Here is a 57,671-nt window from a genome sequence, read left to right as displayed (position 1 = left end):
TTACTGCCTTTGAACAAGTTAATGGTATTAATGCAAATACGCACATGATTTTTGCTGGCCATACCTATACTTTACCTGGTGGTGCACAGCAACACACAACAGCTACACAACCAGCTGCACAAACCACACAGACGGCGCCACAGGCACAACAAACAACAACTAATACGCAACAAGCTTCTCAAGCTGCAACGGCGCAGCAAGCAGCGCAACAGACACAAACGACACAGGCAGCCTCAACGCAGCAAAGTACGCAGCAGCCACAAGCCGCAGCATCACAACAACAAACACAAGCGGCAACAACTAACAGCAATAATGCATCAAGCTCAGACGAAGCAGCAAAAGCTTGGATTGCTAACAAGGAATCTGGCGGCAGCTACTCTGCTAACAACGGCCAATATGTTGGTAAATATCAATTGAGTGCTTCTTATTTAAATGGTGATTACTCAGCATCTAACCAAGAAAAAGCGGCTAACAACTATGTGACATCACGTTATGGTTCATGGTCAGCTGCTAAGACTTTCTGGCAGACAAACGGCTGGTACTAAGTCGCTGAATTAATCTAACTAAATGTTGAAATAGATAATGATTTAAACGGACAAGTCGGCGGACTTGTTCGTTTTTTTATTCTAAAAATTCTAACAGTCATTGACCACATCATTAGCATTTAAATTGATGTTACTGCTTGCCTCCTTTCTAGGCAAGCTTTATGCAACGTGGCGCACATCAAGTTTAAACAGCTGTTTTCTGAAAATGCGCAAAAATGCATTTACCAACTTTTTCTGGCATAATGAGACCTAAATCAGAAAAAGAGGTGGCCTAATGCCGCGAATTAGCCGTTCCCAAATCCAGCAGCTCCTTTTAATCATCGTTGCGCTGGAAATTGTAGCTGTTAGTATTAATTTATTTTATGCACCACATAAAATCGCCGCTGGTGGCGTGACTGGGGTTGCCATTTTGTTTAAAGCGGCGTTTAACTGGCCAGTTTCAGTGGTTGTTTTAGTGATTAATAGTTTATTATTGATTTTAGCCTATCTTTTTTTGGAACGGGCGACTGTGGCACGAATTGCTTTTGGTAGTTTTGTGTTGCCGATTTGTTTGGCGGTGACACCACAGGTAATGGTGGTGCGCAGCCAATTATTAGCAGTGATTGTTGGTGGCATGATTTTTGCATTAGGAGTATCAATTTTATATCGGTTGGATGCTTCCAGTGGTGGCACGACGGTACCACCAATGATTTTAAAAAAATGGTTTCAAATTAAACCAGCCGTGAGTTTATTAGTTATTGATGGTCTAATTTGTTTAGGCAATTTATGGACAGCAAACTTGGAAGTTTTTATTTTAGCATTATTTTCCTTAGTGATTACTTCGCTTTTGATGTCTTACATTGAAACAGGTCTGGATCGTAAACGCGTGATTTACGTTTTGAGTGCTCATGAGGCAGCAGTTAAAGCTGCTTTAATAACTGATATGGCGCGTGGCTTGACGGCAATTCAGGTTGCTGGAGGCTATAGTGGTACACAACGGGAAATGTTAATGTTAGTAGTAGAAAATCAACGTTATCCGCAAGTCGTGAAACAAATCCATGCCATTGATCCGCAAGCATTTGTGCTTGTTCATGACGTTGCAGAAGTCCACGGTGGTATTTTATAGTGATTTGTAACACGCATCATGACGCAATGTTAGGAGTAATTTAATGAAAATTGTGATTGCAACAGATTCATTTAAAGGTAGCGGCAGTTCACAAGCTATTGGAACAGCGATTAAACAGGGCATTTTACAAGTAGCACCAACTACCCAAGTCGTCGTGATGCCAGTTGCTGACGGCGGTGAAGGAACTTTGGCCAGTTTGGTGACAGCGCATCATGGTCACTATCAAACCAGTCAAGTTACCGGGGCATTAGGGGCACCAGTGACGGCGAAGTTTGGTGTGTATGATCGAACAGCAGTGATCGAGGTGGCTGCAGCGGTAGGGCTACCCAGTGTACACGGTCATGAAGATCCGTTGCGGGCCAGTTCTTATGGTGTCGGCGAATTAATTCGTTGTGCTTTAGATACTGGGGCGCACCGTATTTTGATTGGTTTAGGCGGTAGTGCGACCAACGATGGTGGCTTAGGCATGGCGCAAGCTTTAGGCGCACATTTTTATACTAAAACTAAAGAAGAAGTCGCACCAGGATTAAATGGTTTAGATCAGGTAGTGCAACTAGACTTAACGCAATTGGATCCCCGTTTACGCCAAACGGAATTAGTTGGATTAACTGATGTACAAAATCCATTGACTGGTACACAAGGTGCAACCTATGTTTACGGACAGCAAAAGGGCTTAACCCAAGCGCAATTACCTAGTAGTGATATCACCATGCAGCGCTATGCACAGTTAGTGCAGGTACGTACCGGCATCAACGCGGCTTCTTCACTTGGCACCGGGGCTGCTGGGGGATTAGGTTTTGGCCTAGTCACGTTGTTAAAAGCAAAATTAGTTGCCGGCGCACCTTATATATTGCAACAAATCGGTTTAGCGAAACAAGTTGCAGCTGCTGATTTAGTTGTCACAGGTGAGGGTCGTCTGGATAAACAATCACTAAACGGTAAACTGCCAGCAGAAGTGGCTAAAATAGCAAAAAAGGCTGGTAAGGCAGTTGTTGCAGTAGTTGGCAGCCGTAGCTTGGCTTTAACCTCAACGCCTAACATTGATTTAGTGTTACCACTAGTTAATGAACCGTTAAGTTTAGCCGCTGCCACAGAAAAAACATTTACTTTAGCGCGCTTAGCAGGAATTAACATCATGCAGGCTTGGCGGTTAGGCCAATCATAAGTGCATTGAGCTGGATAATATAAAACACGCTTGACCAGACAGTTTCCTGTTTGATCAAGCTCACTTTTGTGTTGATTTACCGATTATGCTGAATTTGCCACCAATCGATGATTTCGCCAATACTCATTAAAATTAAAACGACACCGAAGACTTGAAAACCTAATAAAACGCTGCGGAATGGGTTAAATAATAACAAAAGACCAGCAATGATAATTAAAATGCTGTAAATGAAGCCACTCCAAGGGACAACGTTAACAAATTGACGGTGATTGTGGGTTTGGATGAATTTGAAGACGCCATAAACTAAAAGCAGCATGCCTAAGAAAAGCGGTAAAATACTAACAATGCCCCGAGCAAAAAGTAATACAAATAATGCTGCGACAATTTTGAAAAAACCGCTAGTTAAATCAGATGTATAAAATGGACTCTGCCGCCGAAGACGAAAGGCAGTGATTAAGTTTAAGCCACCGGAAATCAACAAATAAAATGAAATTAAATAAACACTAAATTGAAAAATAGCTCGCGGAAACAAGAAAATGCTGATTCCGAACACTAAATAAATCAAAGCGCGTAACCATGCGTAGCGTTGTAATGTTTGCATTGCGATCACCTTTTCCATGAAAGAAGTTGTAAGGCTATTCTACCATGAAGGGAAAGTTTAAATCGAGTTTTCTACATGGTTAAACTGCGAACAGTCGCCATATTCAATTTGGATGGTGATGTGTTGGATATTATAGTTGGTGCGTAACTGCCGGTCTAAATTGTTTAAAAAGCCATCGTTACCCTTAGCGGTATTCCGAACTAAGTGGACGCTGAGCGCATTATCAGTGGTTCCAATTGCCCAGACATGTAAGTCGTGAATTTCGGAGACCGATGGTTGGGATGTGATGCAACGCGTCACGCCATCAATGTCCACATCATTTGGGACCCCATTTAAGGATAAATTAATCGCATCACGCAATAATTCCCAAGTCCCAATTAAAATAATGATGGCGATTAAAATACTGACAACCGGGTCTAACCAAGTCCAGCTAGTAAAGAGCATGACCACACCAGCTAGGACAACACCGATAGAAACACCGGTATCAGCTGCCATGTGTAGGAACGCGCCTTTAACATTCAGGTCATCCTTTTGGCCTTTAACAAATAAAACAGTCGTAAAACCGTTGATGACCACACCGATAGCTGCAACGATGATCACCGTCCAGCCGTGTGGCGTCGTAGGTTGAAAGAGCCGTTGAACAGCTTCGGTGATGATTCCACCAATGGCGATTAACAGGAAAACCGCATTGAATAAAGCAGCTAAAATAGACGCACTTTTATAGCCATACGTGCGTTTAGCAGTTGGGGCCTTTTGACTGAGCCAAACGGCTAACCACGCAACGGCAAGTCCTAAAACATCACTGAAATTATGGCTGGCGTCGGCAATTAGCGCCATTGAATCAGTGGCAAAACCAAAGGATAATTCTGCGATAATGTAAATCATATTCAGGCTGATCCCAATAATAAATGGCGCTTGTTTTTCTTTATTTGTCAAACGCTCACCCCTCTCTTGATTTAGATTATATGAATGATTGCTCATATGTTTAATATAACAGAAAATAAAGCGCTTGCCAAGTGATTAAAAAGGCATTTTTAGCCTTGATCGCCAAAGCCGTTGTGCGCGTAAGTGTGTCTGCATAAATTAATTTTTCATAAAAAAACACTAAGTGATAACTAGTACCACTTAGTGTTTTTGCGGTTAAAATTTAAGGAATCAACGTGAATAACCAAGCGCCTAAGCCACCGCCGACCATTGGAGCGACAACGGGTACCCAGCTGTAAGCCCAATCTGAACTGCCTTTATTAGCAATTGGGAAAATTGCGTGGGTCATTCGCGGACCAAGATCCCGGGCAGGGTTAATCGCATATCCGGTGGGGCCACCTAAAGATAACCCAATCGCAAGAATCAAGACACCGACGACTAATGGGTTTAAGCCAGCGGTGAAATCTCCCCGAGTAAAGGTGAGCAGACTGAAAAGCAGCACCATCGTACCGATTAATTCACTAATAAAGTTTGCGGCGTAACTACGGATTGCCGGAACTGTGGCAAAAGTACTCAAGATGGCCTCTTGATCGTCAGTTACCCGCCAGTGTGGGCCATAATGTAACCAAACTAACGCCGCACCAACAAAACCACCGGCGATTTGAACAATGGAATATGGCAGAACGTATGCCCAAGGAAATTTACCGGCGACTGCCATGCCTAATGAAACTGCTGGATTTAAATGTCCTGGACTAAGGAAAGCAGAGGCATAAACGCCTAAAGTAACGGCAATTCCCCAACCAATGGTGATGGCTACCCAGCCAGCACCTTGGGCTTTAGATTTGTTTAAATTAACACCAGCGACGACACCGTCACCAAGTAGAACAAGAAGTGCTGTGCCGACAAATTCGCCTAATAATTGTAATGATAGCGGATCTTTCATTCTGGTCACCTCGTTTTAGTTATGCTTTAATGCGGTTAAATCAGATTCAGCAATCACTTGATCTAATTGTTGTGCTTGCCGTTGTTTTTCAGTTTCATCCCAATTTAATGCCGCTGCCATGGCGGTTAAAACAGGGGCTTTAAGGGCGTCTAAGCTTTCACGCTGGAATAATAAATGATTGGTTCGACGTAAAAAGTAGTCTACCGGGGACAACACCATTTCTTCTGTTAAGGCATAATGCAAGCTCAATGTTTCGGCCAAACTTAATCCCGGCAATGGCACTAAGTTTTGATTGAAGATGATTTTGGCATTTGTCCCGTATAAATTAGCTAGTTTTTCGGCTTCTTTTTGGGGTAAGCCTTTGGCAACACCAATTTGTGCTAGCGCCGCGATTTCTTCTGGTACTTGTGCAGGGTCTAAATCACCACCGGATACTGTTAATTGTTTAGAATTGATGGGTGCAAATTGCAAATTAAATTGTTTTGCCAGTAAATCACGAATTAATGCGACAGCACCGGCAGCCATTTTACGATAATCGGTAATTTTACCACCAGCTAAGGTGAGCAAACCATCAGATGTGACGGATAAATCACTGCCACGAGAAACAGATGATGGGTTGGTACTAGTTTCGTTTAGTGCTTTTTCTAAATGGTTAACCACTTGCTCAACATCATTGCGGCTAGCCTGCTGATTTTCATAGCGTTGAACCACATCAATTAGTGACTTGAAACTCTGGTCAGATAGTTTGCTAGGTTGGCCACCATTATAGTCTGAACTACCATTTGCAGCGATTAGCGGCCGCAAACTAGCCCAACTTGCTTCAATATCATTTAGGGTGAGCTGTGCTTGTGGGTAATGGTGGTTAATAATTTTTAATAGGTAATCCACGTCCGCCTGTTCGACAGTTGGATGGCTGAAGTCACCTTGGTAGTCAGTGTCCGTGGTACCAAAGTAAGTTTTATCACCCCGAGGAACCACGAAAGTCATCCGACCGTCGTGCATACCTGTATCAAAATAAGTCGGTTGTGGTACTGGCAGTCGGTCTGATGGCACCACCAAATGAACACCTTTAGTTGGCCGCATCTGTGGTTTGGCCGTATTTTTTGGATCCAGTTGCCGAACAAGATCTGACCAAGGGCCACTGGTATTCAAAATTAGTTTAGCGTGAATGTCGAACTCTGCGCTGCTTAATCTATCTTTAACATGAACGCCATTTAACCGGCCATTTTCACCGTGCAGCAGTTGTAACGCTTGAATCCGGCTTGCCATAATACCACCGTTTTCGTGTGCGCGTTTGATGTTTTCGATGACCAACCGGGCATCATTGTTGACAAAATCTAGGTAGACGCCACCGCCGACTAAATTTTCTGGATTTAAAAGTGGCTCGCGTTTGCGCACTTCCTCTTTAGATAACAGATAATTAACGTAGCGCGGATCTGTGACATTTGCTAGTTTGTCATATAAATCCATGGCAACTTTAACAGAAAAGCGGGTAAAAGTAGCACCTGGTTCATCGTAAATTGGCAATAACATGGGTGCTGGCCGGGGAATGTGTGGTGCAATTTGTTGGACTACTGCACGCTCTTTAACCGTATCGGACACCACTTCAACATCAAATGTTTTTAAATAACGAATGCCACCGTGAACTAATTTAGTAGAACGCGAAGAAGTACCGCCAGCAAAGTCTTGCATCTCAATTAAGCCGGTTTTAATCCCCATTTTACTAGTTTGAATGGCAACACCGGCACCGGTAATGCCGCCGCCAATAATTAAAAGGTCTAATGGTTCTGTCTTTAAGCGTGCGATGTTTTGCGCGCGGGTTGTTGCTGAAAAGGTCATGGTCATTCCTCCTCATGCGCTGTGAGCGCAGCGACGTTACTTTGCTGGACGATGTTTAAACGTTTGGGTTGCAGCAACGGCTTCTTGCCAACCACTGTATAAGTCTTGGCGTTCGGTGTCTTTCATAGCCGGTTTAAATGTTTTTCCTGGGGTGTATTCTGCCTTTAAAGCAGCAAGATCTTTCCAATACCCAACGGCTAAGCCGGCTAGAAAAGCAGCACCTAAAGCAGTTGTTTCTAAATTATGTGCCCGTTGAATCGGTGTGTTTAAGATGTCCGCTTGAAATTGCATCAAATAATCGTTTTTAGCGGCACCACCATCGACTTTTAATAATGGAATATCAATGCCGGAATCAATTTTCATGGTGTCGATGACATCGCGAGTTTGATAAGCAACGGCTTGTAAGGTGGCTTTGACGAAATCTTCGCGAGTGGTGCCCCGGGTGATGCCGAAAACAGAACCACGAGCATCGGAATCCCAGTATGGTGCGCCTAAACCGGTAAAGGCTGGAACCACGTAGATTTCATTGCTATTTTTAGAAGCTAAAGCCAGTTTTTCTGATTCTGGAGCAGTGCCAATTAACCGCATGCCATCGCGTAACCATTGAATCGCCGAACCAGCAACAAAAATACTCCCTTCAAGGGCGTAGTACACTTTGCCGTTGATTCCATAGCCAATGGTGGTTAATAAATCATGATCGGATAATTGTGGCTTTTCCCCGGTGTTCATCACGATAAAGGCCCCGGTACCATACGTGTTTTTAACCATCCCAGGCTCAAAGGCTAACTGGCCGAATAACGCCGCTTGTTGATCCCCGGCCATTCCGGCAATCGGGACTTGACTGCCATAAAAATGGTAGTCCTTAGTTTTGCCATAAACTTCAGAGTTGGGCCGTGCCTCTGGCAGCATAATTTCCGGGATGTTGAGTATTTTCAAAATTTCTTTGTCCCAAGTCAACTCATGGATATTGAACAACATCGTTCGGCTGGCATTGGAGTAGTCTGTAACGTGAACGTCGCCGCCGGTAAGTTTCCAAACAATCCAAGTATCGATAGTGCCAAAAAGCAACTCGCCTTTTTCGGCTCGTTCTTGTGCACCTGGCACGTGGTCAAGGATCCAACGAATTTTAGTGGCAGAAAAATAAGCATCGATTAACAAACCAGTTTTGTCATGAATTAAATCGCCGTATCCCTTTTCCTGTAAGTCAGTGGCAATTTGGCTGGTTTGCCGCGATTGCCAGACAATGGCGTTATAAATGGGGAGTCCGGTTTTTTTATCCCACACAATGGTGGTTTCTCGCTGGTTGGTGATGCCGATCCCAGCAATCTGGTCAGGTTTAATGCTAGATTCAATGAAAGCATTGGCAATGGTGGATAAAACGGCGTTCCAGATTTCGTTGGCATTGTGTTCTACCCAGCCCGGTTTAGGAAAATATTGCGGAAATTCACGTTGGGAATCCGCTACTTTGTTGCCTTGATGGTCAAAGATAATGGTACGGGTACTGGTTGTGCCTTCATCAATGGCTAAAATGTATTTTTCTTTAGTCACAGAAAATCATCCTCCTTAAATAGAAATCGCTTACATAACAGCTATGCATAGGATAACCGATTTTAGGGTGATTGTGAACTGATTTTTTGATAAAAATTTTGTCCTGAAAAGAATGTGTGCTGTTACACGATTTGAAACTAGCTTACCACAATGACACGTGTTATTTTAGCTTCGTTTTGTGAAAAATAAATTTTGTATATTAAATGTCGTTGATCCTGTTTTGTTGCCATAAAACCGGAAAGCATTATGTGCTACAATTAATTTGATAAGTCTTAAGAAGCAGGAGGGTAATTATGGCAATTTTAGTCGCAGGTGGTGCTGGCTACATCGGTTCCCACATGGTTGATCGTTTAATTGAAAAAGGGCAAGACGTTGTGGTGGTAGATAATTTATCGACAGGACATTTAGCTGCCATTAACAAAAAAGCCCGTTTTTATCAAGGTGATACGCGGGACAAAGCATTTTTGACCAATGTGTTTGAACAAGAAAAAATTACGGGTGTGATTCATTTAGATGCGTTTTCCTTGGTAGGAGAGTCAATGACGGACCCGCTGAAGTATTTTGACAACAATATTTATGGCATGATTGTCTTGTTAGAAGTTATGAAAGAACAAGGCGTTAAGTACATGGTCTTTTCATCTACCGCTGCAACTTATGGTCAGCCGCAAAGTGAGTTGATTACGGAAAATGATCCGCAAGTACCGATTAACCCATATGGTGAAAGTAAGCTCAGTATGGAGAAAATGATTCACTGGGCTGATAAAGCTTATGGCATTAAGTTTGTTGCACTGCGGTACTTCAACGCTGCAGGGGCAAAAGCTGATGGCAGTATTGGTGAAGATCACCGGCCAGAAACACATTTAATTCCGATTATTTTACAAGTTGCTGCCGGGCAACGGGCACAGTTGCAGATTTTTGGCGATGATTATAACACCCCTGACGGCACCAATGTTCGTGATTATGTCCACGTACTAGATTTAGCGGATGCCCACATTTTAGCGCTGAAATACTTAAAAGCTGGTCATCCTAGCCGGGCCTTTAACTTAGGCTCATCTACCGGCTTTTCCAATAAACAAATGTTGGAAGCAGCACGCAAAGTTACAGGCAAACCAATTCCGGCTAAAATTGCTCCGCGGCGTGGCGGAGATCCCGATTCATTAGTCGCAGATAGCCACCAAGCCAGAGAAAAATTAGGTTGGCAACCCCAATATGATAACGTAGAAGACATTATTAAAACTGCCTGGGCGTGGAAACAAAAGCACCCACAAGGCTATAACGATTAAAAAAGAGTGACGGAAGAAGCTGTCTTCTCAGTCACGTTTAATGGTAACGTTCAGCATTAAAAGGTAGGGGCTGGGCGACAATAGCTACCTGCAACAGAATGCTTTATTATAAAAAAAGGCGCAGCGAACCATGCAATATAGTCCGCTGCGCCTTTTTAGTTTAAATTGAGTTACTTTTTACTTGCTGTTGCCAAGGTTTTTTCAAGCCACTGACCCAAAAATGGATAAGTTTTACAAAGTTCATAAATTTGTGTGTTTTCGTCTGGATACTGCAGTGTCAGCGTTTCGGCAACAGAATCAACATCGAGCCCCAAGGCTTGTTTGTTCGGTAATTCTAATTGATAATGTCCGCTATCCTTGCCTGCTCGCATTAAAATATTGTGGCTAGAAGCCAGAACAAATAAATCATCGAGACAAGGCAGGGCATCGATGGCGACAGCTTCAACCGTTAACGTTAACGTCTGGTTGGTTAACTCTGGTAAGTGTTTGGCTTGCCAGCTAAATGTGCCTTGGCTAGATAAATTGGTTTTACCCAGATCTGTCACGTCGTTATCGGATTCATCGGTAACTTGATAGTGGCGTACGGCATAGTGGTTGATTTCCAAGTTAATTTTTACCGGGGTAGCCACATTATTGCTGACCTTTAACGTGGAAGTCATGGTTTTGGTTTCAGGAAATTGAATGTTGAAATGCAAACCATTAACTGGTTGCAAGATCGTTTCTTGTGGTGATAAAAATCGTAGATCAGCTTCATAAAGCAAATTAATCATTTTCAGCAAAGCAGGAAACATCTGATCGGTTAATAAGTAATGTGGCTTTTCAGCGTTAAGATCTGCTAATTGCGGTAAATGATGGGCCGTCAGGTGGGCGTTTGTCTGCATAGCTTGGTCAATGGTAAATAATAGGTGATTAGCCCCTTGATCGTCCGCGTAGTTAACGTGAATTGCTGTGCCATGTTCTTGTTGCGTCACTTGTAGCCATAAATGCGCTAATAATTCAGAATCGCCAATGGTCTCAGCTTCATTGAAACTTTCCCACAATTTGTCCATGAATAGGCGTGTGTAGCTTGCACCAAATTCAGCTAATGCGGCGTCATTATGCGCCCAGTGGGGATCATCGGTCAGTAATTGCCGCTTTTGACGGTACAGTTGAATTAATGCTTTCCTTGTTTTAGCAATTGCGGCTGGTGCTTTGATGATGTCACGCAATTTTGGCTGTTTAAAATTAAGCATTATCATCATCACTCCCTTTTTGTGCTGCTAATTGTGGGCCCGCTTCAAGGCTTGCCATGTAGCTATCTGCAATGTGTTGCAATGAATTTTCAAATTGTGTTACTGAGCTGTATTGGCTCATGATGGCTTGGTATTCATAGTTTGTCACAGCAGCTTTAACCTGTAATTGCCGTTTTTCTTCATCGTAACGTGCTTGAGCCGCGGCACGTTCAGTTTTTAATTGTGCTTGTAAGTTAGCGATGGTACCATTTTCTGGTGTTTGCGGTTTTTCCGCTGTCTGGCTATCTGGTTGGTCGATTAAATTTTTCATCAAACCTTTAAAACCACCACTGCTATTCCGGTCACGACTGCTACGCGTCGGGGCCTCTGGTTGTTCTGCTTCTTGGTGCTGTGCTTTTTCCAACTGGCTTTGCAGGTGGTCTGCATCAGCAAAAATATCATCGTGCAAACTGGCTAGCCGTTTCTTTAAATAATTTTCGGGATCGGCCGCGTAATTTTCTAAATCAGGTAAAATTTGCCGTTCTTCATCAGCGTACTGCATGATTTGCCGCGTCCAAACGTCAAGTACCCCGAATTGCCGCCGGTGGTACCAATCACCAAACATCACGACGCCATCAGAACTAATTTCGAAAAATGGAATGTAAGTTTGTAACCACTGAATGAGCCCCTTTTGTAAATAGGCACGTAACTCAGCTTGTGCTTGTTTGTCATAGGCTAAAATGTAGCCTGGAACTTCAGATAAGTCGAGCCGTAATGCATCAGCGGTTGCATCAATTCCCCGATAAAGATCAAGGTCTGAATGATCACGCCACGCTGCTGCAAAATTGGTAAAGAACCGTTTTTGATAATCTAAGGATTTTTCAATACTCACGGTAAAATTCCCCCCAGCGATTTGTTTTTGCTCTTGTTACCATTCTACAGCTTTTACTATTCACTTGAAAAGCTTTATCCCTAAAAGTACCATATGAAGTTCACAAACGCGAGTCACAAAAAAAGCAGCCTTAATCGCTGCTGAAATAAGGTGATCAGCGCAATTAAAGCTACTTTTTAAATGTTATTATTCAGCACGCTGTGCTTTTTGTGCCGCAACGTTGATGATGTTCCAAGGCCGGTCAAAACCAGGTTGGAAGAAGAAGTCTGCATAAGCAAGGTCGTCAATGGTCATTTTACCTTGAATAGCTAAGGAAATGGCATTGATGTTAGCTGTGACGTCTTCAGTTGACATGATTTGTGCACCTAAAACCCGACCAGTTTTCGGGTCGTAAGTCAATTTAAACATGACTTTAGCGTTGTGCGCTTTTTCAGGAACAAATGGTGGCCGGTAAGTGTCCGTGACGAAAACAGATTTTGTGCTGACGTCAAAATTGTGGGCAGTGCCTTGTTTGATCCCTGTAGAAGCGAATTTGTAGTCGAAGACAGATAGCGCAGAAGAACCAGAAACGGCTGGTACTGGATACTTCGCTTCAACTAAGTTCTTAGCAGCAAAGCGACCTTGGCGCCGTGCGTTCGTTGCTAAGGCGATCCGGGATGTGCCACCTGTTGGCGCAAAGCGAACTAAGGTTGCGTCACCAACTGCGAAAATGTCTGGCTGACTAGTCCGCATGTATTCATCTGTTTTGATGAGGCCTTTGTCGTCTAAGTCAATGACGTCTTTTAACCAAGCGGTATTTGGTTTGATACCAGCAGCTTCAACCACAAGGTCAGCTGGATAAGCAGCCTGGTCCGTAACAACTTCTGTTACTTTGCCATCTTTACCATTAAAGCGTTGAACAGACTGGCCTGCTGCAGGATAAATATTATGGGCAGCCATTTCTTTAGTCAAGACATCAGTAAATTCAGTATCTAGATATAAGCTTAGTAAGCGTGGTAGTAAATCAATGATGGTCACATGTTTACCAGCCTTAGCAAAGACTTCTGCAGCTTCGATGCCAATATAGCCAGAGCCGATTACCACAACGTTTTTTACGTTAGGGTCAACTGTTTTAGCCTTTAATTTAATGGCCCAGTCACGACCACGCATCGCGTAGATGTTAGCCAGTTCTTTACCAGGCATTGGTAACATGGCTGGTACGGCACCTGGACTGAGAATTAATTTATCATATTTTTCGTCCCGTTCGCTGTCATTATTGTGATTTTGAACGTGAACGGTATGTGCTTTAGGATCGATTGCCGTGATTTCTTCACGTGTATAAACGGCAACACCTTTTGCCCGCATTTTTTCGGGAGTTGCGTAGCTCACTGAGTTAACATCTTTGACAACGCCTTCAAGGTACAGCTGCATACCGCAAGAAAGGAACGATAAGAAGTCACCTTTTTCGTACCATTGAATTTCAGTGTCTGGATTGTCCGCCAAAATTTCACGGACTGCTTCATAACCACCGTGTGATGAACCAACTACGATAACTTTCATGAATTAACCTCCTACTAAAATATGTTACTAGTTGAACGTATTCAACCAACACCCTCATTATAGGACAGTCTGCCTTAAATTAAAACTAATAATGACTATGATTGATTATAAATTTTACACAATTTAATTGCGATTTGAAAGTGGTTTCAAATTTAGCGCTGAATTTGTCGTTGACAGTGGTGCTGACAAATGATAGGCTACAACTAATTTAATAACGAATTATCCAAAATACTGATTAGTTAATTTATCTGGGTGTCAGGAAGTCGGTGGTTGCTGCGAACCGATCAGGGTGAGTTGATGAAATACGATTTTGATTCTTTTCTGGTTTAAAGCACCATTAGCAGCTTTTTTAAGTGGAGTTTGAACTCAATTTGGGTGGTACCACGGCTTTTAGTCGTCCCTGTTGCATTTTTTGCAGCAGGGACGTTTTGTTTTGTGATGATGGATGGGAGGCAGGTTGATGCTACAACATTGTGGAGGAAAGGCCCGTTATTGTGTGTTTAATCAATGGTAGTTCGGATTAAACAAACGGGAGGCATTATGATATGCAAAATAAAATTCGACCGCTTTCTTTTTGGGAGGCAGTGATTGTATTAATTTTAGTACTGGGTATTATGGGTGTTGGTGTGATTGGTTTAGGTATTTCACCACAAGTTCCTGTCATGCTAGCTTTAGGCTTTGTCATTGTCTGGGCGCGTTGGCGGCACGTCGATTGGGCAACTGTGAATGTTGGCGTGGTCGAAGGCATTGAAAAAGGAATCATTCCGATTTTTATCTTTATTTTAATTGGGGCGATGATTAGTACTTGGATCGCAGCCGGCACCATTCCGACTTTAATGGTGATTGGGTTTAAATTAATCAGTGTCAAGTGGTTTTTGCCGTCTGTATTTATTGCTTGTGCACTAGTGGGAATGGCAGTTGGCAGTACGTTTACTGTGGTATCGACAGTTGGTCTCGCTTGTTTTGGCATGGGGCTAACCATGGGTCTCAATCCAGCTTTAGTCGCTGGTACCATTATTTCTGGCAGTGTTTTTGGCGATAAATTATCCCCCTTATCGGAAACCAATAATTTAACTTCTGCAGTGATGGGCCTTAATTTATTCACCCATATGCGTAATCTGTTTTGGTCGATTTTCCCGGCAGGCGCTATTAGTTTGATTTTAGTAACTATTTTAGGCCACACTACTGCCACCGTGAGCTGGACACGAATTCAGCAAACAGTCACGGTTTTGCAGCAATCATTTAAGCTTTCTTTTTTGGCACTAGTGCCGATTATTTTGATTTTTGCTTGTGTCATTTTGAAGATGCCAGCCATTCCAACCATGTTGTTAAATATTTTTGTGTCGGCAGTTTTGCTGTTAATTGAGCACCCCAATTTGGCTCTGAAACATTTAGCACACATTATTACGGATGGTTATGTGGCGCACACTAGCAGTGCTAGTGTCAACCAACTTTTGTCCCGCGGTGGCATCATCAGCATGATGCCAACTGTTGCGTTGATTGTACTTACATTATCGTTAGGTGGTTTATTAGTTAAGTTTGGTTTGATTGAGGCAGTGATGACACCGATCGCAGAAAAATTAACCAGTGACGGCAAGCTGGTTTTCGCTGCTCTGGCGGCTAGTATCGGTGTTAATCTTTTTGTTGGTGAACAGTTTCTTTCTATTATATTACCTGGGCGCGCGTTTAAAACAGCTTTTCAACAAGGTGGCTTAACTAATGGTGCTTTAGGGCGGGTACTAGAAGATGGCGGTACGGTAGTCAATTACTTGGTCCCTTGGAGTGTCGGTGGTGTCTTTTTAGCCAACACACTAGGGGTGGCGACGATTGATTACTTGCCATTTACTTTCTTTAGTTTATTATGTCCGGTGATGTCGTTAATTAGTGGTTTTGCAGGAATTGGACTACAACACTTGAAACCTCAGCTTAAGTCGCTATAATAGATACAAGTGTGTAAAAGCGAGGCGATTCAATGGATTGGACAAACGCTGGACGCACTGGGAAGATTCAAGCGGAGAAACAGTTGTATCACGGGCCCATTTTCAAACTGGTGCAGCGGCAAATTAAAACGCCAGACCAGCTAACAGTGTCCCGTGATGTTGTTTTACATCAACCAGCCGCGGCAATTTTAGCTTTAACAGCAGATCACCAAGTGGTTTTAAACACGGAATTTCGTGCAGGGGTGAATCATGAAAGCCTATCATTGCCGGCTGGTTTGTTAAATCCAGGTGAAGATCCCATCACTGCGGCCAAGCGTGAATTGCACGAAGAAACAGGTTATATTGCTCATGATTTACACAAATTAACAACCATCACTTCTTCAGAAGGATTTACAGACGAACGGGTCACATTGGTTTTGGCAAAAATCGACCCACAAGAAAAAATTGCCACGAATTTTGACCGTGATGAGTTTGTTAACAGTCAACTGATTCCATTAACACAATTAGTTGATTTGATTAAAGCAGGGACCGTACAATCAGCGCAAACTGTGGCTGCGGTCAGTTACTATACCGCTTTTTATCAACCGTGATAAATAGCGGCTTTTAAGCACCTAAACATTTACTGGGAAGTGTGATAAGCTAATAATATGATAAAACTATCAGAGCGTGAAAAGATGTCTCTTGGGGAGCCCTATAATCAGTTTGACCCTGAGCTGATCCAACGGCGTAAAATGATGCGCAAGCAGCTGCAGGAGATTAATCAAATTGATGATAATGAAGAGCGTAACCAACGTTTTATGGCGTTACTCGGAGATGCGGGAGATGACTTTTTCGTTGAGAGTGATTTTAAATTTGATTACGGATTTAACATTCACATCGGCGATCATTTCTATGGTAACTACGATTTAACGCTTTTAGACACTTGTCCGATTACGATTGGGGATCATTGCTATTTTGGGCCAGATGTTGGCCTTTATACACCAGTCCATCCGCTTGATGCTGAACAACGGAATGCAGATGTTGAAATGGGCGCACCCATCACAATCGGTAATAGTTGCTGGTTTGGTGGTCGGGTGACCGTTTTACCAGGTGTGACGCTAGGTGATGAAGTGGTTGTTGGTGCTGGCTCTGTAGTGACAAAATCATTTCCAGATAAGGTCGTGATTGCCGGTAATCCAGCAAGAGTTATTAAAGAACTTTAAAATTGTTGTCCGTTAGCGAAGATATTTAAAAGTTAAAGGTCACGAATTCCTTGTACGATTGAGCCATCCTTTGATTTTGGCTCAATGTAATTCAATTCCAAAAAACAGAAAGAAGGCAATACTGCGACTGAAAGTCACCTAGGACGAGAGTCGATCCTCTCGCGTGGCACTATGTGTACCGGTGATTAAGGATGAATCCGGGAATTAACGACTGGGGACTGGGCGTGCGTACTTGAAGGCGTTAAGCCAACTCAAGCACACTTAATCAATGATGAGTATGTGCGTAGAAGTTTAAGTAGCAAGACCCATTCCAGGACGAAACAGTAATTTTCCTCTAGGGCATGTCGGTTGTGGGCATGTTTTCAGGGCGCAGGTTTATAATTTTAAAAGCAAAAAAAATTGATCGAACCGTTTTTATACCAACTGTCATTTTATTCATGTTGATGTCCTTGGTACTTTTGTTAGGCGGCCACTCACTACAACATTGGTTAGCCGCTTTAATGGATGGTATTACGGCCAACATGGGCTGGTTATTCTTCGGCGTGTATCTCTTGAACTTCGCTTTTTTTGTTTATTTGGCGTGCAGCCACTTTGGGCGGATTCGCCTAGGTAAAGCGACTGATAAACCAAGATTTAATAATTTTCAGTGGGGTAGTATGGTGTTTGCAACGGCAATTGATGCCAGCATTTTAATGTTGAGCATGGTTGACCCATTGCGTGCGGTTGCGCATCCAGCGTTTAACCTGAAGCCATTTTCTAATGCTGCCTATTTAAATGCGACGATGATTGGCCAGTTTGATTGGGGTCCGATGGCGTGGATGATGTTTTCTGCCGGGACCATTGCCATTGCTTATGCAATTTACAATAAGCACCGGAAAGTTCAACGCTTAAGTGAGGCGATCACCTTATTGGATGGTCAGCAGCGCTATAAAAAGATATTGCGGACCTTTGTTGATTTTCTAGTTGTTGTCGGCATTATGGGTGGTATTGGTTCTTCGGTTGGCCTAGAAATACCAATTCTATCCACTGTTATTCACAGTTTTACAGGAATTCCAGATAATTTTGGCTTAAAATTAGCACTTTTTGCAATTCTCTTTGTTTTATTTGCAGTGACGGTGTTTGCTGGTTTAGAAGGTGGCATTGACCGTTTAAGTGCCGCACACATCTGGACTGCTATCGGCTTTTTGATTTTTGTTTTCATTGTTGGTCACACTGGCTTTTTAAGCCGTTTAGAATTAGGCAACTTGGGTAACCTAGTTACCCGTTACTTACCGTTGAGTACTGGTACGGTAGGTAAAGGTGCGATGACGACAAATGCTAACACCATTTTTTATTGGGGTTGGTGGTTGTCTTACATGCCATTCACCGGGTTGTTTATCGCTAAAATTTCTAAAGGCCGGACAATCCGGCAAGTGATCGTTGGCATGCTTATCTTTGGTGCATTAGGTTGCATGAGCTTCTATGCTGTTTTAGGTGGTTATTCACTATTCTTGCAACATAGCGGTGCGGTTAACTTGGTTCACATTTTAAATACCCAAGGACAGGCAGCAGTGATTGCTAAAGTAATTAGCACACTACCATTTAAAGTAGTCGTTTTGATTTTTTATAGTTTATCTTGTTTCATTTTCTTGGCCACAACGATTTCTTCTTCAGCATTCATTGTTTCTTCATTAACCAGCTTGAAATTAAAAGTTGGTGAGGAACCTAGCCGGTTTAACCGGATGATCTGGGTTGGTGTGTTCATCATCTTCTCAATGGGGATTGTCGTTGTTGGTGGTTTCAAGACTGTCCAGACGATTTGTACGTTAGCAGGGTTGCCGCTTATCTTTGTCTGTGTCTTGTTAATAGGTTCCATTGTCCAAATGGTTCGGCAAGATCAAACAGTTTATGCAACTCGGCGGACACGTGCCAGTCTCGAGCGCGATGCGGAAGTACAGGTCAAACAGTTACGGCGGACGAAACAAAAGCGGCAAACAGGTCGTGGACGCTTAGCGCCGCCAATTCGGTATTAAAATTAGGTAGTTTAAGTTATAAATAAAAAAGAAGCTGCAACAAAAGAGTTACTTTTGTTGCAGCTTCTTTTTATTTAGGTAGCTATTAGGCTGCTTGGCTAACGTTTAACCAAGTGATGTGCTGGTTAGCATTCTTTTTAATGATGGTAAAGGTAAACGGAGCAACTTGAATTTTTGCGCCAATTTCGAGTGTTGGTTCTTGTTCTAATAGGAATCCGGCCAAGGTAACGGCATTGCGTTCCTTAAAAGCAGGTATTTGAGTTTTAAATGCAATTTCAAAATCATTGAGTGTCATTTTTGCGTTGACTTGATAGCTGCCATCGGTTTGTTTTTGCACGTAATCTTGTTCGCGTTCATTTTCATCTTGGATGTTGCCTAATAATTCTTCATTAATGTCCTCATCGGTGACAATACCTGAAGTGCCACCGTATTCGTCAACCACTAAGGCAAACGGCGATTTTGTCCGCACCATTTGGCGGTAGATGTTATTGATCGGCATGTTCTCAGCTACCCGGGCAATTGGGCGAATTAAAGGCTGCAAAGCCGTGTCAGCTGCAATTGCGTTTTGCTTGGCTAAATCATGAGCAAAAACGTAACCAGAGATACGATCACGATCTTGACCTTTCATGACGGGGAAACGGGTTAAGCCAGTTTTAAGGTACTGTTGGTAAGCTGTTGCCACATCGACCTGATCGCTAATAAAATTGACAGAAGTGCGATCCACCATCACATCCCGAGCTACCCGGTCATTAAATGCAAAACTGCGAGCAACAAAAGTGGCATCAGCCGGTTCGAGGGTACCGCCTTGAACGGCCTGTCGGGTTAAGCCCAAAATTTCAGCTTGCGTTAAAATATCTTCGCTTTCAGTAGCGACGGTATAGCCTAATGCTTTTAGGACCAGTGCAGCAGACCAGTTCATCAGCCAAATTAGCGGAAAAGCGATTTTTTGAAAGCCGTGAACTGGCCGGGTAATCAGCAAAGCGATTTTATTTGGCTGATCAATGGCCATTGATTTAGGGACCAATTCGGTTAAAACCACTTCTAAATAAGTCAAAATAATGATGCTGACGGTCGCTAATAACCAATTTTCTGGTAAATGAATGCCAATTAATGCAAACAAACGAACCAACGTTTCTGATAGCGTGCTTTCCCCAATAGCCCCCATTAAAATCCCAGTAAAGGTGATGGCGACCTGTGTTGTGGACAGCGTATCATTTAATTTATCCAGTAATTGTAACGTAATTTTTGCGGTTTGGTTACCTTTTTTGTGCAGTTCTTTTAAATAGGTGGGTCTGACCTTGAGAACAGAAAATTCAGCAGCAACAAAAATTGCGGCAACCAAGCCGACAAGGATGATACCAATCCAGTTCAATAATAAAGCCATACGCTTTCCTCCAATGTATTCAGCGTCCTAAAACTAGTGTAATGGTTTTGAGCTAAAACAGCTAGAATTATCGCACTAAAGACCTAGATAAAACTCATTAATAAGCGTGTTCTAAATTCTTTAAGTTTTAGTTAAGCTAAAATAGTAACGTACTTAAGTAAGAACACGACATTCAAAACATATTTGTTCGGTATGATTAAAAATGATAAACACGTGGATGATTAACAGGAGGTTGAAACCATGCGCCTATTAAAACGGTTTGATTTTTGGCTGGCTATCGTATTTATTGGGTTATTTCTAATGAGCTTACCCAGCACAGTGGAAGATCTCCACTGGCCAAGCCTAATGCTAACAGCATCAGGTGCACTGATAGCAAGCATAAGCGCAACAAGGGGAATATAAAAAGAGTGCAACAGAAAGTGGGAGCTTCTGAGTACTAAGCATAAATTAATCGAACACGCTGATAGATTTGAGAAGCAATCAGTTAAATTAAACCAATTAGAAAAAACAATCGACAAGGATTATCATCAGACTAACTAATTCTTGAGACAAAGATTTTAGAATTTAGATGCTCAAACTTGGGAGTTTTTGTTCTTATATGATATGAAATCCTTTTTTAAAAATCTATGGGAATAAAAGTATATGAAATTGAACATGATACTAGTGCCACAGTAAAGAATTTAATTAATACTCATGAACAAAAGAATTTAGATTCACCTCATAACAAAGAAGGACGAGCATATCAATGGAATAATTTTGTCTGAAATTTCAGAAGAGCACTCTTGTTTTAAAATTAACATTTACCAATGAAAATTGCAGTTTTCTTGTGGGGTAAAGCGAAAAATACTGAGCAAGAAAAAAGATATAATCGTAGACTACTAGTTATCTATGAGCGAGAAATTAGCAAATACTTGAAGAATTCAAAAAATAAAAAAGTACACAGTAAAGTTGGTATAAAAATAGCGTTGCAATGGACTGCAACGCTATTTGCATTCTGACAGTACTGTCAGAATGAACAGCATAATTTAATTAATCAATTTCGATTTGATGGTTTTTAGCTTCAGCGGATTTTGGCAAGTTAATTGTCAAAACACCTTTGTCGTAATGTGCCGTGATATTGCTTTGATCAACATTTGGTAACCGATATTGCCGTGAGAATTGACCATAGCGACGTTCACGGTGAATCAATTGATCGTTCTTATCACGTTCATCGGTATTTTGTTCGCTTTTAGCACTGACGCTTAAGATGCTATCTTGATAATTCAATTGCAAGTTTTTCTTGTCGATACCCGGAAGATCAATGGTAACCGTGTAAGCTTTGTCTGTTTCACTAATATCAGTTTTCATGGTGTCATTAAATTCTGGAAATTGAAAAGCATCATCAAAGAAGCCATGCGCCAGCCGATTGAAAAAGCGATCCGCGCCGAAATCTGCTAAGCCGTTCCGCCGATTCATTAAATCATTTGCCATAACAAAAGCCCCATTTCTGATAGTTTATTTGCAAGGGCTCATTTCCCTTACACTTTCTATTATAGTCAGAATTGATAAAACTGCTAGTAATTAGCACTCAAAACTTTCGAGTGCTAATTTGCATTTAGACAGAAGTTCCGTAATAATAGAAGTATTAATTGTCAATCGCGTTATAATATAAACTAGGGGAGTTTATATTATTCATTTAGCCAGAAATGTTTGTTGGTGATTAAGCTTTATGGAACCAAATTGATTCATACCGTTTTGAAAGTAACGGTATTTTAGTGATTGAAAATTTAAAAGAAGGTGATGATCAGAGTGGCATTTTTAACAATGGCGCACTTGAATAAGATCTACGGGAACTTTAAAGCAGTAGACGATTTTAATCTAGATGTTGAAAAAGGCGAATTCATCTGTTTCATCGGCACGTCTGGTTCAGGAAAGACAACAACCATGCGGATGATTAACCGCATGTTGAAACAGACTTCCGGCACCATCAAAATTAATGGTGAGGATATTGCGCAAATGGACCCGGTTAAGTTGCGCCGTAAAATTGGTTATGTGATTCAAAATATTGGGTTATTACCCCACATGACCATTCGCGAAAATATTACTTTAGTGCCCAAATTATTGAAATGGTCAGAGGAAAAACGTAACGAACGTGCAAAAAAGATGATTCAATTGGTTGAACTGCCAGAAGATTATTTAGACCGTTACCCAGCGGAGCTTTCTGGTGGTGAGCAACAACGAATCGGTGTTGTTCGCGCATTGGCAGCTGATCAAGACATTATCTTGATGGACGAGCCCTTTGGTGCGCTAGACCCGATTACGCGCGACTCCCTTCAGGATTTAGTGAAAGACTTACAAGAGCGATTAGGCAAAACTTTCATTTTTGTGACGCATGATATGGACGAAGCGCTGACGTTAGCGACCCGGATTGTCATTATGTCACACGGAAAACAAGTTCAAGTGGATACGCCGGACAACATTTTACGCCATCCTAAAAATGAATTTGTTGAGAATTTAATTGGTGAAGAACGGCTGATTCAGGCACGGCCAAGCATTACAACGGTTGGCCAAGTGGCTACCAAGGCGGTTTCTGCCCACGAAACGCAGACCATCAAAGAAGCCTTAGATGAAATGCACACTAAGCGGGTTGATACGCTGCTAGTGACCGATGATCAAGGCCGGTTATGCGGTTTTATCGGGATTGAAGAAATCAACCGTTATTATGGTACTGGCAAAAAAATCGGTGAAATTATGAATCGAAATATTTTCTACGTCAAGGAAGATTCAGTGATTCGTGATACTGTGGAACGGATTCTAAAGCGTGGATTTAAAAACGTACCGGTGATTGACGATGACCATCATCTAGTGGGCATTGTGACCCGCGCCACTTTAGTGGACATGGTTTACGACGCGCTTTGGGGCGAAACCGATAAAAATGAGACCCCAACTTCTGCTAATTCGGAGGCAGGTGATCCAGCGTGATCACTTTTTTGCAAAACTACGGGCCACAACTGCTAGTTAAAACTTGGCAGCACACTTATATTTCAGCCATTGCCCTCTTTTTAGGGGTAATTGTGGCTATACCTTTAGGGGTTGTCTTGACCCGGTTTAAAAAAGTCGCTGGTTTCACCATTGGATTAGCCAGTGTGTTACAAACCGTTCCCGCCATGGCGTTATTGGCTATCATGATTCCAATTTTTGGAATTGGTGCTTTGCCAGCAATCGTTGCCCTGTTCATTTATTCCTTATTGCCAATTTTACGTAACACCTATTTAGGGTTGGAAAATGTTGATCCAACGTTACTAGACGCTGCTAAAGGCATGGGAATGAATGATCTGCAATCTATTTTACAAGTGGAACTCCGACTAGCAGCACCCGTGATTATGGCTGGAGTGCGGTTGTCTGCGACTTACGTGATCGCTTGGACGGCATTAGCTTCCTATATCGGTGCTGGTGGTCTAGGTGATTTCATCTTTAACGGATTAAATCTTTATCGTTCAGATTTGATCTTAGGCGGCTCAATTCCGGTAATCATTTTAGCATTAGTGGTGGACTTTCTTTTAGGTCGTTTAGAGATGTTACTAACGCCAAAAATGAAACAGGAGGGGAGTCATTAATGCGGCAACACAAACCTTTTAAACTGATTTTATTTTTTCTTGCGTTAGTGGTAGTACTTTCAGGCTGTAGTTTTCCTGGCTTGAGTAACAGCAGTAAGGATACGGTTCGTATTGCCTCTCAAAACACGACAGAACAACAAGTTATGGCAGCGATGATTCAACAGATGATTGAACACTATTCAGATTTGAATACCACGATTATTAATAACTTAGGCTCAAGTACGGTAACTTTTGAGGCCCAACAACGCAATGAAGCTGATTTAACGGCAATTCGTTACAACGGGACCGATTTTCAGACGGTTTTAAATAAATCAGGGGATACTGATCCTAAAATCGTTGATGAAAAAGTTCGCCGCGTTTTTAAAGACAAGTACGATATAGTTTATTTTCCAAGTTATGGCTTCGCAGACACCTATCAATTTATGGTGTCACAGGAATACGCTAAGGAGCACAATTTAAAAACGGTAAGCGATTTGAAAAAAATTGCACCAGAGATGCGAGTAGGGATCGACCAAAGTTGGATGCACCGTAAAGGTGATGGCTATACAGACTTTAAAAAGCGCTATGGTTTTGGCTTCGGCCACGTTTATCCCATGCAGATTGGTTTAGTTTATAATGCTTTAGCCAGTGGTAAAATGGATGCTGTTTTAGGCTATTCCACTGATGGTCGAATCGGAAGCTATAATTTGAAGCTACTGGAGGATAATTTGCATTATTTTCCACCTTATGACGCCAGCGTTGTGGTCAATAAATCAGCTTTAAAACAGCACCCGCAGTTAAAGGGAATTTTGCGGCGCTTAGGTGGTAAAATTCCAGTGGAAACCATGCAGAAATTAAATTATAAAGTCGATAATAACTTACAGGAACCAGCTACGGTGGCGCATAACTTTTTAGAACAGCACAATTATTTCGAAGGGCGTGATGATTAATGCAAAACATGAATCTTTTACAACAATTGGCTTATTATTTTGCTCACAACGGAATGTATGTGCTAGAACAGTTTAACCGTCACTTTCTCATTTCGATTTACGGCGTTTTATTGGCAGCAATTGTGGGGATTCCCATCGGTATTTTAATTTCTCGTTACCGTAAGCTCAGTGATTGGGTGATCGGCGCAGCTAATGTGATTCAAACGGTACCATCATTAGCCATGCTATCAATTATCATGTTAGGCTTAGGTTTAGGAGTGAATACGGTAATTGTAACGGTCTTTTTCTATGCTTTATTACCGATTATCAAAAACACTTATACGGGTATGGTTAACGTTAACCGTGATGTATTAGATGCCGGTAAAGGCATGGGGATGACGCGACTGCAAATTTTGCGATTTATTGAGATTCCTTTGTCGTTATCTGTAATTATGGCGGGTTTGCGCAATGCGTTAGTTTTGGCCATTGGGATTACTGCGATCGGCTCGTTTGTTGGTTCTGGTGGCTTAGGCGATATCATCATTAGAGGGACTAACGCAACTAACGGTGGTGCCATTATTTTAGCCGGTGCATTACCAACTGCGTTGATGGCCATTATTTCCGATGCAGTCTTAGGCTTTTTGGAAAAGCATTTTGATCCTGCTGCGCGGGAAACGGCTTAGTATAATCTGAGTGATAGTGTTTTAAAAGCTGGGTGATGATGAATCACTCGGCTTTTATTATGTTAAAGGGAGGAATCTATATGGATGCACATGATCAAACTTGTTGGCAAAGTAATGGGACTAAGGAGTACCACGCTTATTTTGGCACGCCCACCCATAATGATCACATTCTATTTGAATTGCTAACTGTGGGTGTTTTTCAAGTTGGTTTGAGCTGGCAGGCGGCCGCCAGCAAATTGCCCGTATACCGGCGTGTTTTTGCAGGGATGGATATTGCAAAAGTCGCGGCGTTTGATCAAGCTGATATTGAACGGATCGCGGCAGAACCAGCGATGATCCGTAACCCACAAAAAATCCGCGCCACGGTGACCAATGCGCGGGCTATTTTAGCCGTTCAACATGAATTTGGCAGTTTTGCGGCGTATTTATGGCAATTCGTTAATCAAGTACCATTATTAATTAAGTATCAAGCACCAGAGGATGTCGATCATCAAGCGCCTTTAACCACCAAAGTCGCAAAAGACATGAAGCGGCGGGGATTTAAATACGTTGGGCCCATTGTCACGCACATGTTTATGCGTGCGGCGGGCATTGTGCAGGTGATGGATTAGATGAGTAATATAAATGTTTAAGACAAGTTTAGCGTATCTTTAAAAATAGAAGCAATAGTGAGCGCACCTATACATTACATGTATAATCATCAGTGAGCTGGAGAAAAAATGATTAAAGATTTTGCCGATAAGGAAACTGAGAAAGTCTATCAACAAAAGTTTTCCAAGAAACTGCCTGTAAACATTCAGCGAATTGCACTGCGTAAACTAATGATGATTGATAATGCAAATGATATAATGGATTTGACAGTACCACCAGCTAATCACCTAGAATACCTAGCGGGCAAGCGTAAAGGTCAGCAGAGTATCAGGATCAATAAGCAATATCGAATTTGCTTTGTTTTAAAAGACCGTAATGAATTCTATGATGTTGAAATTGTTGACTATCATTAAAGGTAGGAGAAAGTTAAATGACAAAAATAACAACTCCCAAAATGAGCGAAATTCTACGTGAAGAATTCATGGCCCCCTTAAAAATATCAGCCTATTTTTTAGCTAAACGGATCGGTGTCCCGACTTCTAGAATTCAAGATATTTTACATGATCGGCGGCAAGTAACGATTGATACTTCGATACGTTTAGGCCGTTTTTTTGGCGTTTCTGAACGTTATTTTTTAAATTTACAAAACGATATTGACATTCGTAACGCTAAGCAACGTAAAGGAAAAGAATATCAACGGATTCAAAAATATGACTCTGCTTAAAGTTTGAGTTAGCACAACTGAGACAAAAATGAAGCACAATTCAAGTTAGTGAATTGTATTTTGTTTTATCACTATAAAAAGTACCACCTATATAAATAAAGCAGACACAAAAACCGCAACTGAACGTTAATGTTCAGTTGCGGTTACTTGTTTCCACAAGCTTATGCTGAAATAGTTTTAATGAAATTCCAAAGCAGTTTAACACCGTATAAAACCACAACAGCACCACAGATTCGGTTAAACCAAGTCATCCGGTTTTGCGTTAATTTGTGCTTAAAGCGGCTTAACGCGCCTGTTAAGCCAAGGTACCAAACAAAGGCGGCTGTCACAATGCCAGTAATGAATAGTAGCGCTGCTTCTGGTGATAATGAAACCCGAAAAGCGGCTAACATGACGGAGCCATCGATCAAAGCTTGCGGATTTAACCAAGTGACCATCAGCGCCATGCTAAAAACTTTTACCCAAGAAAAGTTTTGCTCGGTGGCAGAAGGAGGCTGAGCTTCGGTGCGCATAATATTAATCCCAATTAAGGCGACTAAAATACCACCGACTAATAAAATGCCGACTTTAAGCAGCTGATACTGCATTAATAATTGGCCAACACCGTAAAAGCACACAATAGATAAGAAAACATCAAAGACCGCTACAACCGTTGCAGTGAGATACGCAGTGTGCCGTGGTTGATTAAGTGCCGTATTGATGATGAACAAATTTGCGATGCCTAAAGGGGCGATGAAAGCCAACCCTAACAATAACCCTTCAAAATAAGTTGCCATTTGATCCCTCCTAATTTAATGAACGCACTGTTTCTACAATAACAAGTTTGGTGAGCTTTTGCTTGGGCAAAGGTTAAGAATTCGCTGGGCAACACATTAAAATTTGCTGGGCAATTTAACATGAGAAAGTCAATTTAAAATGCGGCACCAGTGAATTGCTGCAGAAAAATGCAATAAAATAAGCCAGCCATCCGTTGTTGAATGCCGTGACTAAATAAAACGAACGATTTGATTTTGCCTGTCCAATCATCATAGCTTAGCATATTAGTTAACTTGGAGCAATATGGTTGATTCATCCAGCGTATTTGTTGCCAAGACATTATTTAGTTATAATGAAAGATAATTAATGTACAGTAAGGATGGCCAACATGGCGGCAAAAAAATATTACGCAATTGCAAAAGGAAAACAAACTGGTGTCTTTCAGGCACCTTGGGCTCAGGTGAAACAACTAGTTGAAGGTTATCCTGGCGCCCGGTATAAAGGCTTTGCCACCGAGCAAGCGGCTTTAACTTGGCTACAAGCACCACAAAAAACCGTTAAAAAACCAGCCCAAAAACAGCCTGTTTCACAGCAAGCCGAGCAGTCAGCTTCGGTGATTTATGTTTACACAGATGGTGGCTCGCGTAACACGGGCAATATTGCTGGCGGCCATGTTAAAACCGGGGACAAAGCTGCTTGGGCGTATTTATTAACTTATCAAGGAAAACAATTAAGTGATTCTGCTGGCGAATTTGGGGCAACTAACAATAAAATGGAAATTATGGCTTTAGTTAAAGCTTTACAGCGGGTTAAAGTAGTTTGGGGTACCCAGACCCCGTTGGTAGTGGTGGCGGATTCGCGCTATGTTTTAAACGCCATTACGAAAAATTGGCTAGCAGGTTGGCAGCGGCGCGGTTGGCAGCGCAGTGGCGGTCAGCCATTAGCCAATAAAGCACTGTGGCAGCAGTTAGCGCAACTATTGCCGCAGTTTAAGCAGATCGATTATCAATGGACTAAAGGCCATGCGACAAATGCGGGAAATGTTTTTGTCGATCAGGCCCTTAATCGCACGATGGATCAGTTAACAGCTGCGCCAAATAAATCGTGAGGTGAGTCAATGCAACGTTTAGGGACGATTTTGTTGTACGGTTTAGCCGTTATTTTTTCCGGTGTGATGATGTTGCGCTATAGTAGTTGGTTTTGGGTAGTTTTAAGTATTTTGCTCATTTTGTTAAGCATAGGTTTAGGTCGTTATTTTAGTCAACGTCGACGTTAAGTTGAGGTAGCTGTTAGTTTATGCTAGGGTGTAGTAGATGTTGCAGAAGATGGGGTGAAATTGCATGCGCCGAAGCAGGCCAAAAAGGCACCATTGGGTTCGGAATGGTTTATTGATTTTACTAGCGGTTGTTTTGATCACTGGTGGTGGTTTTGCATACCATTTTTTCAAGTTAGCGCGCACTAGTTTTAATCAAATGTACGCGCCTAAGGGCCAGCACTCAACGGCAATTAAAAAGGGGCGTCCCTTTTCAGTCTTAATTTTAGGAGTGGATACTGGTGCGGATGGACGGATTGACAAAGGTAATTCTGACACCTTAATGGTTGCTACTGTTAATCCTAAAACAGAAAAAACGGTGCTATACAGCATCCCCCGTGACACTTTAGTTGAGCTGCGCGGTGACGGTAAGCGAGACATGCAAAAGCTGAATGCGGCGTATAATTTAGGCGGCGTTAAAATGGCTCGGCGGACGGTTAGCAAATTATTGGGCATCCCGATTGATTATTACTTAACGATGAATATGGGTGGATTAGAAAAATTAGTGGATGCGGTTGGTGGCATCACGGTTCACAGTCCAATGGATGTGGAATTTAATGGCATTAAAATCAGCAAAGGGACGCACCATTTAAATGGTAAGCAAGCGCTGAGCTATTCGCGGATGCGCTACCAGGATCCTAAAGGTGATTATGGTCGGCAAATGCGTCAGCAAGAAGTTATTCGCGCAGTAGTCAATAAAATGACTGCGCAAAAGAAATTGTCCCATTATCAAGCTTTATTAACTGCATTAGAGCCTAATGTGCGCACCAATGTGGACTTTAATAGTGCCTTACGCGGCTTGGTAAAATACCGGGCTAATTTAACCCACATTACGTCGCGGCATTTGCAAGGTAAAGACGCTTGGATCAACGGCAGTTCTTATCAAATTGCGACAACTGCTGAATTAACTAAAGTTAACCGCGCGTTGCGGCAAGAATTGGCACTGCCAGCGAAAAGATTAGATAATGAGGAAACTCGGCTAAATGCATTGAATCCAACCTTTGATGGTAAAAAAAGCCAGCTTTATAATACTTTTGGCTTAGATACCGTCTATTATACAAATAATACTTATTAAAAAACGAGTCAACCGTTAATCGGCTGATTCGTTTTTTAAAGTGAATTTAAAATCTAGTTTAAAGTTGATTTAAAAAATCAATTGCTTGTTGGTAATTTGGTTCATTAGCTAATTCTTCCAATAATTCGCGGTATAAGATTTTACCATTGCCATCAACGATGAAAATGGAACGCGCGTCTAAACCTTTAGCATCGATGAGCAAGCCCATGGCGTTACCAAAGGTATGGTCAGCATCAGACAGCATTTCCATCTTTTTGACCCCTTCAGCAGCACACCAATTGCTTTGTTGCTCAGTGGTGTTGGTGGAAACAGTGACAAAGCGGATGTTAGGGATTTTATCTGCATCTTTGTTAAAATGCTTGGTTTGAATACTGCAAACGCTGGTATTGATGTCTGGTACAACACTAATTAAAGTAGTTTGTCCCTTTAAATCAGCAGTAGTTAAAGTTTTACCGGCTTTATTCAATAATTTGAAATCAGGTAATTGTTCACCGACTTTTGGTGCTTCACCAACAGTAGAAAGCGGTGTTCCGTGCATTGTAACGTCCATTTAACTCACCTCATATTATTTGATAACTTCATCATAACACGAATATAGGTTGTGTACAGTTCATTTTGAGAAAACGCTTTTTTAAAGTTTGGCATAAAAGCGTCATTGTACTATAAAAAAGGCGTTTATCTCATCTTAATTATAAAAAATAAAAACAGGCCAGTTACAGTTATAGTGACTCTCAAAAGTCTAGCTTTTGGAAGTCGTACACAGTAGCACGGCCTGTTTTTTAAATTATTTTACATATTGTAATTGATAGCCGCCATGACCGTCGGAAACTACATTAAAGTTATGGTAGCCTTGGTTTAGCCAAGTGGAAGCATGCGCCCGGCCCCAAGAAACGGCCTCGCTGACGGATGAAAAGGTTTGGCCATCGCCAGCAGAATCTGTCTTGCCATCACTTTCAGAATCAGTGCTTTCTTTATCAGCCTCATCAGTGTCAGCATCAGAATTGCTGTCTGTTGTATCTGAGCTAGTATCACTACTGCTGCTAGTGTCGCTGGTACTACTGTGACTACTACTTGCAGCTTGCTGCGTGTCTTGATGATGATTTGTGGTTTGTGTCGTCTGCGGTTCAGTGGTTTGATTATCTTTTGCAATACTTGAAAATTCCGCATAAATGCCAAAGGCAACGATTAAAATGACAATGAAGATTAATCCCCATCGATGGCGAATGATAAAAGGCTGCTGTGTCTGTGACGCCTTACTAATAGGCTGTTTTGCTGTTGTCCGTTTAGGGGCACGTTGTGCACGCTGTTTAGCGTGACGTGCCACGCGGCTATTTTTTTGGTCGTGCTGGGTCATTAAACAAGCTCCCTTACAAAACATTTACTAAATTATAACACGGTTTGGGCCAGAAGTACTGCGCCAAACCGTAATGGTAGTTGGTGTAAATTATTTTGAGCAGCATCATTGGTGTTAGTCAATGATGCTTTCCCTGTTAGTGAGCGTAGCTACTTGATTAAGTTTGGTAAAAACATAAGTTGTCCGTTTTTCCCAATTATGCAATGTCACTTCTGGTGCAAACATCATTTGCAGGATTAAAACCATTTGCTGTGCAAAAATGTAGGCTGTTAATTGATCGGCTAAGCGTTGTTGAATGAGTGTGTTTTGTAGACCGTCAATGTAATGGGCCCACATTTGAAAATAGCGATCTTTTAGCTCGGGCATGCGGTTGACTTGTTTTATTAATTGTTGCATATCACGCGTCGCTTGTTTCGTCGCAGTCAGTAATGGCAAATGTGCGATGAATTGGTGAAAGGTTGGCCACACATTGGCAATTGATGTTTGTTGTTGGATTAAGTGTTGCAAGGCGACTAGCAAATCAGTTTCATGGCAAAAGATAATGTCCGCTTTACTATTAAAGTAGGTAAATAGTGTTTTAGGGGTAATGTGTGCTTGCTGGGCAATCGCGGTTACCGTCACATTTTTAAAACCATGCTGGGCAAATAAGACTAAAGCAGCGGTCACAATTTCTTGCCGCTTCCGGGCTTTTTTACGTTCGCGTAATCCCATGATGCCATCTCCTAAAAATAATTAATCGGTTTCGTCATTTTTATGCTGTGTGCGGTACCAACTTGAATTGTGGCGGTACCAATTGAATAAACGACTAACAATAATTTTGATGACCGCGTAGCCAGGAATGCCTAAAATGACTCCCAATAAACCAAATAATTTACCAGCTGTCAGTAACACCAACGCGATGGTGACGGGGTGCATTGCCATGTTGCTACCCATCACTAACGGTGAAATTACTTGGGTCTCAAGTAACCATTCAATGAAGAAAACAATAATCACAGCGATCAACATTTTTGGTGATGTTAAAGCACCGATAATTAGCGCTGGTACCATTGCAACGGCTGAACCTAAATAAGGAATCAAATTCAGTGGTCCGGCCAGCAGACCTAAAGCTAAAGCAAATTTTAAGCCGATTACGCTGTAACCAATCATAAAAATGATCGACACAAAAAGGGCGACTGTTAGCTGGCCTTGAATGTACTGGCCCACTTTGGTACTGATTTCGCTAAATAATTCCAATAAGGTTTTTTGGTAACGTTCTGGAAATAATTTAACAACAGCGTGGGGGAATTGCGCACCATCTTTTAACATGAAAAATAATAGGAAAGGCGCTGTGGCAATGGTGACCACCACATTACCCACTACGTTGATCAAATTATTAATTTGCGAAAAGGTTCCATTGACTAAACTGCCACTTTTACCAGTGAAAAAGTTGGCCAAATCATGACCAATTTCATTCATATCGATGAAACCAGGCCAGTGTTGCTGATCGGCAAATTCACGGCTGATCTTAGTGATTTCTTGCCAGTATTGGGGTGCCGCAGCAATAAAGCTATTGACTTGGCTTTGTACTGCAGGAATAAATTGGCGCATCCCTAAGGCTAATAGTAAGACAATTAAAATAAATAATCCGGCAATGGTTAACGTACGCCGAAAATGCCAGTGCCGTTCCAATAGATTGACTAACGGGACTAATAGATAGTATAAAATCCCGGCAATAATAACGGGTGGTGCCACAATCGCTAAAAATTGTGCAACAGGATCTAATAGCCAAGTTAATTTTGAAGCTAACCAGATTACTAATAATCCTAGTAGAATGTTTAGAAGATAAATGGTTCCTTTATTATTTAAAAATAACCGGGTAAACCAATTTGCCGGTTTATTAGGCATAAACAGCACATCCTTAAAATTAATTATCGCGTGACGCTAAATTACCATATAATCCTAATCATAGCATGATTAATGCACATTCTCAGTTAAAAGGTCAAGCTAATTCTTACAAAAAGGTAAAGGCTGATTTAATTTTGTGCAAGCTATTGCAAAAAGGCGAAATAATTGCTATAATTTACTTACAAATAATAAGTTAGCAACGAGTTGTTTGTGGTAAAAATTTTGACAAAGGGGCGTTTTTAATGACCGTACAACTTTATACGTCGTCAAGTAATGCATCCAGCCGTAAGGCCCGGGCATGGTTCCGTGAACATGATATTCCGTTTACTGAACGGAATATCATGGCACAACCACTGAGCCAGGATGAAGTTAAGCGCCTGCTGCGGCTAACCGAGAATGGGACTGAAGATATCGTATCAACACGAGCTAAAATTTTTGGTAAGTTGAAGATTGATTTAGATACTATCTCGACCGGTAAATTAATTGATTTAATTGCACAGCATCCAGATTTATTGAAACGGCCAATTATGTTTGATGATAAACGTCTGCAAATTGGTTATAACGAAGAAGAAATCCGGCGCTTCCTTCCAAGAAAAACACGCCAATTAGAAATGGAAAAAGTGCGTGCACGTTTAGCAATTTAAATGCTAAGTTTGCGTATTTGTTGATCAGTATTAAAAAACTGCTAATCGAATAATTTGAAGAATAATCTAAATTTAATAATTTAATCAATTATCGCTTAAAAAAGCGGGTGAGTGAATGTTTTCTTTGTGAAATATTCACTCTTTTTTTATTTTTTACAATTTTTTTGCTAAAAAAGGAAAAATAAAACGCTAAAAAATGAAAAAGAACCTTAAAATGAAAGCGCTTATAGTGATTTTTTTGAAAAATAGTCTCAAAAACATTTAATTTTTATGCCAAATAAAAAGTCAAATATCATATATTGGTTTTTTAAATTTTGACTTTTTGACTAAAATAAGTCTGATTTTAGCACCCAAAAGTTTGTGAAATTAGCCTATAAACCTTGATATAACAGAATTCCAAGTTTACAAACTCATGCGGCTATGCTACTCTAATATTGTCAAAGAAATGCTTAATGAAGTTTAAAACTTACTTTTTAACGTTCATCAAAACAAAAAAATGATTAATTTTTTTGATAACGTTCATTCGTTTTAAGTAATTCTTGTGAATTGATTGCTAATGCCGTTGACTTTGGTTAGCAAATTAGCAGAAGGCTAGTGAGGGGTTCGTGTTGAGAAAGTTTTTAAAAAACAGCTTATTAGGAATAGCACTTTTAGGATTAAGCGCATTGATCAGCGCTTTCTTAGGAGCACCCGCGCAAGCAGGGGTGACTAAGGAATCAGCGGACTTTGAAGTGCAGCGAATTCCTAGCTCAGGTCAAGTAAATACTAGCGCAAATTACTTTGATCTCAGATTTAAACCTAAGTCAACGCAGACCATTAGAATGCGGGTACAAAATTTCAGTGATCATAAGATCACGGTGCATTCTACGCTACGTAATGCAATGACCCAGATGGGTGGGGGCATTAGTTTTACTGAAAATACCGAAGCGTTAGATCCTAGTTTAAAGTATCCTTTCACTAAGCTTGCAAAGCTAAAAAAGGGTCACCAAAAGATCAAATTAGCACCGCAACAAGCTAAAATTATCGAAGCAACAATTAAAATGCCAGCAAAACATTTTGAGGGGATGGTTTATGGGGATTGGCATTTTATTGAATATGCAAAAAAGAATAAAGGTAAATCAGCAACCATTTCTGGTAATTATGCCTATTCTATGGGAATTGCGTTACGCGGGCGTGCCTACAATATTTATCCAAAATTAAAGTATCGTGACGTTACGCCGACGCTATATCACCGCCATCCAGCAATTGCAGTTAACCTGCGCAACATTAAGCCGATGGCTTTGACTAAGGTTAGCGCACAAGCAGTAATCACACCACAAGGTAAAGATAAGCCAAAATATGTTTTTCAAAAGGCAGATACAAGTGTTGCGCCAAATTCAGTGATTAGCTTACCGATTTCTTGGGCTTATAATCGCTTGAAACCTGGGAAATATACGGTGAAGGCAAAACTTAGTGGACAAAATCTCTGGAACAGATTACCGATGCAGTGGACCTTTAAGAAATCATTTACGGTTTCAAAAGATACTGCTGATAAGCTGAATAAACAAGCAATTAAAAAGCCAGTGAACAAATGGGCATTTGCTGCCGTTGCTAGTGGGGCTTTAATGATTGTTTCAGCAGTTGCTCTGTGGCGGGTAATCCGGTTACGGCCTTAAAGTGATTGGAAAGGTGACAACATGATACACAAGTTAGTGAATAGATATAGCTATAAGAAAATGAAATGGTTGATGATTGGTTTGACTGCATTGTTTGCCGTTTTATTCATTGTCAGTTTAGTCTTTGCGATTTTAACCCAGATTGAATTGAATTCATACACAACATTGACAATGTAAGCACGTTTTAATAGGTGGGTATATCATACTAAAAATACTAGTATGTTAAAAATAAAAAAAGAAAATAATTTAGGAGGGGGATTTCACTCATGAAATTCACAAAATTAACTAGTACATTATTGTTTGGCACCATGGTTGCAGCAGCATTAGCAGCACCAGTTACGGCCTACGCGGCAACTGAAGAAGGCAACGTGGTAGCAATGGTAATACAGGTTACTTACGTTTGGCACAAGTTCCTAGTGCTTTTGACTTTGGTAATCACACAACGTTTGAAAAAGATGCTAATATTTTTTATGCTAATGGTCAGGACAAAGCAGGCAAATTTGCCCATGAAAATTACAAGACTACTAAAGACAGCGATGCTGAAAAAGATAATGCAACCACTACATTAGACACTGACAATGAAGATTTAAGTGACGTTAATGGTAAATCCCCGGTCATTGTCGTTGATAAACAAGTACTTCGTGATGGCGATGAAGTAAGTGGTAATAACACAAATGAATCTGGTGAGTGGACGTTAACTGTTAAGTCTGACAGTCCATTAAAATAGGTTAGCCAAAATGGAAAAGAAATTACTGGTGGTAGTGAAATTACTGGTGGAACATTAACTTTAGCTAATACTGCTTATGCACGCACTACCAATGTTGCGAGCCTAACTGGTGATGATAACGATAACGACTTTACCATTCCAGAAGGTGCGCAAGACACTGATGTTGGTACTATTTTAGGACAAGATAAAAATGGCATTGCTATTTCCTTAGATGATTCGAGCGAACATGAGGTGGCCAAGGCAGAAAAAGATGAAGGTTTAGGTGCAAATGTTTTTGCTTGGGATAAGAATGATATTAGTTTGGAATTGCCAAAAAGTTCAGCAGTTAACTCTGGTATTTACCAATCAAATTTAACTTGGACTCTGAAAACTGGTATCACTGCTGGTTCTACACCTGGTGGCGACACTGGCGATCAGGGTGGCGACACGGAAAACCCGGGCGCATAATTGTGCTTGGTTCGATTACTTGGACATTGTCCACTGGTATCCGCCGATAGTTATAAGAAATAATAGGGTTTTAAGTTGTTTAAATATGGGCAGAAAAATGGATGGGATTTTCCCATCCATTTTTTGTTTGCGCTAACCACGATAGGGTGATTAATCGCGGCCTTCTTCTTTTACCATCTGTAAGTAACGGTAAACACTAGGTTCAGAGACTTGGATTACGTGAGCAACCACACTGACAGCATCCTTTAGTAGGAAATAGCCTTGTTGGTGTAAGCGGCGAATGATATCCAGTTTGTCATCTCGCTTTAAGTAATCCACGGACACACCCCGTTCGGAACAAATTTTCTCAGTTTCGGTCACTGCTAGTTCGTGAATGGAGCTCGTTAAGTGTTCTGGCTCCATGTTATCGTGATCATGTGCTGGTGTAGGCGTTTTACCGGGTTTCAATTGATTATAACTATTGATGACCTTCGTTAAAGCCTGCTGCAGTTCATCTAACTGACTATTGTCAGTGTTAATGCAAATCATTGCGACGATTTCACCTTCGTAACGAATGAAGTAAGTTGATGAGCAAAGTTTATGGTGATTGTGCACCACGCCTTCGTAGTTAGCTAAGAAATCCCGTTTTTCCACCCGCCCAGCTTTAACGGTCCTTAACGCGAGATCAGTTGCTGGATCACCGACTTTTCGGTGTGAAATGTGGGGGTTACGGATGGCAACGACTGAATGATTTAGATCTGTTAGATCGTTTAATAAAACTTCACTGTGTTCACCTAGAATTTCTGCTAAAAAGTCAATCATCGGAACGTACTGTTGAATGTAATTATGTATTGTTTGTTGATCTGCCATATTTAGCACCTCTATTATTAGTTAATAACCTCCTAACACTATCATACCAAATTTTTCTCTATATGATAACGCTTTATCAATTATTAAAATAGGGATTGTGTCTAGTTCATTCAACTGTTTATTTTAGTTAATTTATTAGTTTGATGCTTTAAAATCAACATTTACATGAATTAATGGCGATTTTTCATCATTTTGGAAATGAAGCGCTTACTTTACTGCTCTGATAAAATTAGAGAGCTTTAATCTATTTCAAATACAAAATAAGAATAAATATATATCGCAATAATAATTTATTTTTGGCTGAAAGCTGGTTTAATCACAATTTTTTTGCTTAGCTCAAATTTTAATAGTTTGTTGCTTTTGGTTAAATGAGAAAAAAGTGAATTGTTTTGTCGCATTGCTAAGATTATTGTAAGCGTTTTCACAAACTGGTTGTTAAATTTGGCAAACGCGCTATGATGAAGTAGTCGGGTTGTGTCAGCTTAAAATGCCCAGACTAAAAGTAAAATTGAAAGGAAGGAGAAGAAATAAGCGTCGGATAGCGCTGATAGTTATCTTGCCAAATGGGCAGTTTAGTCGAATTTTTCCATTATGGGGTGATGTATAACTGAACCGATAGTGGTAATTAATTTGAAGGTATTTTGATTAGTTAACCAATACCCTTAAATTGACCTATCAGCAAAGTAAAAGCAGCTGAAAAGCAAATAATTAAATTTAGTTTAAGGGGTGGATGTTGTGTCAACAGAAGGTATTGCGTCAATGAAAAAACCAACGCCAAAGACTGCAACCACACAGACAGTGACGTTGCAAGACATTAAAACCGCTAGCCAGCTGATTCATCAAGTTGGGCGAACAACGCCATTAATTCAATCAATGTTTTTGTCAAAACAAATACAAGGCCAAGTTTTTCTCAAGCTGGAAAACATGCAATTAACCGGCTCATTTAAGTTCCGCGGCTCGTTTAATAAGATTCAACAACTATCGAAGCAGCAGCGGCAAAAAGGGATTATTACAGCTTCAGCAGGTAATCATGCCCAGGGAGTTGCTTTAACAGCTCAATTATTAGGCATTAAAGCTGTTGTTGTGATGCCAAATGGGGCACCTTTAGCAAAGCAAGCAGCGACTAAAAGCTATGGTGCACAGGTTGTTTTACACGGTGATAATTTTGACGAGGCCCGGGCGTTTATGGAAGCTAAAGCGGCGCAAGATGGGATAACAATCGTTGATCCGTATAATGATCCTGCTGTTATTGCTGGTCAAGGCACAATTGGACTGGAGTTACTAAACCAATTACCTCATGTTGATACCGTGATTGTACCTGTTGGTGGCGGTGGCTTAATTGCTGGTGTAGCAACTGCATTAAAAGCGGTTAATCCGGCAGTTCACATCATCGGTGTTCAATCCCAACGTGTTCATGGCATGGCGGCTTCTTTACACAAGGGCGAGATTACGAAACAAAGCAGTGGCCATACTTTGGCAGACGGGACAGCGGTTGCAGTTCCTGGCAGCATTACTTTCCCGATTGCACAACAATTAGTCGACGAGATGGTTTTAGTAGATGAAACTGAAATCGCGCAGGCGATGAAGGATCTGATGCAGCGGACTAAGATTATTGCAGAAGGGTCTGGTGCTTTACCGGCAGCGGCTTTAGAAGCTGGCAAAATTGATCAAAAGTGGTTAAAAGATAAACAAGTTGTGGCATTAGTTTCAGGTGGCAATGTCGATTTAAAAAATGTTGCGGAAATTATTGAACATTTTAGTGCCAAAAACTAATTCGGCATATTAACGCGTCATATTGTCATTGCGATGATTCTACCGAAAGAGGGGATTTTTTGGCAAAGAAGCTTTCACAATCAGCCTATAATGGTTGTTTCGGGGAGGATTACGTGCCCTATGTGAATGGGAAAAATAAAAAAGGTGGTAATCCGGCTGTTCTGGTTGCAGGGGCAATTCTAGCAATTATTTTTGCAGCGTCAACTGCTTATTCAGATATGAAAGCCGGGTTAACCGTTGCAGCCGGTATTCCAGGGGCGATTATTGGCTCTGGCTTTATCAGTGTTTTTGCGCGGTCTAAAGGAATTTTAGGAAAAAATATTCTTCAAGGCATGTCCAGTGGTGGTGAATCCATCGCCAGTGGGATGATTTATGTTTTACCTGCCATTATTTTAATTGGTGGTCGCGTTAATTTTCTGACTGGTATTTTAATCGGTGCGCTGGCTGTCTTATTTGGGATTGGCGCAACATCACTGGTACAAAACTATTTATTAGTACAGGAACATGGTAAATTGGTTTATCCAGAATCCATGGCCATATCTGAAGCACTAGTAGTTTCAGAAGGTGGCGGTGATTCCCTTAAGTTCATGGGCTTAGGTTTTGGTATTGGTGGTATTATTACCATTTTAACCACGCAGGTCTTTGGCTGGGTTAATAGTATGATTACTTATGTTGGTAGCTCATTTTACCGTTGGAAGATGTCGACGGAAGTTAACCCGATGTTAGCTGGGATCGGTTTTGTTGTTGGCCTGGAAGTGGCACTCACTATGTTTGCTGGGTCCTTCTTGTCTAACTTTGCCATTACACCACTGATTAGCTATTTCACCCAAATGGCTGATGGCGGCTCACATGCTTGGAATGATGCTGCTTTAGCAGTTTCACAGATGAACGTCGATGAAGTGGCTGGTGCTTATGTGAAGTACATCGGTGCTGGGATGATGCTTTGCGGTGGGATTATCGGTGCTGCGAAGTTGATTCCAGTAATTGTGACCTCAGTTAAGCAAACATTAAATGCACGGGGTGATAGCAGTGGTGAACGAAATACATTAGGCATTGCTGGTTTATTAATTGCTTGCATTGTCATCTTTTTCGCTGGCTTTATGTTCTCCGGTAACATTGTCATTGCTATTGTCGGCGGTCTTTTATCATTAATTTTATCCTTACTATTTGTGATTGTATCCGCACGTTTAGCTGGGACCATTGGTTGTTCTAATACGCCTATTTCTGGGATGACCATTGCAGCTTTAGTGATCATGACATTAGTCTTTGTGCTGATGGGCTGGTCAGATACTAAACACAGTGAAATTCTCTTACTGTTTGGGGTCTTCATTGTAACGGCAATCGCCGTTGGTGGTGCCTATGCCCAAACGCAAAAAGTTAACTACATCATTGGCGGTTCATCTAACGAAATGATGAAATACTTCATGATTGCGGCAATGATCGGTGTCGTAACGGTCGTCGGAACCATGGTTATTTTAGAGCCACAATTAGCCGTTACTGGGTCAAACCCACCATTTGGTTTGCCACAGGCGAATTTGATCGCTACCTTGACTTCTGGCATCATGTCCGGCAATTTACCTTGGATTATGATTATTGTTGGGGTTGTCATCGCACTGGTTTGCTGGATGTTAGGCTTACCAATCATGACCGTTGCCATTGGTTTCTATTTACCAATTTCAACGACATCGATCATTTTAACCGGTGCGTTAATCAAGTTGTTGTTGGATAAGACCACTAAGAATAAAGCGTTGAAGGAAAAACGGATTCAAAGTGGTGTCAGCTTATCTTCTGGCCTGATTGCCGGAGGTTCCATCATTGGTTTAATCGGGATTATCTTACATGTTACTGGTGTATTAAGTGATCACCAACCAACTGGTTTTGCTGGTAGTAACATTATGGGGATCATTTTATTAGCTGTGATGGTTGTCACAATTGTCTTGCCGCTTTATAATATTAAGCAAAAAGATGTCGATCAAAAAACTGAGAAATAGAAGGGCTTTTCATGAGCAAAAAAAAAGAAAAAATGACAACTGAGGATTTAAAACAATTGGTGTTTGAAAAAAATGATGCTGTTCAATACCAATTAAAAAAAGGGCAAGTCACCATTATTCGCCCACAAAATCACCCCATTCAAAATTTCTTTCGTAAATTGCATATGAGAATTCCGGAAAAGACTTATCTTGATTTGGATGAATATGGCAGTTTTGTTTTTAAAAAAATTAACGGGCGGCGTAATGTTTATGAAATTGGCCAAGAATTGGCTAAAAAATATCAAGGTGCAGATGAATACTTGTACAGCCGCTTGTTGCTATATTTGCAGCATATTGAAGTCAATGAGCACCTCATTAAACGTATTTCTTAACTTAAGGTAGCAAATTTATTTCTAAATATAGGAAAGAAGGATAAACATGACAGATCGATTAGAACTTTCCGCATGCACGTCAATGATGGTAGGTAAAAAGGCCTCTTTAGATGGTGCCACGTACATTTCTCGTAATGAAGATCGTCTGATTGCTATTCATCCTAAACGTTTTTTGGTACAGCCCGCAGTTAGCGGTCGTAAAGAAACGTACAAATCACCTTATAATGGCTTAACCGTGCCGTTACCAGAAAAGGGTTATCGCTACACATCAACACCAAATGCTGATCAGAGCGATGGTCCTAACGAAGAAGATGGCTTTAACGAGAAAAATGTTGGTGAAAGTGCGACTGAAAGTGTTTATGCTAACGAACGTGTATTATCTTGTGATCCATTTGTTAAAAATGGATTAGCTGAAGACTCAATGACAACTTTAGTGCTGCCATTCATTGATTCTGCTCGTGATGGGGTTCGTTACTTAGGTGAGCTAGTCAAGAAATATGGTTCTGCTGAAGGTAATGGTGTGCAATTTAATGATGCTGATGAAGTTTGGTACATGGAAATTGTAACCGGTCACCAATGGGTTGCCGTTCGGATTCCAGATGACTGCTACGCCGTTGCAGCAAACCAAATTGCCATCGAAAAGATAGATTTCAACGATCCAGATAATTATATGTGGGCCGATGGCATTCAAGAATTTGTCGCAGACAATGATTTAAATCCTGATGATGATCAATGGAACTTCCGCCACATTTTTGGCACGGATACTGAAAAAGATCACCATTACAACACACCACGGGTTTGGTTTGCGCAACGCTACCTGAATCCAGAAATCGAACAGGATCCTGAATCACCAGACTTACCATTTATCCGTAAAGCCAACCGCAAATTGTCTGTCGAAGACATTCAATACGTTTTGAAGTCTCACTACAATGAAACTAAGTACGATCCATTAGGTTCAGGAAGTGAACATGACAAGAAGCGTTACCGGGCAATTTCCTTATCCAGAACAGCTAATTCGCACATTTTGCAAATGCGGAATAGTCGGGAAAATGGTGCTGCTGGTGTTCAGTGGTTAGGTTTTGGCGTCCCAAGCTTTTGCCCACACGTTCCATTCTTCACTAACGCAAATGACACGGATGCAAGTTACCGTGAATTGCCAAAGAAGATGTCCTTAGACAGCGCTTACTGGCTATATGAAGCTTTGGCAATGGTTGTTGAGTCTCATTACGCTGAATTCATTCAGCAAGACTTGGATTACCAAAAAGAATTGTCACAATGGGCACGGACTAAAATTATTGAAGTTGATAAAAAAGCGCGCCAGTTAGAAGGCGCCGCATTAACGGATTATCTCACGCAACAAAACCATGAGATCGCGACTCACTATAACAAAGCGACCCGTGACTTGCTAGCTGATCTAACTACGCAAGGTGCCGAACTGTCTAAACTGACGTTCAAGATGGATCCTAACTTGTAAATCTGATAACCCCCTCCTTTATTCATATAAACTATAAAACCGTTGATTCTATTTGATAGAATCAGCGGTTTTTTTATGAGTAAATGTCTTGTAAACGGGATAATGAAAGTGAGCGCCTAACTTGCTAACTTATCAAGGCTTAACTTATTCTTATTTATTTGGTAGATAAAGTAAACGGTTACAAAAATACCAATAATTGAAACTAACCATAAATAACTTAAGATTGTAAGTGTAAAAAGCTCAACACCAATATATAAACTGGTCCAAATTAAATAAATCCAGCGATATTGATATACAGTAATTAGGCCACTATTTTTAAGAATGAGGTAGCAGATTAAAATTGCAAGCAATGGTGCTAAAACGGTACCGCATAAGTTGATCCAATAGTAGGCAATCTCACTAGTTGTGGAACTGATGAAAAATGGTGTAATAGCACTACTGATAACTAGGAAGATACCTGCATTAACCTTTATGTGATTATTGTGGCGAATTGCTTTAATACACTGGATTGCCGGATAATAATTTGCAACTGCATTGGTTGCGATCATAAACATTAAAAATACTGTGACGACTAATAAGTGTGCAGGTAAATTAGTTGATAGGTAAAGTAAGGAGCGGCTTAAATTCCAATTGTAATTACCAGTGGTTAAATAGGCTTGAACAGAAAAAATTGCAGCAATCACCGCCATTGCTAACATACCAATCACGATACCACTACAATTTCCCCAAAAAGCCGTTTTACGATCTTTAGCGTTGCGGCCAAAATCAAACATATTTAATGCAAATCCATTCCAATAAGCAGCAACAACACAAATGTTACCAATAATGTCACGAAAGTTTAGACTGTGGCTATTTGTTAGTGCACTAGCTGCGTTTATCCCAGTACTGCCCATATTAAGTAGCACAAAAAAGATGCCAATCGCCATTATAAGCAACGTTAAAGTTAATAATTTGTCTAATTTAGTAGCACTCTGTGCGATGATGGCGTTGATAATTAGTAGTGTTATAAAAATAATGAGATAAAATATGGTATTAACTTTCGTGCCGGTTATTAAAGTAACAAGATTAATGATTAATTGGGTTGCAGCAGCAATATTAATTCCGTACCATCCTGCACAATCTAATCCCCTTAAAAGATAGAAAATTTTTACTTTGCTTTTTTCCAAAGACAGCCTCAATTAAAGTGACAAAATTTTGTTGTGATAGATAACCTAAAACGCCCATAACACCACACAAGATACCCATAATAAGAGAGCCCATACAAACGATTCCTAGTATTGTTAACAAGCTCCATTTATGGGCAGCTAATGTTTCTACAACTAAAAAGGTTGGCACACACATTGAAACATTTAGCCAGAGTTTAATGTAGTTTTTTCTGGTCCAATTTTGGCTGACATTTTCCATTTGACTAGCTCCTTTTTATTTTTTGCTTACAATTTCTTAATAAAATATTTTATTAAGAAATTGTAAGCGTTTACTACATCATACGCTTTTTAAAGAAAGCTAGTCAATAAAATTGGACAATTAAAAGGCTTGGCTAGCGCTCAGTTCATTCTTTATCGTTGAATGATGAGTGTTAGTCAAGCCTTTTGTAGGGAATGGATTAAATTAAACGCCAGGTTGATAGTCCGGATCAATGATTAGAACAGGTTTGATGGTTTTGCCACTTAAGGAATCAGCGTTAGCTTGATTGATTTGCGCAAAATCATAGAATTTTTCTGTTTTATCGAAGTCAAATTGACCTTGCCGGTAGAATTCAATCAGACGTGGAATATCAATTTGTGGAATGGAATCACCCATGTTGACACCGATGACAGCTTTGTCACCAACACACAGATCATTCCAAGTATCGACATCAATGTGGTGTGGTGTAACGGCGATGCAAGCTGAAACTCCACCTTGGGCTAATGCCTTGATCGAATTTTCCATGACTGCAGTGACACCAGTGGTATCGACTGCGTAATCAACGCCTTGACCGTTGGTTAAGGCTTGAATCGCGGCCACTGGATCTTGATTTTTACTGTTGATAATGTCAGTCGCCCCTAATTCTTGTGCTAATTTTAAGCGGTCAGGTACGATATCGACAGCGATTACCCGGGTGCAGCCGGCAATCCGACCGGCCATCATCGCAGCCAAGCCGACGGCACCAGTACCAAAGACCGCGATAGTGTCCCCTGGGCGGGGTTTTAACGTGTTGAGTACAGTTCCGCTACCCGTGACATAGCCGCAGCCTAACGGACCTAATTTACGCAAGTCCAAGTCTTTCGGGACTTTAACTGCATTACGTTCCCGCACCACTGTGGTGGTGGTAAACGCGGACTGATCAAACATATCGGCTACTTTTTGCCCGTTTTCGGTAAAGTGAGCCGTGCCATCAGGCCGCACGCCTGATAAGTTATTGGCGGCGTAATGTAGACATTGCGTGGGTTTGCCTTGGAGACAGTTAGGGCAATTGCCACAAGCATAAAAGGACAGAATGACGTGATCACCGGGTTTAAAATTCTGGACGTGGGACCCAACTTTTTCGACAATACCGGCTCCTTCATGACCGAGAATGATTGGGTAATCAATGGTGGCATCACCTTTGCGCAAGGCTTCATCCGAATGACAAACCCCACTGGCTACCATGTGAACCTGGAGATCATCAGCTTGCATGGGGGCTAGTTCAACATCATCTTTAATTTCAAAAGCGGCGCCTTTTTGCGCTACAACAGCTGCTTTAATGGACATAAATCACCACTCCTTTAGAATTGATTTCAAACGCTTTCATTGATGATTATTTCACATAGAGTGCTTGAATGCAATGTTTTAAACACTTAAACGGTAAAGGTGGTGAAAATTTGGTAATGTTTCAATTTACACAAGCATTGTGCTTCATAAGGCTTCATGAAAAATGATTTGATTGTTTTTTTATAAAATAACATATTTACAGTATTACTTACCTAAGTGCTTGTTGTCGTTCTTTTCCAGGCATGATTTGATACTGGTTTTTATATTTACGATAAAAGAAATTTTTGTTTGAAATGCCGACCTGATCGATAATATCGGCGATCGGGATGGTTGTTGAATTGATTAATGTATGGGCTTGAATCAATCTTTCCTGGGTTACAATCTCACTAAAGGTTTTTCCAACTTCTTTTTTAAAAATATTACTTAAGTAGTTTTTATTGTAATTATATTTTCTTGCTACTTTGCTTAACGTGATATCGCGATAATTTTGTGTGACATCGCGCAAAATTTTAATCATTAAATTTTGTGTTGCCGAGGCTTGCTTAGCTTTAATCGTATAATTGCGGACTAGTTGTATGAGTAAAATGGATAAATAATTTTTAATGATAGAATTTGAAAATTCACGGTGAGAAAAATACTCTTCAATCATTGCTTCCAGTGTTACTTGAACTTCATTATTTTTTTGTTTATGGAAAATAAGGTAATTATCTTCTGACTGGTGGTCTTTATTAGTCACACGATTAATTAGAAATTCGTAGAGAACACTTTTACTACGACGAAGATCATTGAGTAGATTAATACTAATATTTTTGTCGCGGAAAAGTAAGTTGATCAAAATATCATTTTCCCCTAAATAACCAATTGAATGTTTGCTACCAACATCGAGTAATAATAAATCACCTGCTTGCAGGTGTATTTGTTTACCATTAACGATTTCATCTGCATGACCGAATAAAACGTAGTTCATTTCTAAAAATAGGTGTGTATGGGTTGGATAAGGTGCATAACGATTGTGCTTGCTAATGTAAATATCCTTATTGCGAAAAAAGTAGTTATTGAGTACTGGTATATGCCGATCTGTAGATAAATTTGGATTAATAGCAGAAATCGGAATGTCATCGTGAAAAATATCACTGTTTTTTTGCTGTTGCTCAATCAACGTAGGCTTTCTAAGAAAATCAACAACTGCTTGCTTCATAACAAAGTACCTCCTGTAAATGTGTTAGTTTTTCCCGCTTTTTATGTTATTGCGAACCGTTTATGAAAGCGGCTAATATGGTTTTATGGCAGTAAAGGTAAACGCTAACATTTATAAGGAGGAATTAAATAATATTACGGAAGTACTTATTAATAGAACAAGTAGATGTACTTAGATAATTAGTAAAAAAAGTTCAACCTAGTAAGCCCATAAGTGATTTGCGTAAGAGACAGGGTAGCTAGGTTGAAGCACTTAAAGTTTAAGCAAAATTGTTATGAATTACAAGTGCATTTACATTGTTCAATTAGGGCTTTCGATTTCCATTCAAATTAGGGAGGGATAAGTTAAAGAGTTATTGGCAAGTATTGTTGTATAGATAAAGAATGCTCTAATTAAAAAATTGAAGCAACGTATTTGGGGCAGTATAAATCATTAATTCAATTGATGACAGCTAAAAGAATTATATGGTCATTTAACTGAGAAATTGGTTATTGAATATAGTTTTTAAGCAGTGAGTTAGCAGTCATTAGAGCATAATTTTAGAAGTAGGAGGAAGAATATGAATAATAAAGTTGCACCTAAAATGACTAGAGGGCAGGTTTTATTAGTCATAGTTGCCGGAATAGCTTCATACTTAGACGCATCAATATTAGTTAGTTGTGGGGTTGCTCTACCGCTTTGGACTAAATATTTTGCTTTTTCGCCATTAATTTCTGGTTCTATTAATACTGCTTTAACGCTAGCAGTGGCAATTGGGGCCATTTCTGGTGGTGCTTTGTCTGATAAATTTGGTCGAGTGACTGTCTTTAACCTTGATATTTTGGTAGTTGCGGTTGGCACTGCACTTATTGCGTTCACTGAAAATATTGCACTTCTTTTTATTGGCTTAGCATTAGCAGGTTGGGGATCTGGTGCTGATTTACCAACATCTCTAGCAGTTATTTCCGAACGGATGGATAAGGAAAATTATGGTAAAGCTATTGCATCGACGCAATTATATTGGACTGCAGGAATTATTTTATCTCAGTTCATTGGTTTTTTAACTGCTAGTATGCCTAATATCGTGCCAGTGAAATATTTATTTGGCATTATTGCTGCATTAGCATTTATTAATTGGGGAATTCGGATTTTCTCTAAATCGTTTAAGAAAATTGAAAATGGTTTAGCTGATGAGGTTCAAACAGCTGAAGGCACGGAAGAAATTGCTGAAGCTAAGCCTAAGTTGGGTGAGTTGCTAAAACAAAAAGCCGTTGTTGTACCCCTTGTTTTACTGACACTTTTTTATCTATTTTGGAATTTACCCGCTAACTCCTTTGGCATGTTTTTAAACTATTTCTTAGTGATTGTTGATAAACAAGCCGCTGCTACAGCGACTATTGTTGCGATGATCGGAAATATTTTAGGCTTTGTTGCGACTTTAATCTTTATGCGAATGGCGGACACTAAATATCGTTACCATATCATGTTTACTGGTTTAGCAATGGCAATTGTTGCAATGTTTATTGCTGGCTTAAGCGCTGCTTATTGGTTTATTTTCTCTGTTTGCTATGTAGTTTACATGTTTGGTTACATTTGGATTGGTGAGCCAATTTATAAAGTTTGGACACAATCTTTTTATCCTGTTAATGCACGAGCAAGCATGACAGGGTTTTCGTTAGGAATTGTTCGTGCGCTAACGGCTGCATTTGCTTTGATTACACCGACGTTAATGGCAATTTCACCAGCACTATTTCTCTGGGTATTGTTTGGCTGTGTCATCATCTACGGCATTTTCTCAATTGTTATTGTTCGAATGATACCAAAATATCATATCCATGATAATGCCTTAGAACAGCTACGTGCCGCCAAAATCAGAAAAAATAGTTAGGATTAATAATGATAAATTTTCAGAAATAGAAAATGATGAGTGAAAGCTAAGGAATGAGCAGAATGAGAGCATATGTTGCAGTAGATATTGGTGCATCTAGTGGGCGTTTGATGTTGGCCAATATTGAAAACCAGCATTTTAAATTAAAAGAAGTCCATCGATTTAAAAATGGTTTTAGGGCAGAAGATGGTCATGATCGCTGGGATGTCGATCATTTAGTTAAAGAAATTTTGGTAGGATTAGAAAAAATTAAGCGAATGCACATTCGCGATGTTCGCTTGGGCATTGATACTTGGGCGGTTGATTATGTTTTAGTGGGTAATAATGGACAGAAATTATGCGACCCAGTTAGTTATCGTGATAAGCGAACAGAAAATGCCGTCAAAGTCTTAACAAGTGAGTTACCCCGTGAGTATATTTATGAAAAAACTGGGATTCAATTTCAAAACTTTAATACACTGTATCAATTGTTTACCGAAGATCGTGAGAAGTTAGCTCAAACAGATCGAATTATGATGATGCCAGATTATTTGGGTTATGTTTTAACTGGAAACGCTGTTACAGAGGTAACGAACGCTTCGACTACACAGATGTTAAATCTACGTGAAGGTTTATTTGATAAAGATTTGTTGCATAAAGTTAATGTCTATCAAAATCAATTTCCGCGGTTGGTTGAATCCGGGACTGTACTGGGAAATATCAGTCATAAATGGCATTTAAAATATGACATTCCCGAAACTGAAGTTATTACTGTCGCTACTCATGATACTGCATCAGCAGTACTCGGAACACCAGGTAAGGGTGAAAATTGGGCATTCTTAAGTTCCGGTACTTGGTCTTTACTTGGTGCAGAACTAAATACACCCGAAAATGGCTTGGCAGCATTTAAAGAAAATTACACTAATGAATGGGGTGCATATGGGACTTATCGTTTTTTGAAAAATATTATGGGATTATGGATGGCTCAATGCATTAAGCATGAATATCACGATAAGTATAGTTTTGCGCAATTAGCTGATTTGGCTGTAAAGGAAGCACCGTTTCAACAGTTTATTGATGTTAATGATGACCGCTTTATTAATCCTAAAAACATGTTACAAGCATTACAAGATTATTGCCGGGAACACCAGCAGAAAATTCCACAGACGCCAGGCGAGGTTATGATGGCGATTTATAGCAATTTATCTTTATTTTATGCGAATGAATTACAGAAATTAGCACAGATTCTTGGGCACCCTATTGAAACATTAAATATTGTTGGTGGTGGTAGTAATGTTGCGTTGATGAATCAACTAACAAGTACATTGAGTGGTGTTCAAGTAATAGCAGGACCTAGTGAAGCAACAGCTATCGGTAATATTCTGGTTCAAATGATTACAACCAATCAATTGCCAAATATTGAAGCAGGCAGACAGTTAATTGCAAAATCATTTAATTTAAAAATTTATCAACCTGAGTCTAATCATTACGCTAAAACTCTTAAAGCATATCAAGCTTATCTAGCTGAAAGTAGTGAGGGGGATGATTAATAAGATTTTGTGATTGGGATGTCGTTTCTTTTGTGAAAACTAAGGAGATGATTTTAGTGGTACGTATTGGACAAGTGATGTATTTACATCCAGATGCCTATTTTGAATATCAAAAACGTCACGCAAAGTTATGGCCAGAGATGAAAGAAGAATTAAAAGCCCATGGTGCAGCAAATTATTCGATTTTCTTAAATGAAGCAAATGGCCAGTTATTTGCCTATCTCGAAGTTCCTAATGTTACTAAATATAATGAAATTGCAAACACAGATGTCTGTCAACGCTGGTGGAAGTATATGGCACCTTTAATGGATACTAATGTAGACAATAGTCCGGTAACAACTGATCTCAAAGAAGTTTTCCATTTGAAGTAAAAGGAGAGGTTATAATGGTCCAAAAACAATCAGTCGACGAAGCTTATAAAATTGCTAAACAACGTTATGCAGAATTAGGTGTTGATACTGATGCTGTCATGGCAGCACTTAAAAAGGTCAAGCTCTCTTTACACTGCTGGCAGGGCGATGATATCCATGGCTTTTTATTCCCTGGTCAAGAGCTGACTGGCGGAATTGGCGTTAGTGGTAATTATCCTGGTATTGCCCGGACACCTGATGAATTGACTAGTGATTTGCATGAGGCACTTTCATTAATTCCAGGGAATCATAAAGTCCAGCTACATGCGATTTATGCAGTAACAGATAAGAAAAAAGATTTAGATGAATTAGAACCAGAAGACTTTAAATATTGGGTTGATTGGGCAAAACAAGAAAAAATTGGTCTTGATATGAATGGTACATTTTTCTCACATCCAAAAGTAAAAGAAAACTTTACTTTAGCAAGTCCAGAAAAGGATATTCGTGATTTTTGGATCGAACATGGTAAACGTAGCCGCGCGATTGCCAATTATTTTGGCGAAGCGTTAGGTCAGCAATCCGTTAATAATTTCTGGATTCCAGATGGGTATAAAGATAACCCAATTGATAAAGCAACGCCAAGGTTGCGTTTGATTAAATCTCTAGATGAGATCATTAAAAAACCATATCCAGAAAAGAATACCATTGAAGCTTTTGAAGGCAAATTATTTGGTACAGGAATTGAATCTTACACAGTTGGATCTCATTTGTTCTATAACAATTATGCCATTTCGCGGAATAAATTATGGACTATTGATGCTGGACACTGGCATCCAACTGAAGATGTCTCTGATAAGTTTTCAGCATTTTTACCGTTTGGTAAAGGTTTAATGCTGCACGTTTCCCGGCCAGTACGTTGGGATTCTGATCACGTCGTTATTTTTGATGATGCATTGACACGAATTACACGTTCTTTGGTGCGTGACAATGAATTGGCAAAGACAAACATTGGGTTGGATTTCTTTGATGCGACCATTAATCGTGTTGCAGCATGGGTTATTGGTGCGCGCGCAACACAAAAGGCTTTATTACAAGGAATGTTAGCGCCGATTGAAGATTTGAAACAAGCAGAAGCAAAATATGATTTTACGCAGCGCTTAGTTGAAACTGAAGAACTCAAATCTTATCCATTTACTGCGGTTTGGGATAAGTTCTGTCAAGATAATGGTGTGCCAGTTGGGATGGACTGGTTAAATCAAATTCGTCAATATGAAAAAGATGTTCAGTTTAAACGTGACTAGTTATTTTTTATAAAGGAGCAGATTAAATTTGGCTCAAGAAAAGTTTATTAATTCGCCATATGTCACTGAAATGCGTAAAATTACGCGCGGTCTATATCAACATGGTTGGGATGAGCGCAATGGTGGTAATGTTAGTTACCGGCTAAAACCGGATGAAGTAAATCAATACACTGATACAACAGCGATTTTACGCAATGTTCCAATTGATTTTGATGCTACTGAATTGGCCGGACAATATTTTTTAGTAACCGGGACTGGCCGTTACTTTAAAAATGTTTACGACAATCCAGAAGGGGATGTGGGTTTAGTTCAAATTGCTAAAGATGGTCATAGCGTTGATATTCATTGGGGGTATAATGATGGTGCGCAGCCAACTAGTGAATTTCCAGCACATTTGATGACGCACATCAAGCGTTTGCGTGTTGATTCAGATCAACGGGTAGTCATGCATTGTCACCCAACTAATTTGGTTGCGATGAGTTTTACAGTTCCATTGAACGAAAAAGTATTTAGCCGTCTGCTTTGGAAAATGCAGGCTGAATCGATTGTTGTTTTTCCTGAAGGATTGGGAATCCTACCCTACATGACACCGGGCACGACAACTATTGGTGAGGCCACAGCTAATAAAATGAAAACATTCAGATTAGTCCTTTGGCCGCAACATGGTGTATTTGCTGCAGGTGATTCAATGGATGAGACCTTTGGATTGATCGAAACAGTTGAAAAAGCAGCGTTAATTTATACAACTATTCAAGCTCAAGGCGGACATTTCTTACACGAAATTACAGATACTGATTTGGCTAATTTAGCAACCCGCTTTAATTTAGCACCAAACCCAGATTACATGATGGGGCAGTCATTAGTTACAGGACAATGATCAAAAAGGAGCCGTGACAAAGGTAGTATTTTTGTTATAGCTCCTTTTGATTTAAATGAGTGGTGAAGGAAATATTAGTGCGACTCTTAAACAAGATTATACAAAGCGTTGGTGTTATTTGGGGTTGTCATTGCTTATTAATGCAACCGGCCACGCGCTAACTATTGCAACTAATCTTGGCAGTGCAGTTTGGACAGCCTCAGCCGTTAACTTATATCATCTCTGGCCATTAAGTTTGCGCTTAACCTTATTTCTTTGTGGTGTGTTAGTGGCGTTAGCTAATGCTGTCATGATTCATCGTTTAGATTGGATTCGATTTGCAGGGAATCTGTTATTCATTACACCGTTTAGTTATTTAATTCAATTATTTACGCAGTTGATTATTTATTTAGGCATTAACAATCTTGCATTAATATTTAGAATCATAATTGATATTGGAGGTATTTTATGTGTTGCTTTGGCGACTTCAATTTATCAACGTGCTAACATTGTTTTGCATCCAAATGATGATTTTATGCAGATTTTACGTTATCGCTATTTTAAAGGGAATGCAACAATCGCTCAAATGGCACATTATATTCCGCCAATGTTGATTATGGTAGTGACGTATTGTTTAAGCGGGAAAATTTTCGCAGTTAATATTGGAACTTTAATTTGTTTATTATTTCAAGGAAGCTTTATTGGTTACTTTGATTTACACACTTTTAAGGGACTAAAACACTATGATTTGGCAAAATTATTAAGGAAGGGATGAAAATGCGCAGTTTTAGCTATGGTGGGCTCAAGAAATATTTGGCCACACTCGGTAATTTTGAAGAAATTAAAATAATTATCGTTGAAACTCCTAGCCGTTATTATCACATTTATCTACGTCAATTAAAAGATTTGGACAATTTGCCTCGGCAAGCAATTTTTAATGTTGCAACTTAATAATATCATCGTAAAACCCAGAATAAAATTTGATTTTATTCTGGGTTTTATAGCTAAGTAAATTATTACTATTTAATTAGACATTGGTTGGAAAGGAGTCATGTGGTATTTCTTTAGTCTGTATTTGAGCTAATTCAGCTGCTTTGGCAAGCTTTTCTTCTTTGATAATCTGCCGCCGATTAAAAATCATTAATGCAATAACCATAACGCCGATAATGCTAGGCCCGATTAGATTCAAATTCGTTGTTAATTCATAGACTAGCCAAGCTAACGGACTAGCAGCAAAATCAACACTAGCAACACTTGTAGTAGCTGCTGGGATTAATGAAGCTTGGACAAGCTTTACGGCTGTTGTAAAAATGCCAGCCAAAGCAGTTGCACTTAAAACACCAACAATCATTGAAATTAGACCGACTAGAAAGGTCCGAACAACGTTGCCTTTTGTATAAGGTAGTACTAAAGGAAAGATATAGATTAGTCCGGACAATGAAGCTAATGGTAGAAATTTATTGCCTGGAATAATTACAGATAAGAATAGGATGGTTGGAATCAAGAGTAGCGAACAGACTAATGTTACCGGATGACCTATTACTAATGCTGGGCTCATGCCAATATTAAAGGAGCGGCCAGGCAAATGTTTTGCAATGAGTTTCTGTGATCGCTCTGAAATTGGTTTTAGTCCCTCGATAAATAATGCCGTAATACGTGGGATCAAAACCATTACTGCTGCTAAAATAATGCTTAACTGTAATGTTTTAGCAACTGTATAGTGAGCAAGGAATCCGATGATCATACCGATAATAACTCCCAGAAATATTGGATCTCCTAAAATGCCAAAGCGCTTTTTCATTTTATCAGCATCAAGATCAATTTTATTTAACCCGGGAATATGTTCGATTATCCAATTGATTGCAATTGCAAAGGGAATATAAGTCACACAAAATGCTTGGGGTAATGAAATACCAGTTAAATCTTTACCATAGAATTTTTCAACTGCTTTTTGTGAACGATCGGCACCAATTAACGTCACAATGTAAGTTACAATTGCAGCAAATGCACCCCAACCAAAACTTTTAGTAGCAATAGAGACAATAGAACCAATGAAAGCAAAGTGCCAATAGTTCCATAAATCAATGTTTAGTGTCTTGGTGGTTCTAGTCAACAACATGATAACGTTCACGATCAGTCCTAACGGAATAATGATCGCTCCTACTTGGGTTCCAAAAGCGACGGTGGAAGCTGCCGGCCAACCAATATCTAGTGTGTGTAAATGTAATTTATAAATTTTTACCATTGCATTAACCGCTGGCCCGATATTATCAGTTAATAATTGAGTAATGACGCTTAAACCGACAAAACCGACGCCAACAGATAGTCCAGATTTTAGAGACTTGCCGATTCCCATACCTAAAATAATTCCAAAAATTAAAAAGATGATGGGCATCATGACGCTGGCACCTAGGGACAATATATAATTTATGACACTCATAGTAGCCCTCCTTTAAGAATGATTTCAATCCTAAAAATCAAAATCGTTAACGCTTACAAATGGTGCAAAATAATAAGGCAAAATAATGATTTTATTTCATTACTTTGTCTACCATTGATTGTTAGACTTCGTTGAATTAGCGAACTAAATAGCCACCGTCAACAGCTAAAACATGGCCGTTGACATAGTCAGAAGCTCGACTAGCCAAGAAAACAGCGACTCCCATGAGTTCATGGGGCTCTGCCCAATGGCCAGCTGGGATCCGATCAAGGATCTCTTTATTACGTGCTTTATCAGCTCGAATTGGAGCAGTGTTAGCAGTTTTAATATAACCAGGTGCAATTGCATTAACTTGAATATTATAAGCACCTAATTCGCTAGCAAAGGATTTAGTTAAACCTGCAACACCGTGTTTCGAGGCAGTGTAGGAAGGAATAAATTTACCGCCTTGGAAGGAAAGCATGGAACCAATATTGATGATCTTACCAGATTTTTGTTTAGCGAAAACCTTTGCGGCTGCCATTGACATATGGTAAACCGCATTTAAATTAATATTAATAACTGCGTCCCAATCTGAATCTTTAGACTCTAGTAAGGGATTACGCTTAATCATGCCAGCGTTATTAATTAAAATATCAATATGGCCAAAAGTTTTAACTGCTTTATCGATTACTTGTTCTGGCACGCCAGGTTTAGTGAGATCAACGTCATCGAATTCTACTTTACGACCACGCTTTTCAATTAGGTGGCGGGTTTCGTCCCATTCATTTTTACCGAATGTTGGAATGAAAATATCTGCACCAGCTTCGGCAAGAGCAACTGCATAACCTTGTCCTAAACCAGTATTACCACCGGTGATTACGGCAACTTTATCTGTTAAATCGAAAAAGTTCATTTTAAAAGTATCTAGTGCTTCTTCGTTTGCTTTAATTTCTTCAGGGGATTGCGTCATATTAAAAGCTCCTTTATTTCTTATTTAGAAATGACATTTCTTTTTCATAAGATAAGTATACCCGCTTGCCATCAAAATGCAACCGCTTTTTTAAAATTAATTAAAGTAATTGAAGAATTTTTTCTTGGATGGTTTGGCCACTAGTAATGAAATTTTGTAATTTAGCTTGATCAACACGATAATTAGGTGCGCTAACACTAAAAGCACCATAAACACGATCGCTTTTAATTAACGGAAAACCAACGCAAATGATGTCTAGTTGATTTTCAGCGTTTTCGACGGCGTAGCCCTGCTTTTTTACTTGTTCGAGATTACGGTATAAGTCTTGCTTACTAGTAATTGTATTTGGGGTTAAAGCTTGTAGTGACACATTATCTAAATAATCCGCTAATTTTTTTTCTGAATAATTAGCTAAGATTGTTTTTCCCATTGCAGAGGAGTACATGTGCATTTTTCCGCCAATGCGTGAAACTAATTTGACGCTATTAGGACTCTCTAATTTTTCAAGTAACGTCATCGCGTTTTGTTCAACGACACCTAAATTCACCGTCTCGTGCGTACTATCACGAAGTTCCGCCAAATAAGGATGGGCTAACTTTTTGATACTGAAAGTTTTGGATACTTTATCCGCATATTCTAAAAAAATAGTTCCCAGATAATATTGTTTTTCTGTTCCTTCACGGCGAACGAAACCACAAAATTCCAATGTATTTAATATTTTTAATATCGTAGGTTTTGAAATACTGACATGCGCACTGATTTCTCTTAAAGTAGGTGGAAATTGCGCTTGAGAAATAAAATCCATAATTGTTTTTGCTTTTAATAAAACTACGCCATATAGCGGTTGATTAGTTGAAGGATTTTTCATAGTTATTCACCCGTTCGTTTCTTATTTAGAAATAGCATACACCCAAATATTTTGGTTGTCTAAATAACAAGTTAAATTTCACTGGTGCTAGTTGTTTAACCATTATAATTAACAGCTAATTGCACTTTTTAAAGTGCAATTAATGTGTATTGGTTTTGCTATAAAGCCTTAATATAATAAGACTGTAAGCGAATTCACTAAAAGCAGATTGAAAGGGAATGTTTTAAAGTGCAATTGTCTAAACGACAAATAAAAATTGTTAATCATCTGCTTGACAATGATCGGCCCTTAACCACAAGTCAATTAGCACAACACTTTAAAGTGAGTGTTCGAACCATAAAATATGATTTAAGTGACATCAAGCCATGGATTAATGCACGGCAGAATGTATTAATTTCTAAACGCAATAAGGGGGTATGGATTCAAGCAAATGGACAAGAAAAAAGTTTAATTAAAAGAAGCCTATTGAAGCATAAAAAATTTGATTATTTTCCTGATCCGAAACAACGTGCACAACAAATTATTGTTTTATTTGGTTTGACTGATGGTTATATGACAACACAACAACTAGAAAATAAATTAGGGTCTAGAATTTTTGGTGTTGGAAAGTATTTCCATTCCAAAAGTACTAGG

57 protein-coding genes (1 of these 57 running past the window's edge) are annotated in these 57,671 nt (G+C 40.0%); 34 read left to right on the top strand and 23 right to left on the bottom strand.

The annotated features are described in order from the left end of the window. The 3 genes from apf to FC24_RS03330 all read left to right on the top strand — a co-directional run. Positions 1–545 carry the 3' portion of an aggregation-promoting factor gene (gene apf, locus FC24_RS03340; protein WP_057873459.1) on the top strand. The gene continues 130 nt to the left of window position 1, outside the view, so 545 of the gene's 675 nt are visible here — the last part of the coding sequence; its start codon lies beyond the left edge, outside the window; the stop codon is at positions 543–545. Between the two features lie 274 nt (positions 546–819). Further along, positions 820–1,650 carry a YitT family protein gene (locus FC24_RS03335; RefSeq protein ID WP_057873458.1) on the top strand — a complete coding sequence of 277 codons (831 nt, stop codon included), beginning with the start codon at positions 820–822 and terminating at the stop codon, positions 1,648–1,650. Between the two features lie 43 nt (positions 1,651–1,693). Beyond that, complete coding sequence (locus FC24_RS03330) at positions 1,694–2,815, top strand: glycerate kinase (protein WP_057873457.1); 1,122 nt, start codon at positions 1,694–1,696, stop codon at positions 2,813–2,815. A 76-nt stretch (positions 2,816–2,891) separates the two neighbouring features. Here FC24_RS03330 and FC24_RS03325 read toward each other — a convergent pair whose 3' ends face one another. From FC24_RS03325 to glpK, 5 genes are all read right to left on the bottom strand, one after another. Continuing rightward, positions 2,892–3,416, bottom strand: coding sequence for a DUF308 domain-containing protein (locus FC24_RS03325; protein ID WP_057873456.1), 525 nt, complete (start codon positions 3,414–3,416; stop codon positions 2,892–2,894). Positions 3,417–3,473: 57 nt separating this feature from the next. Beyond that, on the bottom strand, positions 3,474–4,352 hold the full coding sequence (locus tag FC24_RS03320) for a cation diffusion facilitator family transporter (RefSeq protein ID WP_057873455.1): 879 nt from the start codon (positions 4,350–4,352) through the stop codon (positions 3,474–3,476). A 211-nt stretch (positions 4,353–4,563) separates the two neighbouring features. Further along, entirely contained in the window at positions 4,564–5,283 is a 720-nt protein-coding gene (locus tag FC24_RS03315; RefSeq protein ID WP_057873454.1) for an MIP/aquaporin family protein, read from the bottom strand. 15 nt (positions 5,284–5,298) lie between these two features. Next, positions 5,299–7,122: a type 1 glycerol-3-phosphate oxidase gene (gene glpO, locus FC24_RS03310; RefSeq protein ID WP_057873453.1), complete on the bottom strand. Its 1,824-nt coding sequence runs from the start codon at positions 7,120–7,122 to the stop codon at positions 5,299–5,301. 36 nt (positions 7,123–7,158) lie between these two features. After that, positions 7,159–8,670 (bottom strand): glycerol kinase GlpK, encoded by a 1,512-nt coding sequence (gene glpK / locus FC24_RS03305; protein WP_057873452.1) that lies wholly within the window; start codon positions 8,668–8,670, stop codon positions 7,159–7,161. Positions 8,671–8,963: 293 nt separating this feature from the next. Between glpK and galE the strand changes: the two genes are divergently transcribed. Continuing rightward, the gene (gene galE, locus FC24_RS03300) at positions 8,964–9,953 is read left to right on the top strand and encodes a UDP-glucose 4-epimerase GalE (RefSeq protein ID WP_057873451.1); all 990 of its coding nucleotides are present in this window, start codon (positions 8,964–8,966) and stop codon (positions 9,951–9,953) included. A 170-nt stretch (positions 9,954–10,123) separates the two neighbouring features. Here galE and FC24_RS03295 read toward each other — a convergent pair whose 3' ends face one another. From FC24_RS03295 to FC24_RS03285, 3 genes are all read right to left on the bottom strand, one after another. Continuing rightward, positions 10,124–11,185, bottom strand: a complete 1,062-nt coding sequence (locus FC24_RS03295; RefSeq protein ID WP_057873450.1) for a hypothetical protein — start codon at positions 11,183–11,185, stop codon at positions 10,124–10,126. Beyond that, positions 11,178–12,056 (bottom strand): hypothetical protein, encoded by an 879-nt coding sequence (locus FC24_RS03290; protein WP_057873449.1) that lies wholly within the window; start codon positions 12,054–12,056, stop codon positions 11,178–11,180. The genes FC24_RS03295 and FC24_RS03290 overlap by 8 nt, the downstream gene beginning before the upstream one ends. A 186-nt stretch (positions 12,057–12,242) precedes the next feature. Next, the gene (locus FC24_RS03285) at positions 12,243–13,595 is read right to left on the bottom strand and encodes an FAD-dependent oxidoreductase (RefSeq protein ID WP_057873448.1); all 1,353 of its coding nucleotides are present in this window, start codon (positions 13,593–13,595) and stop codon (positions 12,243–12,245) included. A 545-nt stretch (positions 13,596–14,140) separates the two neighbouring features. Here FC24_RS03285 and FC24_RS03280 point away from each other — a divergent pair. The 4 genes from FC24_RS03280 (at position 14,141) to FC24_RS03265 (ending at position 18,749) form a co-directional block, all read left to right on the top strand. Continuing rightward, entirely contained in the window at positions 14,141–15,535 is a 1,395-nt protein-coding gene (locus tag FC24_RS03280) for a Na+/H+ antiporter NhaC family protein (protein ID WP_057873447.1), read from the top strand. A 32-nt stretch (positions 15,536–15,567) separates the two neighbouring features. Further along, complete coding sequence (locus FC24_RS03275; RefSeq protein WP_057873446.1) at positions 15,568–16,125, top strand: NUDIX hydrolase; 558 nt, start codon at positions 15,568–15,570, stop codon at positions 16,123–16,125. A gap of 57 nt (positions 16,126–16,182) precedes the next feature. Next, complete coding sequence (locus FC24_RS03270; RefSeq protein ID WP_057873445.1) at positions 16,183–16,737, top strand: sugar O-acetyltransferase; 555 nt, start codon at positions 16,183–16,185, stop codon at positions 16,735–16,737. A 356-nt stretch (positions 16,738–17,093) separates the two neighbouring features. Beyond that, on the top strand, positions 17,094–18,749 hold the full coding sequence (locus FC24_RS03265; RefSeq protein WP_057873482.1) for a BCCT family transporter: 1,656 nt from the start codon (positions 17,094–17,096) through the stop codon (positions 18,747–18,749). Positions 18,750–18,834: 85 nt separating this feature from the next. Here FC24_RS03265 and FC24_RS03260 read toward each other — a convergent pair whose 3' ends face one another. Both FC24_RS03260 and FC24_RS03250 read right to left on the bottom strand, forming a co-directional pair. Further along, positions 18,835–20,133: a hemolysin family protein gene (locus FC24_RS03260; protein WP_057873444.1), complete on the bottom strand. Its 1,299-nt coding sequence runs from the start codon at positions 20,131–20,133 to the stop codon at positions 18,835–18,837. 1,029 nt (positions 20,134–21,162) lie between these two features. Beyond that, positions 21,163–21,603 (bottom strand): Hsp20/alpha crystallin family protein, encoded by a 441-nt coding sequence (locus FC24_RS03250; protein WP_057873442.1) that lies wholly within the window; start codon positions 21,601–21,603, stop codon positions 21,163–21,165. Positions 21,604–21,936: 333 nt separating this feature from the next. Here FC24_RS03250 and FC24_RS03245 point away from each other — a divergent pair, with 333 nt between their 5' ends. The 7 genes from FC24_RS03245 to FC24_RS03215 all read left to right on the top strand — a co-directional run bounded on the left by FC24_RS03245 (position 21,937) and on the right by FC24_RS03215 (position 26,635). After that, positions 21,937–23,094: a betaine/proline/choline family ABC transporter ATP-binding protein gene (locus tag FC24_RS03245; protein ID WP_420805248.1), complete on the top strand. Its 1,158-nt coding sequence runs from the start codon at positions 21,937–21,939 to the stop codon at positions 23,092–23,094. After that, entirely contained in the window at positions 23,091–23,729 is a 639-nt protein-coding gene (locus FC24_RS03240; protein ID WP_057873440.1) for an ABC transporter permease, read from the top strand. Before FC24_RS03245 ends, FC24_RS03240 begins: the two co-directional genes overlap by 4 nt. Further along, positions 23,729–24,658, top strand: a complete 930-nt coding sequence (locus tag FC24_RS03235) for an osmoprotectant ABC transporter substrate-binding protein (RefSeq protein ID WP_057873439.1) — start codon at positions 23,729–23,731, stop codon at positions 24,656–24,658. The genes FC24_RS03240 and FC24_RS03235 overlap by 1 nt, the downstream gene beginning before the upstream one ends. Next, complete coding sequence (locus FC24_RS03230) at positions 24,658–25,320, top strand: ABC transporter permease (protein ID WP_057873438.1); 663 nt, start codon at positions 24,658–24,660, stop codon at positions 25,318–25,320. Before FC24_RS03235 ends, FC24_RS03230 begins: the two co-directional genes overlap by 1 nt. An 80-nt stretch (positions 25,321–25,400) precedes the next feature. After that, positions 25,401–25,931, top strand: coding sequence for a DNA-3-methyladenine glycosylase I (locus FC24_RS03225; protein ID WP_057873437.1), 531 nt, complete (start codon positions 25,401–25,403; stop codon positions 25,929–25,931). A gap of 108 nt (positions 25,932–26,039) precedes the next feature. Continuing rightward, the gene (locus FC24_RS03220) at positions 26,040–26,324 is read left to right on the top strand and encodes a type II toxin-antitoxin system RelE/ParE family toxin (RefSeq protein ID WP_057873436.1); all 285 of its coding nucleotides are present in this window, start codon (positions 26,040–26,042) and stop codon (positions 26,322–26,324) included. Between the two features lie 17 nt (positions 26,325–26,341). Beyond that, complete coding sequence (locus FC24_RS03215) at positions 26,342–26,635, top strand: HigA family addiction module antitoxin (protein WP_057873435.1); 294 nt, start codon at positions 26,342–26,344, stop codon at positions 26,633–26,635. 161 nt (positions 26,636–26,796) lie between these two features. Here the strand turns inward: FC24_RS03215 and FC24_RS03210 are convergent, their stop codons facing one another. Beyond that, on the bottom strand, positions 26,797–27,411 hold the full coding sequence (locus FC24_RS03210) for a LysE/ArgO family amino acid transporter (RefSeq protein WP_057873434.1): 615 nt from the start codon (positions 27,409–27,411) through the stop codon (positions 26,797–26,799). 368 nt (positions 27,412–27,779) lie between these two features. On the opposite strand from FC24_RS03210, the gene FC24_RS03205 reads away from it, so the two are divergent. The 3 genes from FC24_RS03205 to FC24_RS03200 all read left to right on the top strand — a co-directional run bounded on the left by FC24_RS03205 (position 27,780) and on the right by FC24_RS03200 (position 29,778). Further along, positions 27,780–28,499, top strand: a complete 720-nt coding sequence (locus FC24_RS03205; protein WP_057873433.1) for a ribonuclease H family protein — start codon at positions 27,780–27,782, stop codon at positions 28,497–28,499. Between the two features lie 9 nt (positions 28,500–28,508). Then, entirely contained in the window at positions 28,509–28,667 is a 159-nt protein-coding gene (locus tag FC24_RS11450) for a hypothetical protein (RefSeq protein ID WP_157059074.1), read from the top strand. A gap of 64 nt (positions 28,668–28,731) precedes the next feature. After that, entirely contained in the window at positions 28,732–29,778 is a 1,047-nt protein-coding gene (locus FC24_RS03200) for an LCP family protein (RefSeq protein ID WP_057873432.1), read from the top strand. Between the two features lie 58 nt (positions 29,779–29,836). On the opposite strand, the gene tpx is transcribed toward FC24_RS03200, so the two are convergent. The 4 genes from tpx to FC24_RS03180 all read right to left on the bottom strand — a co-directional run bounded on the left by tpx (position 29,837) and on the right by FC24_RS03180 (position 33,016). Continuing rightward, positions 29,837–30,328, bottom strand: coding sequence for a thiol peroxidase (gene tpx, locus FC24_RS03195; RefSeq protein WP_057873431.1), 492 nt, complete (start codon positions 30,326–30,328; stop codon positions 29,837–29,839). A 234-nt stretch (positions 30,329–30,562) separates the two neighbouring features. Then, positions 30,563–31,132: a hypothetical protein gene (locus FC24_RS03190; protein ID WP_057873430.1), complete on the bottom strand. Its 570-nt coding sequence runs from the start codon at positions 31,130–31,132 to the stop codon at positions 30,563–30,565. Between the two features lie 114 nt (positions 31,133–31,246). After that, the gene (locus FC24_RS03185; RefSeq protein ID WP_057873429.1) at positions 31,247–31,843 is read right to left on the bottom strand and encodes a TetR/AcrR family transcriptional regulator; all 597 of its coding nucleotides are present in this window, start codon (positions 31,841–31,843) and stop codon (positions 31,247–31,249) included. A gap of 21 nt (positions 31,844–31,864) precedes the next feature. Then, positions 31,865–33,016 (bottom strand): AI-2E family transporter, encoded by a 1,152-nt coding sequence (locus tag FC24_RS03180; protein WP_057873428.1) that lies wholly within the window; start codon positions 33,014–33,016, stop codon positions 31,865–31,867. Between the two features lie 242 nt (positions 33,017–33,258). Here FC24_RS03180 and spx point away from each other — a divergent pair, with 242 nt between their 5' ends. The 4 genes from spx to FC24_RS11330 all read left to right on the top strand — a co-directional run bounded on the left by spx (position 33,259) and on the right by FC24_RS11330 (position 36,489). Then, positions 33,259–33,660: a transcriptional regulator Spx gene (spx, locus tag FC24_RS03175; RefSeq protein ID WP_057873427.1), complete on the top strand. Its 402-nt coding sequence runs from the start codon at positions 33,259–33,261 to the stop codon at positions 33,658–33,660. Positions 33,661–34,268: 608 nt separating this feature from the next. After that, complete coding sequence (locus tag FC24_RS03170) at positions 34,269–35,315, top strand: WxLIP family cell surface protein (RefSeq protein WP_057873426.1); 1,047 nt, start codon at positions 34,269–34,271, stop codon at positions 35,313–35,315. A 400-nt stretch (positions 35,316–35,715) separates the two neighbouring features. After that, positions 35,716–36,042, top strand: coding sequence for a hypothetical protein (locus tag FC24_RS03165; RefSeq protein ID WP_057873425.1), 327 nt, complete (start codon positions 35,716–35,718; stop codon positions 36,040–36,042). Positions 36,043–36,063: 21 nt separating this feature from the next. Then, positions 36,064–36,489, top strand: a complete 426-nt coding sequence (locus tag FC24_RS11330; RefSeq protein WP_083485614.1) for a WxL domain-containing protein — start codon at positions 36,064–36,066, stop codon at positions 36,487–36,489. Between the two features lie 150 nt (positions 36,490–36,639). On the opposite strand, the gene FC24_RS03155 is transcribed toward FC24_RS11330, so the two are convergent. After that, complete coding sequence (locus tag FC24_RS03155) at positions 36,640–37,338, bottom strand: helix-turn-helix transcriptional regulator (protein WP_057873423.1); 699 nt, start codon at positions 37,336–37,338, stop codon at positions 36,640–36,642. A gap of 759 nt (positions 37,339–38,097) precedes the next feature. On the opposite strand from FC24_RS03155, the gene tdcB reads away from it, so the two are divergent. Genes tdcB through FC24_RS03135 form a run of 4 tightly spaced genes read left to right on the top strand, consistent with a single transcriptional unit; the run spans position 38,098 to position 42,947 of the window. After that, on the top strand, positions 38,098–39,111 hold the full coding sequence (gene tdcB, locus FC24_RS03150) for a bifunctional threonine ammonia-lyase/L-serine ammonia-lyase TdcB (protein ID WP_057873422.1): 1,014 nt from the start codon (positions 38,098–38,100) through the stop codon (positions 39,109–39,111). A 59-nt stretch (positions 39,112–39,170) separates the two neighbouring features. Further along, the gene (locus FC24_RS03145) at positions 39,171–41,102 is read left to right on the top strand and encodes an OPT/YSL family transporter (protein WP_057873421.1); all 1,932 of its coding nucleotides are present in this window, start codon (positions 39,171–39,173) and stop codon (positions 41,100–41,102) included. A gap of 11 nt (positions 41,103–41,113) precedes the next feature. After that, on the top strand, positions 41,114–41,473 hold the full coding sequence (locus FC24_RS03140; protein WP_420805247.1) for a PqqD family protein: 360 nt from the start codon (positions 41,114–41,116) through the stop codon (positions 41,471–41,473). A 46-nt stretch (positions 41,474–41,519) separates the two neighbouring features. Continuing rightward, the gene (locus FC24_RS03135; RefSeq protein WP_057873420.1) at positions 41,520–42,947 is read left to right on the top strand and encodes a C69 family dipeptidase; all 1,428 of its coding nucleotides are present in this window, start codon (positions 41,520–41,522) and stop codon (positions 42,945–42,947) included. A gap of 116 nt (positions 42,948–43,063) precedes the next feature. On the opposite strand, the gene FC24_RS03130 is transcribed toward FC24_RS03135, so the two are convergent. The 4 genes from FC24_RS03130 to FC24_RS03120 form a co-directional block, all read right to left on the bottom strand. Continuing rightward, a complete protein-coding gene (locus FC24_RS03130) occupies positions 43,064–44,113 on the bottom strand; it encodes a cytosine permease (RefSeq protein WP_057873419.1) in 1,050 nt (349 codons plus the stop codon). Continuing rightward, complete coding sequence (locus FC24_RS11870; RefSeq protein ID WP_157059073.1) at positions 44,043–44,351, bottom strand: cytosine permease; 309 nt, start codon at positions 44,349–44,351, stop codon at positions 44,043–44,045. Before FC24_RS11870 ends, FC24_RS03130 begins: the two co-directional genes overlap by 71 nt. A gap of 204 nt (positions 44,352–44,555) precedes the next feature. After that, positions 44,556–45,677 carry an NAD(P)-dependent alcohol dehydrogenase gene (locus FC24_RS03125; protein ID WP_057873418.1) on the bottom strand — a complete coding sequence of 374 codons (1,122 nt, stop codon included), beginning with the start codon at positions 45,675–45,677 and terminating at the stop codon, positions 44,556–44,558. Between the two features lie 208 nt (positions 45,678–45,885). Continuing rightward, a complete protein-coding gene (locus FC24_RS03120) occupies positions 45,886–46,875 on the bottom strand; it encodes an AraC family transcriptional regulator (protein WP_057873417.1) in 990 nt (329 codons plus the stop codon). 559 nt (positions 46,876–47,434) lie between these two features. Here FC24_RS03120 and FC24_RS03115 point away from each other — a divergent pair. From FC24_RS03115 to FC24_RS11630, 7 genes are all read left to right on the top strand, one after another. Then, positions 47,435–48,742: an MFS transporter gene (locus FC24_RS03115; protein WP_057873416.1), complete on the top strand. Its 1,308-nt coding sequence runs from the start codon at positions 47,435–47,437 to the stop codon at positions 48,740–48,742. Between the two features lie 62 nt (positions 48,743–48,804). After that, positions 48,805–50,271 carry a rhamnulokinase gene (gene rhaB / locus FC24_RS03110; protein ID WP_057873415.1) on the top strand — a complete coding sequence of 489 codons (1,467 nt, stop codon included), beginning with the start codon at positions 48,805–48,807 and terminating at the stop codon, positions 50,269–50,271. A gap of 56 nt (positions 50,272–50,327) precedes the next feature. Then, the gene (gene rhaM, locus FC24_RS03105; RefSeq protein ID WP_057873414.1) at positions 50,328–50,642 is read left to right on the top strand and encodes an L-rhamnose mutarotase; all 315 of its coding nucleotides are present in this window, start codon (positions 50,328–50,330) and stop codon (positions 50,640–50,642) included. 14 nt (positions 50,643–50,656) lie between these two features. Then, positions 50,657–51,922, top strand: coding sequence for an L-rhamnose isomerase (locus tag FC24_RS03100; RefSeq protein WP_057873413.1), 1,266 nt, complete (start codon positions 50,657–50,659; stop codon positions 51,920–51,922). Positions 51,923–51,950: 28 nt separating this feature from the next. Continuing rightward, complete coding sequence (rhaD, locus tag FC24_RS03095) at positions 51,951–52,799, top strand: rhamnulose-1-phosphate aldolase (RefSeq protein ID WP_057873412.1); 849 nt, start codon at positions 51,951–51,953, stop codon at positions 52,797–52,799. A gap of 55 nt (positions 52,800–52,854) precedes the next feature. Continuing rightward, complete coding sequence (locus FC24_RS03090; RefSeq protein ID WP_057873411.1) at positions 52,855–53,553, top strand: YczE/YyaS/YitT family protein; 699 nt, start codon at positions 52,855–52,857, stop codon at positions 53,551–53,553. 2 nt (positions 53,554–53,555) lie between these two features. Then, positions 53,556–53,729 carry a hypothetical protein gene (locus FC24_RS11630; RefSeq protein ID WP_169790270.1) on the top strand — a complete coding sequence of 58 codons (174 nt, stop codon included), beginning with the start codon at positions 53,556–53,558 and terminating at the stop codon, positions 53,727–53,729. 76 nt (positions 53,730–53,805) lie between these two features. Here the strand turns inward: FC24_RS11630 and FC24_RS03085 are convergent, their stop codons facing one another. The 3 genes from FC24_RS03085 to FC24_RS03075 all read right to left on the bottom strand — a co-directional run bounded on the left by FC24_RS03085 (position 53,806) and on the right by FC24_RS03075 (position 57,038). Then, a complete protein-coding gene (locus FC24_RS03085) occupies positions 53,806–55,218 on the bottom strand; it encodes a PTS galactitol transporter subunit IIC (protein ID WP_057873410.1) in 1,413 nt (470 codons plus the stop codon). 136 nt (positions 55,219–55,354) lie between these two features. Continuing rightward, complete coding sequence (gene kduD / locus FC24_RS03080) at positions 55,355–56,170, bottom strand: 2-dehydro-3-deoxy-D-gluconate 5-dehydrogenase KduD (protein ID WP_057873409.1); 816 nt, start codon at positions 56,168–56,170, stop codon at positions 55,355–55,357. 100 nt (positions 56,171–56,270) lie between these two features. Next, positions 56,271–57,038 (bottom strand): IclR family transcriptional regulator, encoded by a 768-nt coding sequence (locus tag FC24_RS03075; protein ID WP_057873408.1) that lies wholly within the window; start codon positions 57,036–57,038, stop codon positions 56,271–56,273. Between the two features lie 228 nt (positions 57,039–57,266). On the opposite strand from FC24_RS03075, the gene FC24_RS03070 reads away from it, so the two are divergent. Beyond that, the coding region (locus FC24_RS03070; RefSeq protein ID WP_157059072.1) for an HTH domain-containing protein at positions 57,267–57,671 on the top strand (405 nt) is incomplete at its 3' end.

The sequence above is a fragment of the Loigolactobacillus rennini DSM 20253 genome (assembly GCF_001436505.1).
Lineage (GTDB): Bacteria > Bacillota > Bacilli > Lactobacillales > Lactobacillaceae > Loigolactobacillus > Loigolactobacillus rennini.
The sequence above is the reverse complement of the archived record's forward strand: the minus strand, read 5'-3'. Positions and strand labels throughout refer to the sequence as shown.

Excerpts from the sequence above, each read along its gene's own strand:
- FC24_RS03335 (WP_057873458.1), top strand. The coding sequence starts at position 820 with ATGCCGCGAATTAGCCGTTCCCAAATCCAGCAGCTCCTTTTAATCATC.
- FC24_RS03330 (WP_057873457.1), top strand. The coding sequence starts at position 1,694 with ATGAAAATTGTGATTGCAACAGATTCATTTAAAGGTAGCGGCAGTTCA.
- FC24_RS03325 (WP_057873456.1), bottom strand. The coding sequence starts at position 3,416 with ATGCAAACATTACAACGCTACGCATGGTTACGCGCTTTGATTTATTTA.
- FC24_RS03315 (WP_057873454.1), bottom strand. The coding sequence starts at position 5,283 with ATGAAAGATCCGCTATCATTACAATTATTAGGCGAATTTGTCGGCACA.
- glpO (WP_057873453.1), bottom strand. The coding sequence starts at position 7,122 with ATGACCTTTTCAGCAACAACCCGCGCGCAAAACATCGCACGCTTAAAG.
- galE (WP_057873451.1), top strand. The coding sequence starts at position 8,964 with ATGGCAATTTTAGTCGCAGGTGGTGCTGGCTACATCGGTTCCCACATG.
- FC24_RS03295 (WP_057873450.1), bottom strand. The coding sequence starts at position 11,185 with ATGCTTAATTTTAAACAGCCAAAATTGCGTGACATCATCAAAGCACCA.
- FC24_RS03285 (WP_057873448.1), bottom strand. The coding sequence starts at position 13,595 with ATGAAAGTTATCGTAGTTGGTTCATCACACGGTGGTTATGAAGCAGTC.
- FC24_RS03280 (WP_057873447.1), top strand. The coding sequence starts at position 14,141 with ATGCAAAATAAAATTCGACCGCTTTCTTTTTGGGAGGCAGTGATTGTA.
- FC24_RS03275 (WP_057873446.1), top strand. The coding sequence starts at position 15,568 with ATGGATTGGACAAACGCTGGACGCACTGGGAAGATTCAAGCGGAGAAA.
- FC24_RS03270 (WP_057873445.1), top strand. The coding sequence starts at position 16,183 with ATGATAAAACTATCAGAGCGTGAAAAGATGTCTCTTGGGGAGCCCTAT.
- FC24_RS03265 (WP_057873482.1), top strand. The coding sequence starts at position 17,094 with ATGTTTTCAGGGCGCAGGTTTATAATTTTAAAAGCAAAAAAAATTGAT.
- FC24_RS03260 (WP_057873444.1), bottom strand. The coding sequence starts at position 20,133 with ATGGCTTTATTATTGAACTGGATTGGTATCATCCTTGTCGGCTTGGTT.
- FC24_RS03250 (WP_057873442.1), bottom strand. The coding sequence starts at position 21,603 with ATGGCAAATGATTTAATGAATCGGCGGAACGGCTTAGCAGATTTCGGC.
- FC24_RS03245 (WP_420805248.1), top strand. The coding sequence starts at position 21,937 with ATGGCGCACTTGAATAAGATCTACGGGAACTTTAAAGCAGTAGACGAT.
- FC24_RS03235 (WP_057873439.1), top strand. The coding sequence starts at position 23,729 with ATGCGGCAACACAAACCTTTTAAACTGATTTTATTTTTTCTTGCGTTA.
- FC24_RS03230 (WP_057873438.1), top strand. The coding sequence starts at position 24,658 with ATGCAAAACATGAATCTTTTACAACAATTGGCTTATTATTTTGCTCAC.
- FC24_RS03225 (WP_057873437.1), top strand. The coding sequence starts at position 25,401 with ATGGATGCACATGATCAAACTTGTTGGCAAAGTAATGGGACTAAGGAG.
- FC24_RS03220 (WP_057873436.1), top strand. The coding sequence starts at position 26,040 with ATGATTAAAGATTTTGCCGATAAGGAAACTGAGAAAGTCTATCAACAA.
- FC24_RS03215 (WP_057873435.1), top strand. The coding sequence starts at position 26,342 with ATGACAAAAATAACAACTCCCAAAATGAGCGAAATTCTACGTGAAGAA.
- FC24_RS03210 (WP_057873434.1), bottom strand. The coding sequence starts at position 27,411 with ATGGCAACTTATTTTGAAGGGTTATTGTTAGGGTTGGCTTTCATCGCC.
- FC24_RS03205 (WP_057873433.1), top strand. The coding sequence starts at position 27,780 with ATGGCGGCAAAAAAATATTACGCAATTGCAAAAGGAAAACAAACTGGT.
- FC24_RS11450 (WP_157059074.1), top strand. The coding sequence starts at position 28,509 with ATGCAACGTTTAGGGACGATTTTGTTGTACGGTTTAGCCGTTATTTTT.
- FC24_RS03200 (WP_057873432.1), top strand. The coding sequence starts at position 28,732 with ATGCGCCGAAGCAGGCCAAAAAGGCACCATTGGGTTCGGAATGGTTTA.
- tpx (WP_057873431.1), bottom strand. The coding sequence starts at position 30,328 with ATGGACGTTACAATGCACGGAACACCGCTTTCTACTGTTGGTGAAGCA.
- FC24_RS03190 (WP_057873430.1), bottom strand. The coding sequence starts at position 31,132 with ATGACCCAGCACGACCAAAAAAATAGCCGCGTGGCACGTCACGCTAAA.
- FC24_RS03185 (WP_057873429.1), bottom strand. The coding sequence starts at position 31,843 with ATGGGATTACGCGAACGTAAAAAAGCCCGGAAGCGGCAAGAAATTGTG.
- FC24_RS03180 (WP_057873428.1), bottom strand. The coding sequence starts at position 33,016 with ATGCCTAATAAACCGGCAAATTGGTTTACCCGGTTATTTTTAAATAAT.
- spx (WP_057873427.1), top strand. The coding sequence starts at position 33,259 with ATGACCGTACAACTTTATACGTCGTCAAGTAATGCATCCAGCCGTAAG.
- FC24_RS03155 (WP_057873423.1), bottom strand. The coding sequence starts at position 37,338 with ATGGCAGATCAACAAACAATACATAATTACATTCAACAGTACGTTCCG.
- tdcB (WP_057873422.1), top strand. The coding sequence starts at position 38,098 with ATGAAAAAACCAACGCCAAAGACTGCAACCACACAGACAGTGACGTTG.
- FC24_RS03140 (WP_420805247.1), top strand. The coding sequence starts at position 41,114 with ATGAGCAAAAAAAAAGAAAAAATGACAACTGAGGATTTAAAACAATTG.
- FC24_RS03135 (WP_057873420.1), top strand. The coding sequence starts at position 41,520 with ATGACAGATCGATTAGAACTTTCCGCATGCACGTCAATGATGGTAGGT.
- FC24_RS11870 (WP_157059073.1), bottom strand. The coding sequence starts at position 44,351 with ATGGAAAATGTCAGCCAAAATTGGACCAGAAAAAACTACATTAAACTC.
- FC24_RS03125 (WP_057873418.1), bottom strand. The coding sequence starts at position 45,677 with ATGTCCATTAAAGCAGCTGTTGTAGCGCAAAAAGGCGCCGCTTTTGAA.
- FC24_RS03120 (WP_057873417.1), bottom strand. The coding sequence starts at position 46,875 with ATGAAGCAAGCAGTTGTTGATTTTCTTAGAAAGCCTACGTTGATTGAG.
- FC24_RS03115 (WP_057873416.1), top strand. The coding sequence starts at position 47,435 with ATGAATAATAAAGTTGCACCTAAAATGACTAGAGGGCAGGTTTTATTA.
- rhaB (WP_057873415.1), top strand. The coding sequence starts at position 48,805 with ATGAGAGCATATGTTGCAGTAGATATTGGTGCATCTAGTGGGCGTTTG.
- FC24_RS03100 (WP_057873413.1), top strand. The coding sequence starts at position 50,657 with ATGGTCCAAAAACAATCAGTCGACGAAGCTTATAAAATTGCTAAACAA.
- FC24_RS03090 (WP_057873411.1), top strand. The coding sequence starts at position 52,855 with ATGAGTGGTGAAGGAAATATTAGTGCGACTCTTAAACAAGATTATACA.
- FC24_RS11630 (WP_169790270.1), top strand. The coding sequence starts at position 53,556 with ATGCGCAGTTTTAGCTATGGTGGGCTCAAGAAATATTTGGCCACACTC.
- FC24_RS03085 (WP_057873410.1), bottom strand. The coding sequence starts at position 55,218 with ATGAGTGTCATAAATTATATATTGTCCCTAGGTGCCAGCGTCATGATG.
- kduD (WP_057873409.1), bottom strand. The coding sequence starts at position 56,170 with ATGACGCAATCCCCTGAAGAAATTAAAGCAAACGAAGAAGCACTAGAT.
- FC24_RS03075 (WP_057873408.1), bottom strand. The coding sequence starts at position 57,038 with ATGAAAAATCCTTCAACTAATCAACCGCTATATGGCGTAGTTTTATTA.